We start from the raw sequence: 54,770 nt of genomic DNA, 5'->3' as shown, positions 1-54,770 counted from the left end.
CCCCTCACAGGTGTGGCGATAGTAGGGGGCATCCTCCGGCGCCAGCCGGTGCAGATGGGCCTCCATATCGCTGCGCACGCTCGGATCGCAATTCTCGTTGAGGGTGAGCGAGGCAGAGGTGTGTTGCAGCAGCAGGTGCGCCATGCCAATCCGGTAATCCGCCAGCATCGGCAACTTGGCCACCAGCTCGTCCGTCACCAGATGAAAGCCCCGCGAACGGGGCTTCAACGTCAGCAGGCACTGCTGCCACATCAGACGTACTCCATAAAGACGCGGGAGGTGAGTTTGGTGATGAGTTCGTAGGGGATGGTGCCAATCTCGTCGGCCACCCGCTCCACCGGCAACCCCTCGCCCCACAGCACCGCTTCGTCGCCGGGCTTGTCGGTCGCGCCCGGGCCCAGATCGACGGTGCTCATATCCATGGAGACACGCCCCACCAGCGGCACAATGCGGCCGTTGACCAGCACGGATGTGCCGTTGGGCGCCATGCGCGGATAGCCGTCACCATAGCCAATGGCGATCACCCCAAGGCGGGTATCGCGATCCGCCACCCAGTTGGCGCCATAACCCACCGGCTCGCCCGCCTTGTGATCCCGCACCGCAATCAGCTGGGTCTTCAAGGTCATCACCGGCTGCAGGTCGTAATCGGCCGCCACCGTGTTGGGGAAGGGCGACACACCATAGAGGATGACACCGGGGCGCACCCAGTCGCAGTGGGAGTCCGGCCAGGCCAGAATGCCCGCCGAGTTGGCCATGGCCCGTTCGCCCAGGAGCGGCGCGGTCAACTTGCTGAACAAGTCGATCTGCTCGCGGGTGGTGGGCTGCTCCAGCTCATCGGAACGGCTGAAGTGGGTCATGATGTTGAACGGCTGCACCACGTTCTTGCACTTGCCGAGGCGCTCGATAAAAGCGGGCATCTCGTCGGCCCGCACCCCGAGCCGGTGCATGCCGGTGTCGAGCTTGAGCCAGGCCACCACGGGGGCTGGCAGCTCGGCCTGCTCCAGCGCTTCGAGCTGCTCCCAGGTGTGAACCGCCGTCTGCAGATTGTTGGCCGCCAGCACCGGCAGATCGTCGGCGGAGAAGAAGCCCTCCAGCAGCACAATGGGTTTGACCACGGCACAGGAGCGCAGCATCAGCGCCTCTTCGATCCGGGCCACCGCATAGGCATCCGCATCCACCAGAGTGCGGGCGACCGGCAGCAGTCCGTGGCCATAGGCGTTGGCCTTGACCACAGCGATGATCTTGCAAGCGGGAGCGTGGCGCTTGACCACGGCGAGGTTGTGGCGCAAGGCCGCAGTGTTGATTTGGGCAGTAGCCGCTTTCATGGTTTTCCCTTACGAGGGCACAAATGGTCCCCCCCTCATCGGGCAGAAGACCGCCACTCACTTATCGTCGTCGAAGGCCGGACCGGCATAATTGTCGAACCGGGAAAACATGCTCTGACGGGCTGCCTCTCAATAAATGGCAAACGGGTCAGAGCGGTAGTGGCAATCCTGACCACAGGATTGCCCTGATTGTTACTTATCAATAATCGTCGTCAAACGCCGGGCCGGCGTAGTTGTCGAACCGGGAGAACTGACCCTGGAAGGTGAGACGCACCCGGCCGATGGGGCCGTTACGCTGCTTGCCGATAATGATCTCGGCAATCCCCTTGTCAGGGCTGTCATCGTGATAAACCTCATCACGATAGATAAACATGATCAAGTCCGCATCCTGCTCGATGGAGCCCGATTCACGAAGGTCCGAGTTGACCGGGCGCTTGTCGGCGCGCTGTTCCAAGCTTCGGTTGAGCTGGGAGAGCGCCACCACCGGGCACTGCAGCTCTTTCGCCAGCGCCTTGAGGGAGCGGGAGATTTCACCGATCTCCAGAGTCCGGTTGTCGGAGAGGCTGGGAACCCGCATCAGCTGCAGGTAGTCCACCATGATCATGCTGATGCCGCCATTGTCCCGCGCCACCCGCCGAGCGCGGGAGCGCACTTCGGTCGGGGTCAGGCCGGAGGAGTCATCGATATACATCTTGCCCTTCTCGAGCAGCAACCCCATGGTGGAGGAGAGACGGGCCCAATCCTCGTCGTCGAGCTGACCGGTACGCACCTTGGTCTGGTCGATACGCCCCACGGAGGCGAGCATACGCATGATGATCTGCTCGGAGGGCATCTCCAGCGAGAAGATAAGCACCGGCTTGTCAGCGGTGAGGGCCGCATGCTCACAGAGGTTCATGGCAAAGGTGGTCTTGCCCATGGAGGGACGGGCGGCGACGATGACCAGATCCGAGCGCTGCAAACCGGCGGTCATCTTGTCCAGATCGTTGTAGCCACTGGAAACGCCGGTCACACCGTTGTGCGGGGTCTTGAACAGCTCTTCAATCTTGTCGACGGTCTGCTCGAGGATCAGCTTTAGCGGCTGGGGGCCTTCGTTGGCGCTGGTGCGCTGCTCGGCGATCTGGAATACCTTGCTCTCGGCCAGATCGAGCAGATCGTTGGAGGTACGGCCCTGCGGCTCGTAGCCCGCTTCGACGATCTCGTTGGCGACCGAGATCATCTCCCGCACTACCGCCCGCTCGCGCACGATTTCGGCGTAGGCGTTGATGTTGGCGGCACTCGGGGTGTTCTTGGCGATCTCCACCAGATAGGCGAAGCCACCTGCCTCCTCCAGCTGTTCGGAGCGCTCCAGCTCCTCCTGCAGGGTGATGAGGTCGATGGGGTTGCCCGCGTTGGAGAGGCGGGTCATGGCCTGGAAGATCAACCGGTGCGGACGGCTGTAGAAATCCTTGTCGATCACCCGCTCGGCGACCCGATCCCAGGCGTCGTTATCCAGCATCAGGCCGCCCAGTACGGACTGTTCGGCCTCAAAAGAGTGGGGGGGAACTTTCAGCTGTTGTGTCTTGGCGTCTTTTTTCGCCGTCACTTGCTCTGCCATACACATAAAAACCGCAGCGGGAAGGGGACGGGAATTTTACAAAAGAAAGCCAACTACGGCGAGCCCTATCTGGCGGCTCATACCATCATAAAGGGCCAGACCAGGGTCTGTTCGCTCTTGCTGCTTCTGGTTTTGCTGCGCATCTTGCGCTCTTTGCGGCTCAATCGTCTGCTTTTCATGCTGCACACTCCTGACATCGAGACCCACCCGAGGTGGTAATTCGTTCATGAATAATTCATGCCTGTCATGGTACTTATCGGCACAAGCTGCGACACATTTAGGGACAGGCAGCCTGCCATGCGCCTTGCTGAGCTTGCCTAAGCAGAGCATGCCCCAACTACAGACGAGAGTGAAAGAGTCAAAATGAAAAAGATGCTGACCCTGTTTGCCATGATCCTGGCCATCGGCCTGGGGGCACCGCACGCCGAGGCCAAGAAGTTTGGTGGCGGCAAATCCTTTGGCAAAAGTTACAAGACAGCGCCGGCACAGCCTGCGGCCAAACCGGTCGACAACAAGAACCCGACCCTGGGTTCCCAGACCCCGCCGAAAAAGAGCGGCATGATGGGTGGTCTGCTGGGCGGTCTGCTGGCCGGTGGCCTGTTTGCCTACCTGCTGGGCAGCGGCGCCTTTGAAGGTCTGCAAGGGATGGACTTCCTGCTGATCGCCCTGCTGGCACTGGGTGCCGTATTCCTGTTCCGGGCCATGCGCCGGGGCAAGATGGGAGCGCCACAACCGCAACAGACGGCCTATGCCGGCTATCAGCCACCGCAATCCGCTGCCCCGCAGCAGTTCGAGCAGAGCCACAGCGCACCGCAAGCCACCGGTTTTGCCGACAGCGATGTGCCGTTCCGCCTGCCGCCGGGCTTTGACATGAACGGCTTCCTGGCCGGTGCCCGCGACCACTACCGCACCCTGCAAGAGGCGTGGAACAAGAACGATCTGGAAAAAGTGCGTGAATACGTCAGCCCCGAGCTGTTCGAGCAGCTCAAGGCCGAGCGCGCCGAACTGACTGGCGACCAGCATACCGAAGTGATGTATGTGGATACCCAGCTGGTGCGCGCCGACTACGGCAGCGACTGGGCCCAGGTGAGCGTGCGCTTCAGCGGCCGCTACATGGACCGTCAGGAGCAGGTCGAAGAGGACATCAAAGAGGTGTGGCACCTCGAGCGCGATCTGGCGAAGAACAATGCCCCCTGGCATATCGTTGGTATCGAGCAGCTGTAATCGCAGCGTTCATGAAAAACCGCAGAGGCAGCCATCCGGCTGCCTCTTTTTTTGCTCACGCTATCGCCACAAAAATCGGCGGAAGGCTTGTCAGGGCCAACAAACGGATCTGGCAGAGCCTCTCTCCTGCCACCGGTTTGGTATAAGCCAAAGCAATGCCATTTAAGAAAAACCTATAAATTAAATTTATAGTGGCAGGATGCGCATCTCCTTGTGCCTTTAGCGCTGCCAGCGGCCCCTCAAAGGGATATGGCCGATCTCGCCAAGAGGTAGCAGAGCGGAAAACGTCGAGTGTGGGCGGCAGGATAAAGGGAAACGCGCCTTGTAGCAGGGATACCAAGCACCGGGCAGCCGGTGCCTAACCGGCTCAGGTCATCGCCACAAGATAAAAAAATCCCCGGGCAAGGCCCGGGGATCTGTTTGAATGGAGCCGCCAAGTGCGGCTCCTGTTATGACCATATGGCGATGCTTAGTTGCACCCTTCAGTTGGAGTAGTGGTGTTCAGATAGCTCACCTCGTTGGCCGGCTGATAGTCGGCAACGTTGATGGTCTTCTTGACCTCGATGTACTCCTTCAGCACGGCTGCATCGACCAGGCCGGCGTTGATGGTATCGATCTTCGGATAGCCATCGCCACCAGAGGCACTGAAGCTCGGGATGGCGAAGCTGTAAGTGGCTGCCGGGTCAAACGCCTTGCCACCGATGCTGGTGATATTCACGCTCTTGGCCTGGCAATCTACCGCCATATTGATGCCGCCAAACTGGGCGTAACCACCGGTGTTACGGGTTTTGGTAGCAACCTGGCCCAGATAGGTCGCCAGCTCGCTCCCCTTCATCACCGCCTTGTTGACCGTATTGCCAAAGGGGTGCACCAGCAGCACGCTGCGATAGGTAATGTCGCCGTCCGGGATGCTGTCACGCACACCGCCGGAGTTGACGATACCGAAGTCAACGCCCAGCTTGCCGGTGGTCGCCGTCGTGATCAGGCGGCCAAGGTTGGTCTGCTTGTTGCGCACCGAGTTGCGATCCCCCACCAGCAAGCCATCTGCCGAGCCAATGACGACATTCAGCTCTTGCTGACCCTTCTCCTGATAGGTGAGCAGGGTGTTGTAGAGCTCAGGATCCTTCACTATCTCGTCCTGCACGAACTGCATCTTGGCCGGGTCTTTGGTCACGACACCGTTGGCATCGATCGGCTCGCCCTTGGCGTTGCGCTTGATGAGGTTGACCGGGATCAGCTCATAGCTGGTCAGGGTCAGCTTGCCATTCTGGTAGTCAAACTGGGCACGACCCACATATTTGCCCCACTCATGGGCCTGCATGATCCAAGTGCCATTCTGCTGATCCGGCAGGCAGGCATCACCCGGCTTGAAGTTGGCGTACTTGTTCGCACTGCCCGGCTCCATGCAGACCGGATTCTGGGAGTGGCCGCCAATAATGGCATCCAGGGTGCCGGCTGGCAGCTTGCGAGCCATCTCCACATCGCCCGGCGCGTTGCTGCCGTGCTGGCCATCGGCATAGTGGCCCATGTGGGTGATGGCGAAGACCAGATTGGCCTCTTTCTTGGCACGGATCTGCTTGCCCAGCTTGGCCGCCTCCGTGGTCGGATCACGAAACTCCAGGGTTTTCACGTTGTCGGGATCCACCAGCTGGGCGGTATCCTCGGTGGTCAGGCCCAGCACGGCGACCTTGAGACCGTTCTCCAGCTTGAACACCTTGTAGGGGTCGAAGTAGTGCTTGCCACTCGCCTTGTCATAGATGTTGGCGGAGAGCATGGGGAACCTGGCCCACTTGCGCTGCTTCTCGATCACGCTGAGGGGGTTGTCGAATTCGTGGTTGCCCACCGCCATGGCGTCGTAGCGGATGCTGTTCATCGCCATGAAATCGGGTTCGGCATCCTGCAGATCCGACTCGGGCACCCCGGTATTCACGTCACCGCCGGAGAGCACCAGCACATTGCTGCCAGCTGCCTTGGCCTCGCTACGCAGCCGTTCGACCAGCGTCTTCTGGGCTGCCATGCCATATTCGTTTTCCGCGTTGTTCCAGAAACGGCCGTGGGTATCGTTGGTATGCAGAATGGTCAGTTTGCAGACATTTTCGGTGCAGGGTGCCACGCTGTCGTTTTTGGAGATATTGCAACCCGTCAGTGCCGCCAGCACGGCCAGGGCCACGCTGCCTTTGATAACGTTATTATTCATTTCCATATCACCTTGATTGTTTTGTTATTTAGTGACCCTATCCAGCAGGTCGGGCCCAAATATAACAAACAACGAAGAAGAAATTTTCATCAGCGACTCACAAATGTTGTTAATTGTGATCGACGGCCAAACTTACCCTTTGCTGCTGATTTTTAAATGCTTTTATTGAGGTGTTTCTCATTTGCAGCCATACCTGACCTAGCCCCACGAAACGCGGTTTTATGGCATACTCCCTCCCCCATGCCCGAGGAGTGTGTTGATGGCCAAGTACGACAAGATTTCCCCCGAGACCCAGCAGGAGGCGATGAAAATTGCCCGCGCCAACCAGAAGCCGGGGCAGACCAAGGAGCAGACCCAACTTATCGCCCAGGGGATCCAGAAAGGGATCGACGAGTATAAAAAGCAGATGAAGGCGCGGGCTCGCGAAGCCAGTCGCCAGAAGAAGCTGCAGACCAAAGCGAAACAGAACCAGCAAGCGCAGCAAGACGACGAACAGGATGAAGCCCTTGAGGTCATCGAGGTCACTCGCCACCATCCGCTGCCATGGGCCCTGCTGGCCGCCAGCTGGCTCGGCTTTGTCGCCGTCTGGTTGTGGCTGCGCTAAAGGCTGGCAAACCTTTGTCCGGGATCCGCTTCACAGAGCAGGGCCATCAGGCTGGTCAGGCTAATTGAAGGCTGATTAAATCCCGCCTCTGTCTGTTCCCAGCTCAAGCTGTTGCCAATCCAGACTGTCTGGTCATCTGTTTTCAGGAAATTCGTTATGAACCCCGCTCCGCTCTACCTGCTGGCCCCCTTTGTGCTCTTTCTGGTGACCATGCTGCTCTATCGCATCTCGCCGCTGCGGGCCGTTGCCGCCGGCACAGTGCGCTGGTTTATTCTGCCCGCCTTTACCCTCTTTATTCTGCTGATCATCATCAATGGCGCCGCCGATCCCGCCCTGCGCAATCCCGCCTTCCACTGGCTGATGCCGGGCCTTGGCTTTGCCCTGAGCCTGTTGCCGGGCCTGCCCAAGGCACTGGTGCCACGTCTGGCCATCAAGGAGGGGGCCTTTGCCGCACTCGGTCTGATGCTGATGAGCCTGGCCATGGTCTACTGACCGGCTGGCCGCTGACGCTGACATGACTCAAGGGGCGCTCTGTGACGAGCGTCCCTTGTGCAATCAATAACCTGCAGGCATCTTGGTGCAAGGATCGCCAGCCAGGAGGCCAGATGGAGAATCCGCCCGATTTCATGGCGCTATGGGACTATCAGGATCCCGTCGCCACTGCCCAGCGCTTCGATGCCCTGTTGCCCGCAGCGCGCGCCGACCAAGATTTGCAGCTCGAGCTGGAGCTGCTGACCCAGATTGCCCGCACCCACGCCCTGCAACACCAGCCAGAGCAAGCCAGACAGACCCTTGATGACGTAGAGAAGCGCCTCACCGGGACAACCCCCAGAGCCCGGGTCAGATTGCATATCGAGCGGGGCCGCCTGTTCCATGCCGCTGGCGATCAGAGTCAGGCCAAAGCGCAGTTTGAGCAGGCCTGGCAACAGGGACTCAAGAGCAAGGAGCTCTATCTCGCCATCGATGCCGCCCAGATGGTGGCCATGACGGTGCCGCCGCCAGAGCAGAGCCGCTGGCATCAGTTGGGGATGGAGCTGGCCGAGCGCAGCCCGGATGAGCGGGTGCGCAGCTGGCTACCCGCCATTTACCATAATCTGGGCTGGACCCTGTTCGAGCTGGGGCGATTTGAGGAGGCAAAAGCGCTGCAACAGAAGTGTCTGAGCTGGCATGAAGCACATCAGGAGCAGGGCAAGGCTTTTATCGCCCGCTGGAGTCTGGCCCGCCTGAGCCGGGCCATGGGTCTGCATCAACAAGCGATGGCAGAACTGACCCAGCTTAAAGCCGATATGAGCGAAGCCGGCGCTGCGGAAGATGGCGATCTGTTCGAGGAGCTGGGGGAGAATGCGCTGGCGCTGGATGATCCGGCGGCGGCCGAATACTTTGCCCGCGCCTGGTTTCTGCTCTCGCGCGATAGCTGGAGCAAGAGCCATGAGGCTGAGCGGCTGGCCAGGCTCAAACGCCTCGCCAAACTCTGAACGACACAAAAGAGAAGGGCGGCTCTCTGGCCGCCCTTCTCTTTTGGCAAGCTGGTTCAGGCCAGATTGGCCTCTTCCCACCCCTGCTTCTTGCGATAGATGGTGGAGGGGCTTATCTCCAGCAGCGCCGCCGCCTTGGGAATATTGCCGTCACAGCTGGCGATGGCCTGCTCTATCACCTCTTTTTCCACCAGCCAGAGCGGCCTGATCGGCCCGCCAACTGCGGGAGTGGTAGCTGTCGCTGCGGGTTGCTGGGTAGCTGTCGTTGCAACAGCCAGAGCCCGCACACCATTGAGGGGCGGCGGCAGGATATCCGGGCTGACCAGCTCCTTGTCATTGAGCACGACGATATTGCGCACCACGTTCTGCAGCTCGCGCACGTTGCCGGGCCAGGGGTAGTCGAGCAGCACCCGCGCCGCGGCGGCATCGAAGTCGCGAAAGCGCTTGTTCTCCTCCTTCGCATAGTTCTGCAGCAGGCTGCGGGCCAGCAGCAGAATATCTTCGCCCCGCTCCCTGAGCGGCGGCAGATAGAGGGGGATGACGTGGAGCCGGTAGTAGAGATCCTCGCGAAAACGACCCGCCTTCACTTCCAGCAGCGGATCCCGGTTGGTGGCACAGATAAAGCGCACATCCACGGTCTCCAGTTTGCCGCTGCCGACCCGCTGCAGGGTGCCGGTCTGGATAAAGCGCAGCAGCTTGCTCTGCAGGTCGAGATCCATCTCGCAGATCTCGTCGAGAAACAGGGTGCCACCGTCCGCCAGACTGGCAGCCCCTTTGCGATCGCCCTGGGCACCGGTGAAGGAGCCCTTCACATGGCCGAAGATCTCGCTCTCCATCAGATCGTGGGGAATGGCGGCACAGTTGAGGGCGATAAAGGGCTGCTCGCGGCGCGGGCTGCACTGGTGGATCGCCTCGGCGCACACCTCCTTGCCGGTACCGCTCTCGCCGGTGATAAAGACGGTCGCCTTGCTCGGCGCCGCGCTCTCGATGATGCGATAAACCGCCTGCATTGCCATGGAGGCACCGATAAAACCGAAGAAGGATTGCCGCTCGAAGTTCTCGCGATAGTGAGCAACCAGCGAGCTCAACTGCTGGTGTTTCAAGGCATTGCGGGCTGTGGCGCAGAGCCGCTTGCTGTCAAACGGTTTGGTCAGAAAGTCGAAGGCACCGAGACGCATCGCCTCCACCGCCACATCTACCGAGCCGTGGGCGGTGATCACCACCACGGCGCAGGGGAGCTGCTGTTCGGTGATCTGTTGCAGGATCTCCATGCCTGACATGTCGGGCAACTCAAGGTCAAGCAGCACCACCGGAGGGGGGCTCGTCAGCAACACCTCCAGCGCCTGCTGTCCGCAATCGGCCAGCACCACCTCATAGCCATCCTGGCGCAGGTACTGCTCATAAACTACCGCCAGACTCCGGGTATCTTCCACCAACAGGACACGGGGTGCGTTCTCAGCCACAGGATTGATCCTTGTTAATTGATTTTGTTCTTTATTTTTAGCGCTACCGCTGATATCCCATGCGCAATGCTCTCAGTTTATCCCGTGAAACGAGAGGATGCACAAGTAAAAACGGCCCCTTAAGGAGCCGTTTTCATCGATACAAAGGAATTACTTCTTGGCGTCTTCTGCAGCCGGCTTCTCGATAGCCAGCAGTTCGACGTCAAACACCAGCACGGCGTTAGCCGGGATGGAGCCTGCACCGTGCTCGCCGTAGGCCAGCTTGGATGGCAGGAAGAACTTGAACTTAGAGCCAACCGGCATCAGCTGTACACCTTCGGTCCAGCCCGGGATTACCTGGTTGAGCGGGAAGGTTGCCGGCTCGCCACGGTCTACGGAGCTGTCGAACTTGGTGCCATCGGTCAGAGTACCGGTGTAGTGAACCTTGACGATGTCGGTCGCTTTCGGCTTGGCGCCAGTGCCCATCTTCTCGACCTGATACTGCAGGCCGGATGCGGTGCTCTTCACGCCCTCTTTCTTGGCGTTGGCAGCCAGGAACTCTTCACCTTTCTTCAGATTCTCAACGGCATCTTTCTCGGCTTTGGCCTTGGTCAGCTCGTTGATCTTGGCGTCGTATTGCTGCAGTACTTTCTGGATCTCTTCGTCGGTCATCTTGGCTTCTTTGCCCAGACCATCGGTGACCCCTTTCAGGATGACGGCGTTGTCCAGCTTGATACCCAGCTCCTGCTGGCGCTCCAGGGTGTTGGCAATGTAGCGACCCATGGAGAGGCCGATGGCGTAACCGGATTGCTCTTCAAAGCTCTGCGCCTTGGTAGACGCTGCCGGTTTGCTGGCCTCTGCCTTCACCTCGGCGCTATTGGCAGCCGGCTTCTCGTCTTTTTGGCAAGCAGTCAGACCTACGGCAACCGCCGCAGCCAACAGGGACACCTTCAGAAATTTGTTCATCAGTTTCTCCAAACTCCAAATACCGCTCTCGGTTCCATCGTGAAATGAGAGGTTTATCGTGATAAGCGCCTTATACTAACGCCGTGATTGCAGGTAACAAAAGCGTGAGACATCAAAAATGATAAAAAGTGCCATTTATCTGCTAGGCCTCTGCCTCATGCTCACCGGCTGCGAGCAGAGTGCCCGACCAGACCGGCAACTTTCCCTCGCCAACTCGGGTCTGCTGGCCGCCGATCTGGCCAGTGACGGCAAGCAGGCCATCATCTCCAGCCTCGGCCAGGGGGTCGTGGTCTGGGATCTGGAGCAGAACCGCCAGCGCTGGCGCTGGAAACAATCCGACTCCCCCGATGATCTGGTCTCCATCGTCCGTTTTGCGCAAAGGGATAGTCACGCCGTGACCGCCACAGCCACCACCTTTGCCATCTGGCAGCTGCATAATGGCCAAGCGCAAGGCTACTACTCGCTTCCTGAATCCAGGCTGAGGGATATTGCCCTCTCGGCAGACGGACGCAATGTGCTGATCGGACGTGAAGATGGCAAAGCGGAGTGGGTCGACACCCAAACCGGACGGCGCTTGCAGTTTCTCGGTCACACCGAGCAGATCAATACGGTGGATCTCTCCGCTAACGGCCGCTACGCTCTGACCGGCGGCAACGACTACAGCGCCTATCTGTGGGATACCCGCAGCGGTCAGGTGGTCTGGCGCTTCAACCATGGTGGCCGGGTGGTCATGGCACGGCTGGAGCCGAGCGGTCGCTACGCCTTCACCGCCGACAGCAGCAGGGGCAGCATCTGGGATCTGAAAACAGGCAAAGAGATGAGCCAGCTGCAATTCGGGCACAGGTTCGAGGTCTACACCGGCGCCCGCTTCGCCAACGATGGCAAATGGCTCATCACCGGCGCTCCCTCCCGTCAGCTCTCGCTGTGGCAGGTGAGCGATGGCGCCCTGTTGCAGAGCTGGCTGGTTTCGCCCCATCCCAAGGTAAAACCGCCCAGTGCAGTGGTCTATGGCGTGGCTTTGCGCGACAATAGCCACCTTGTCAGCGCCAGCTCCAGTGGCCTGGCCGAAATCTGGACCATCAAGTAAGGACCCGCAGGCCCATGAGTCAGCATTTAAACGAACGCATCGAAACCCTGGAAACCCGTCTCGCCTATGCGGAGTACACCATAGAGCTGCTCAACGATGAGGTCACTACCCAGGGGCGCGAGCTCGACCGGCTCAAGCACCAGATCCAACTGCTGATCGACAAGCTCAAGAGCGTGCAACCGAGCCAGATCGCCAGCATGGCCGAAGAGACCCCACCTCCTCACTACTGATGAGCGCTCTCTGCCCGGCAAATGTTGTCCAATAAAAAACCCGCGATAAATCGCGGGTTTTTTATCATCGGCGTGGCCGTGATCAGTGGTGATGGCCCTTGCCACCACAACCGCCACCACCGCAGCACCCGCCATGACCATGGTCGTCGCCGTGGTCATGCTCGTGGCTGTGACCGGCACCGCCACAGCAACCGCCGTGAGCGTGCTCTTCGTCGTGGTCGTGGTCGTGACCGTGACCACCGCAGCAACCGCCATGGCCGTGATCGTGGTCATGACCATGGTCGTGACCGCAACCGCCGGCACCGTGAACGTGGCCGTGAGCCAGCTCTTCGGCAGTGGCAGCGCGCACGTCCTTGATCTCGACCTTGAAGCCCAGAGTCACGCCAGCCAGCGGATGGTTGCCATCTACCTTGACGAACTCTTCGGACACTTCAACCACGGTCACCGGACGATGGCCGTCGTCGGTTTCAGCCACGAAAGTATCCCCTTCGGAGACTTCCATGCCGTCGAACAGCTCGCCCGGCACGTCCTGCACCAGAGACTCGTCGTATTCGCCGTAGGCCTGGCTCGGGGTCAGGGTCACTTCGAAGGCTTCACCTACCGCACGACCTTCCAGCTCGGCTTCGAGGCCGGAAACCAGATAACGGGTGCCGTGCAGATAGACCAGCGGCTCTTTGCCGACAGTGCTGTCGATGACTTCACCGTGCTCGTCGGTGACTGTGTATTCCAGCGTAACCACGCTCAGAGGAGCTACTTTCATGTCAGGATCCTGCGGATAGAAAAAAACGGGCCCAGAATAACCTAAAAAGCGGGCCGCGCATATGCCATGCCCCGTCAGCGGGCGATGAAAAAATCGGCGATGCCACCAGTTTGAGCAACAACGCCCTGCACTCTTCAGGGCTATCAGGGACGAAATACGCCGATCACCTCTTCGGCTTCACGGGTTACCCGCTCCACCTGTTCCGGTGTCTGCGCCTGGGTATCACCGCACGCGACGCAGGTCACCTTCTCGACTCCATGCTCCATATACAGCATCATGTTGTCCAATTTGCCGCACGCCGGGCAAACCGCACCGGCAATGAAGCGTTTTTTACGTCTGGTTTCCATATTTGTTACCTCCAGGCAGCATCATATCAGGGTTTTTACATGCATCACGCCATCGAGTATCACCATTTTTCCTGTCACGGCCTGCAGGCTGGCAACCGCAAACGCACGCCGGTCGGACAACTGCTGCGGATCACCCGGGGTGCGGCGCTGCTGAGACTTGGCCAGCATGAACTCCTGCTGCCGGCTGGCAGCTGCTTCTGGCTCTGTGCCGATGCGTTGGCCGCCTTCAGCCCGCTCAGCGGTTGTGATTACGATCAGCTGAACGTCTCTTTGCGCGTGACCCAGCCGCAGCAGGCTGGCTGGCTGCAAGCCACGCCCCTGCTCGATGCCCTGCTCGACGCCCTTGCCCTGTGGCAACGGCCGCAAGAGTGGCAAGGGGCCTATGGCCACCGCCTGCAGGTGATCCTCGATGAGCTGCTGCAGTGCACCATCCAGTCACAGGATAATGAAGCGCTGCAGCAATGCTGGCAGGCTTTGGCCCTCGGCGAAGCACAAGCCCTGGCAGAGTGGCAGCAACGTGGCGATGCACCGCTGGCAGGAGAAGAGCTGCAACAACAGTGGCAACTGCTGCAGGCACTCAGACTGCTCAAGGGGGGGAGCAAGGCCTCTCAGGTCGCCAACAAACTGGGTTATGGCGATGAGGCCACACTGCAAGCTGCCTGCCAGCACTGGGGAGTGGTACAAGATTAGGGGGAATAGGGCCACCCGGAGCCAATGAGCTAAAATCTTGGCTGATTGAGTCCAGCTTTTTGCCAGATGGCCGTTAACAAAGGGGCCATCGCCCCCGCAATCCTTTATGCTAGAGGCCAGAAATGACAGCCACAGTTTCGACCAACAGGACACCTGCCATGACGAGCAAAGCCAATCAATCACAGGGCATGTTGCTGTTTCATCTCTCTGCCAAGCAATCTTTTGCCATCGGCACTCTCAAGGTGAAGGAGATAGTGCCCTATACCCAGCTGACGGCCATGCCCCACTCTCACCCCACCGTGCTGGGGGCAGCCAACATGCGCGGTTCCACCATTCCGGTGATCGACATGGCGATGGCGGTGGGCTATCGCCCCATCAGCAAGGAGGAGATGCCGCACTGCTTTATCATCATCACCGATTGCCGCCGCACTCTGGTCGGTTTTCTGGTGCGCGGTATCGACAAGATCACCGAGTGCAACTGGCGCGATATCGAGCCCCCTCCCGCTTCGCTGGGTCACAACGTCTTTGTGACCGGGGTAACCCGGGTCAACGATCAGCTGATCCAGCTGCTGGACGTCGAACTTATCCTGTCGCGGGTCTACCCCGATGACCCGAGCCACCTCTATCCGGTGCTGACCGATGTGCAGCGCGAACGGATCAAGCCGATGCGGATCCTGCTGGTGGATGACTCCTCCGTCGCCCGGCGCCAGCTGATGGCGGCGCTCGACTACATCAATATCCCCTATGAGGTGAGCACCAACGGCAAGGACGCGCTGGCCCTGATGCAGGAGCGGGCAAGCCAGAAAACACCGATCGACATTCTGGTGAGCGATATCGAGATGCCGGGACTCGATGGCTACGAGCTCGCCTTCGAGGTGCAAAGCGACAGCAAGCTGGCCGGAGCCTACATCATTCTGCACACCTCCCTCTCGAGCGAAATCAGTGTCGAACGTGCCCATCAGGTGGGCGCCCACGAGGCGCTGACCAAGTTTGAGGCCAACGAGCTGATCCAGGCCATGCTGCGCGGTGCCGAGCACCACGACAAACTGCTGGTCTGATCCCCATCCGGCGGGCAGCCCTGCTCGCCGGTTTGTCATCTTATTATCGCCGTAGCGGATCATCGCCATGCTCACAGAAAGCCACTTCCACGCCCCATGGTGGGCTCGCAATCCCCACCTGCAAACCATTCTGCCCAAATGGCTGCGCCGGACTCCGGCCCGATTTGTGGCCGAGCGCTTCGAACTGACTGACGGGGATTTTGTCGATCTCGCATGGAGCGGAGAAATCACGGCTGATACGCAGCCGCTGGTGGTGGTATTTCATGGTCTGGAGGGAAGCATCCACTCCCACTACGCCAAGGGGCTATTTGGCTATCTGCAACAACAGGGGATGGCGGCGGTACTGATGCACTTTCGCGGCTGCAGTGGCGAGCCAAACCGCCATCTGCAGGCCTATCACTCCGGCGCCATCGACGATGCCCAAGAGGTCATCGCCGAGCTGAGCCGGCGTTTTCCGGACAAGCCATTGATCGCCATCGGCTTTTCTCTGGGGGGCAATATGCTGGTCAATCTGCTGGCACGCGCCTGCCCTGCGGCGGTGAAGGCGGCGGTGGTGGTCTCGGCCCCGCTGCAACTGGCCAGCTGTGCCGAGCGGGTCAATCAGGGATTTTCCAAGGTCTATCAGAACTATCTGCTGCGCACCATGCGCCGTAACCTGTTGAACAAGATCAGTCAGCAGCAAAAAGCCAGCGAGCGCTGGCAACCGAAGCAAGTGAAAGACATAGCCACTCTGCGTGACTTTGACGAGCTGGTAACCGCGCCGCTGCACGGTTTTCACAGCGCCAGCCACTACTACCAGAGCTGCTCGGGGTTGCCGCTGCTGGACCAGATCCCCATCCCTACCCTGATCCTGCACGCCGCCGACGATCCCTTTATGTCCGATGCCGTCATCCCGCGCCCCGAGCAGCTCTCGCCCCATGTGCACTATGAATTGAGCCGCCGTGGCGGTCATGTCGGCTTCCTGCACGGCACTCCGTGGCGTCCCCGCTTCTGGCTGGACGAGCGGATCAGCCGCTGGATCGCCGAACAGAGTCAGGCCGCGACACAGAACTGATTGCGCCCCGACTCCTTGGCCCGATAGAGCGCCTGATCAGCCCGCTCCAGCAACTGGCTTGCACTTTCACCGGGCAGCAGTGTGGCAATCCCCTGACTCACCGTCACCCAGGAGGCGACATCAGAAGCCTGATGCTCCAGCTGCAGGCTGGCCATCCCCTCCTGCAGCCGCCGCGCCACCTCACGAGCCCCCAGCTGATCCGCATCCGGCAGCAACAGGACAAACTCCTCACCGCCATAACGGGCAACCAAATCTGACGGGGTACGAACCGAATGGGTGAGCGCAGTTGCCACCTCCTTGAGACATATATCTCCGGCCTGATGGCCATAGCGGTCGTTGAAACGCTTGAAGTAGTCCACATCGATAAGAATCAGTGAGAGAGGCATGCCGCTCTCACCGCTATGAGTGAGCCCCCGCTCCAGCTCGACATTGAAGTGACGCCGGTTGGCAACGCCGGTCAGCGGATCCTGCTTGGCCAGCCGGTCAAGACGGCGCAGCAGAACCAGATTCTCGTGTTCGCGCACGATCGCCAACTCGAACCAGCGGTTGAGCATTCGTCGTCCCACCTCCAGTGCAATAATGCCGAACAGCACGCCAAGCAGATAGATCTGGGGAAAATCGACCTTTAAAAAAAGCTCGATTCCCACGCCAGCAGTCAGCGGCCCCAAGAGATAGCCGTAAAACACCTTGCGATCGGGATAAAACGCGATGAGTGCCGCCAGCAGGTTGAGCCGCATGATCCCATGGGCATAACTGAGGCCGCCACGCAGCTCGACCTGGCCAAGGGTGTAAATATGCAGGGTCCAGACCCCCCCCCAGAGCACCATCACCAGCGCCGCTATCCGCAACCAGATGCGATCCTGCAGATGGTCACAAAACAGGCTGATAACAGGCAGCAACAACAATGCCACCATCACCAGGGCCAACTCACTCTGAAAACTCCATGGCAGCATGTGATCACTGGCAAGGCCTGCCTGACTGTAAACCTCATAGCGAATCGCCAGAAACAGCACCACCAGCCAGTTCAGCAGCCAGAACCACACCATGCCGCGACCAATGGCCTGCCGGCGCGCCTGATCCAGATGATCCGCCAGGGTTAACGGCGCACTGCGCTGCTCTTCAGACAACATCTCGGACTCCGGCGAAAAAAGTAGAAATTGGTTGCACTCGCGCAATTCAACACAACAATAGCTCGGTGGTTATATCTTTTTGCATCGAGATCCCTTCATGATAATTCCCTGGCAAGAGTTGGATGCCGACACCCTGACCAACCTGATCGAACATTTCGTACTGCAGGAAGGAACCGAGTATGGCGAACAGGATGTATCACTGGGTACCAAGGTTGAGGAAGTGCGCAGCCAATTACAGCAAGGCAAGGCGGTGATCGTCTACAGCGAGCTGCACGAGTCGGTCAATATTGTGCCCAAAGATCGCTTTGACGAGTCGGCTTGACCGAACCCGAAGCCTGCCTTTATAACGGAATTTCCAAGGAAGAGAGAATTCTATGTCGGCCAAGCACCCCATTATTGCCGTCACCGGTTCATCCGGTGCCGGCACCTCCACCTCCACCATCGCCTTTCGCTCCATGTTTCATCAGCTTGGTTACCAGGCGGCAGTGGTCGAGGGTGACAGTTTTCACCGCTACACCCGCCCCGAGATGGACGTAGCGATCCGCAAGGCCCGTGAACAGGGGCGCCACATCAGCTATTTCGGCCCCGAGGCCAATGATTTCGGACTGTTGGAGAGTTTCTTTCAGGGCTATGGCCAGGATGGCACCGGCCAGTACCGCCGCTATCTGCACAGCTTTGATGAAGCAGTGCCCTTCAACCAGATGCCCGGCACCTTCACCCCCTGGCAGCATCTGCCGAACGATACCGACCTGCTCTTCTATGAGGGGCTTCACGGCGGTGTAGTCACCGAAGATCACAATGTGGCTCGCCACGTGGACTTTCTGATAGGCGTAGTGCCCATCGTCAACCTGGAGTGGATCCAGAAGCTCATTCGCGACACCTCGGAGCGGGGCCACTCCCGTGAGGCGGTAACCGACTCCATCGTCCGCTCCATGGATGACTACATCAACTTCATCACCCCGCAGTTTTCCCGCACCCACATCAACTTCCAGCGGGTTCCGACGGTGGATACCTCCAACCCTTTCAGCGCCAAGGTGATCCCGAGCCTGGACGAGAGTATGCTGGTGATCCGGTTTCGCGGCATCAAACAGGTGGATTTCCCCTACCTGCTTTCGATGATCGATGGCTCGTTCATGTCGCGGATGAACACAATCGTTGTTCCGGGTGGCAAAATGGGCTTTGCGATGGAGCTGATCCTCAAGCCGCTGATCCAGCAACTGCTCGAAACGGGCAAAATCACCTGATACAAAGGAGCTTATGATGCGCTTTGCCTCTCTCTCTGTGGTGCTGTTCGGCCTGCTGGGTGGCTGCAGCAGCGGGCCGTCAGCACCAACGTTTGAACCTGGAACCATGGTGGCTCGCTCGCTCGGTGACTGGACCTTCGGCGCCACTCCGCGCTACGCCCTGGCCGAACAGTATCAGTTTGCCGGCGATCAGGCCGAAGGGTGGCTCGAACCCATCCAGAATGCGGTCAGTAAAGAACTCAATGGCAAGGGGTGGCAGAGCGTTCCTCTTGATGAAGCGGATCTCTGGGTCGCTATCGGTGTGGCGGGTGACAAGGATATCAGCGATGGCCAGATTTTTGCCCGCCTTGGCATGACACCCGGGGTGCAGGCCGCACCGGATCAGCGCAAGGGCACCCTGGCCATTGTGTTGCTCGACCGCAAAACCCAGAAAGCAGTCTGGAGCAGCGTCATCTCGCTGGCCAGCGATGCAGCCATTGCCGATAACCAGCGCCAGGCTCTCAGCCAGCAGCTCGCGGCCAAACTGCTGGCGCCAGTCCCCACCCACTGACGTCCTCATCAGTTTCTTGCTGATGATTTGAATAAAAAAGAGCGGCTTGTCAGATGACAAGCCGCTCTTTTTGTTGGCTCGCGCCGGGATTACTTCAGCTTGCAGGTGAGCAGAGTCACCCCTTTCTGGGTCAGCAGTGCCTGTTTGTCCTGATTCCAGAAGGTGGTCACGCCGTCGGAATATTTGGCACCGTTATCCGATTCGACACGAGCCAGCTTGTGATAGACCCCGGCATAGGGGAACTGCACCATGTCAGCCTGAGCATCATAAGTAATGGCCAACAGCTCTTCCCCGCACTGGTACTGACTGTACTGATACTTGGTGGGTTGCGGGCTGGTGCACGCAGCCAGACCCAACAGGGGAAGCAGAGCGATCATCTTTTTCATTGCACTTTCCTTATGTCATGGCGTTATCGATGGAACAACGCTTCGGTTATCAAGCCTCAAGAATTTGATAACTATGGGTAATTTGTACCGCTTTTTCCAACATCAGGGAAACAGAACAATATTTCTCCATCGACAACTCGACCGCTCTGGCAACCTGCTTTTCTGCCAGCCCCTTGCCGGTCACCACAAAATGGAGATTAATCTTTTCAAAGACCCGGGGCACACTGTCAACCCGCTCACCGTCGAGTTCAACATGGCAAGCCGTCACGACCTGACGCGCCTTCTCCAGAATGGATACCACGTCGATGGAGCTGCAACCGCCCACGGCCAGCAACACCATCTCCAGCGGGCTGGCCCCCTCGCCCGGGTTGGCGCCATCCAGGATCACCTTGTGTCCAGATTCGCTCTCCCCGACAAACTTCATCCCTTCAACCCAGCTGACCTTGGCTTTCATCTCGCATCCTCTTTGGTTAAGCCTGTGCTCATGATGCCCCTAGCATACCCCAGCCATCACGGCTTCGGCATCTCTTCACCCGACCGGGCAACCACAGGGGCAAGATGATTGGGAGGTTAATAGATCAAAATCAACATCTCCCCTCCCTATCTTCCCTAGAATGGCTGAAGCGGCGCAGCAGGCATTACTCAAAGGGCTCTATTCAAAAGGGCGCAAAGCCTTGTCAGCACAGACAAAGGCTCTTATCCTACTGCGACTAATACAAGGAATGGCAAGAGTTGGCTGCTTGCCTGGACGCTCGAGTCCATAAAAAGACACTACAGAGGAATTCTCATGGTTATTGGCAAACCGCAAAGCGATCCCACCCTGGAATGGTTCTTGTCGCACTGCCACATTCATAAGTACCCCGCCAAGAGCACCCTGATCCACGCGGGTGAAAAAGCGGAAACCCTCTACTACATCGTCAAGGGCACGGTTGCTGTGCTGATCAAGGACGACGAGGGCAAAGAGATGATCCTCTCCTATCTCAACCAGGGGGATTTCCTCGGCGAGATGGGTATGTTCGAAGAGAACGAAAATCCCGAGCGCTCTGCCTGGGTGCGCGCCAAGGGCTCCTGCGAAGTTGCCGAGATCTCCTACAAGAAGTTCCGTCAGCTGATCCAGGTCAACCCAGATATCCTGATGCGCCTCTCCGGCCAGATGGCCAAGCGCCTGCAGCACACCAGCCAGAAGGTGGGTAACCTCGCCTTCCTGGATGTAACCGGCCGGATTGCCCAGACCCTGCTGAACTTGGCCAAACAGCCGGATGCCATGACCCACCCGGATGGCATGCAGATCAAGATCACCCGTCAGGAGATCGGCCAGATCGTCGGCTGCTCCCGTGAAACCGTTGGCCGCATCCTCAAGATGCTGGAAGAGCAGGAGCTCATCTCTGCCCACGGTAAAACCATTGTGGTATTCGGTACCCGCTGATCCACTGGTCCCGGACCACTGGCTCCAAAAGGCTGCTACGGCAGCCTTTTTTGATCACCTCCCCTATAATCCCGAACGCCCGTTCCAGCTTTCGCCAAGAGAATCGCTATGCACCTTCAATGTCCCCGTTGCCGCAGCCAGCTTCATCTGCATGAAGCCTCAAAGGGTCGCTACTGCGACAACAAGCACCACTTTGATCCAGCCCCGGAAGGCTATCTGGATCTCATCCCCGGCAAGAAAAACCCCAAGGACAGCGACAGCCGGGCGTTGATGCGCGCCAAGCGTCACTTTCTCGAACAGGGCCACCAGCTGCCGCTGGTCGAAACAATGGCCAGCCTGCTCGCCCCTCTCGAGCCGCGCGAACTGATCCATCTGGGCTGTGGCGAGGGCTACTACTGCCGCGCGCTGGCCGAACGCCTGCCGGGCTGGCAGTTTGCCGGCGTCGATATCGCCAAGAATGCCATCTTTGCCGCCACCAAGGCGCAGCCTGACGGCAGTTTCGTCATTGCCGATCCAGCCAAAGCCCCGCTTATGCCAAACTCCGCTGACTTGCTGCTGGTCAACGACCTCAAGATCAAAACCGAACAGCTGGTCAACTGGCTGGCACCGGGCGGCTATCTGCTCTATCTGCAGCCAGGCCCCCGCCATCAGTGGCAACTAAGAGTCAGCCTCAACCCGATCAGCATGGAACACCCGCTCAGCTGGCCGGCCCTCGCAGGCCTGACCAAGATTGCGCAGCAACGCGCTCAATTCTCCCAGACTCTCGATCAGGGACTGCGCAGCTTTATTCTGGAAACCAGCCGCCTCGGCTGGCGGGCCACGGGTGAGCAGCGCCACGCGTTCACCCATCAGGGCCCAGACGAACTGGAACAGGATCTGCTGCTGACCCTGTGGCAAAAACCGCTCTGATCACAGTGCGAGAGCAGGCTCCCTGCTCTCGCCGACCCCCTTTGAACATCAAAACGTGATTTGGTTCACACGCTCAATCATTGCTCTCCCCTTTGCCCTCCCCCCGGCCAAACTCAGATTAAAAAACTAACAATCTGAATTAACTAGACTTTTAAACTGTACAAACCTGACACACTCAACATATTCATCTCCTTATGGCGCCAATTAAACACAGATAGATTCAGCGCCAGTCAAGGTTAGGGCGCCTACCGTGTGGCTATCGGACCATTTCCGATTTAACAGAACCGAATACAGGTTCGGAAGTGTTTACATCAGAGGAATAAGCATATGAAGAAGTCTGCACTGACTATGGCCATCTCCAGCCTGCTGCTGGCGAGCGGTGCCCATGCTGCTACTGTGTACAACCAGAACGACACCAAGCTGGACATCGGCGGCCGCGCTCAAGGTGCTTACTATGGCACTGACAACAACAGCGCCGAAGGTGACCAGAGCTATTTCCGTCTGCACGTTGCAGGCGAAACCAAAATTGCTCCGGAAATGAAAGCGTTCGGTTTTGCCGAATACAACCTGCCGACTTCCGGTTCTGACAACGATGAACTGCGTTATGCCTACGCCGGTATCAAGCACGACCGCTTCGGTGCCTTCAGCTACGGTCGTCAGGATGGCCTGTTCACCAAAGCCGTTAACAACTACACCGACGTACTGCCCGAGTGGGGCGGTGACGGCCTGGGTAAAAATACCGAAGTATTCGGTACCGGTCGTACCAATGGCCTGGCCCAGTACATCTACACCTATCAGGGTCTGACCCTGGGCGCCCAGTTCACCGGTAACAACGATCCGCAGAACTCCGGCCGCAGCGAAATCAACCAATCCTTCAACGGTAACAACCCGTATGTTGCTGGCACCAACTGGAACAGCACCGGTTCCAAAGAGGGCTTTGCCTTCTCCGCCAACTATGACTTCAACATGGGTCTGAGCCTGGGTGCCGTATACAACCAGGCAGGCAAGACCGACGAGCAGGCTAAATACGCTGCCTTCGGTGGCGAGAAAGATGCCAAGCTGATGGGCTTTGGTGCCAAGTACGCTGCTGATAACCTCTACTTGGCCGCTACCTACTCCCACGGTGAAGATCACCTGTTCGTCAAGAACGGCTACGCCGAGAAGATGGATGGTTACGAAGCCGTTGCCCAGTACACCATCGGCAAGTTCAAGCCTTCTCTGGCCTACCTGCGCACTGACGTGAAAGATGGCGCTCACGGTATCGATGATACCTACACCGAGTACGTATCTATCGGTGCCTGGTACAACTTCACCGACAACTTCAACGCTTACATTGACTACAAACTGAACCTGCTGGATTCCGTAGATGGCAAGTCCGTCAACTCCCTGGGTCAGAACACCGATGACGTTGTTGCTGTAGCCCTGCAGTACAACTTCTAAGTTTTTAGAAGTCAGTTATACCTGTGAAATCAATGTCTACTGTTTGAATTTCTTCCGGCCGCTTGCGGCCGGTTTTTTATTGCGCCTTTTCAGCACCTTGCATATAACTATCGAGCGGAGAGTTGCCAAGTGCCGCTATCTGCATACAAAAAAGGTGCACAGAAGGACATTCACGGATGAAACGACTGTTCTGGAACAAGATCTGGTGGCAGATGTGGTTGATACTGTCGCTGCTGTTGGGAAGTCTCGGTTTTACCGCCCCCGCGCAGGCAAGCTGGGACAAGAGCCTCTACCGTCAGCTCGGCCTCGCCGGCAAACTTGATCAACAAACCTTTCGCAAAGCGCTCAATAGCTACCAGAGCGTGCGCCATAAAAACAAATCCATTCTGACCATCATCGATTACAGCAAACCATCCACTCTGCGCCGGTTGCTGGTCATCGATATGAAACGCTACAAACTGCTCTACTACACTTGGGTCAGCCACGGTCGCAACTCTGGCGAACTGGCCGCCCATCAATTCTCCAACCAGCCCAACTCGATGAAAAGCTCGCTCGGTGTCTATCGCACCGCCGAAACCTATCTTGGCAAGCATGGCTACTCACTGCGGCTGGATGGTCTGACTCCGGGTCTGAACAGCAATGCCCGCAAGCGGGCCATCGTGGTGCATGGAGCGGACTATGCCAGCCCGCGCCATCTGCTCAAATATGACAAGCTGGGCAGAAGCTGGGGTTGCCCTGCCCTTCCGCAGGAGCAGGCCAGAGCCATCATAGATACCATCAAGGGAGGGAGCGTGATCTACGCTCACGGATAAAGAAGAGGGTCAGCAATCGCTGGCCCTTTTCTTGAACACTTGTTTTTAAATAACCGTACAGCTCGTTTTATTGGCGAACGACCAGCACCGGACAAGGGGCATGACGTACCACTGATTCGGCAACGCTGCCCACGAGCAGGTGGCTGATGCCGGAGCGACCATGGCTCCCCATCACGATGAGATCCGCCTCATCATCATTGGCCTGAATGACAATCTCATCGGCCGCGCGGCCAAAACGGATGTCAAACGTTGCAGGAATCGGCAAGGTAGCCACCAGCTCCTTGAGCTGGGTTCTGGCCTGACGCTCCATCTCATGAGTAATCTCGACAGCAGTCATGTGCAGGATCTTGTAGCTGTCAAAACCATGCAGTTGATCGACGACGTGAACCAGCTTTAACCGGGCGTCATGGCTTTGCGCCATGAATACGGCATAGTCGAGAACCGCTTTGGACATTTGAGAAAAGTCGACGGGACAAAGCAGTGTCTTGATCGATGGCATAAGCAGTCTCCTCTACTGATTGGGGTGCTATTGAATCTCAACGAGATCATATCAACCCGACTGCAAATAACTCTCGACCCTGTCGCAAAACGAGCATTCAAAGGCATGGTTACCGCGCCTCCCAAAGAGCACATGGTGTAAAATAAGGTATCAACACCCCCTTTTTCGCTGCCCTCGAGAGGCCGATTGTGACCATACTGCGTATCGGTTGTCTGTTGGTCTGTTATCTCTGCGCATCTCTCTTCTGCCGCGCAGAATCACTCCACGTCTATTGCGACAACTGGCCCGGTTTCTGTCAAACCGATGGACAAGGGTTCTACCTTGATTTGGTCAACAGCATCTATCAACCCCATGGTTACACCATCGTCCCCCATATTGTTCCCTACAAACGGGCCCTCGCCATGGTGACCCGCAACAAGGGGGACATGGCACTGGGGGTCTATCAACATGAACTGGGCAATGTGCGTATGCCGGAATACCCAGATTCAGCGGACGATCTCTCTGTCATCATGCTCAAGCAGTGGCAGCCAAAATGGCAGGGGGAGCAGAGTCTGGCTGGCCAGCAGGTGTTATGGCTGCGGGGATGGGCACTGGACAAATACATATCAGTACCCATGAACTGGCATGAAGTGGACAGCTACGAGATGGCCCTCCAGCTGCTCGAGAAGGAGCGCTATCGCTATTACATGACCGTCGGTGTGCTGCACGCCGCCAATCCGCCCCCCACCAGCATGAGCCGCATCTTTTTACGCTGGATCCCCACCTATCCTGTTTTTAGCGACAGCGAGCGAGGGGAAGCACTGCAGCAGCTTTGGGATAGGGAGATGGTCAATCTGATCCGCAGCGGCGAGCTGGCCAATATCTATCGGCGCCATCAGCTCTACAACTATTACCAGGGCTTTATCAAGGAGATGGAGCTGCAGGCAAAAGTAGCCCCCATCCGTTAAATCTTCCTACTCTTCCTGCCCGTTATGGCAATACCCCTTGGCCAGTCGGTCATAGAGGATCACGTTGACAGATGCAGCCAGATTCATGCAGCCCCGGGTCGGCACATAAACCACATCTTTCACCGCGCCATAGAGCTTGGGATCCAGGGTGCCATCCTCCGGCCCGAAGATATAAAAAGCGCGTTCCGGATGGATATAGTCGGGGAGCGGCGTAGCGCCGTCGATCAGATCGACCACCACGGGAACACACCCTTCCGGCATGAATTGCAGCAGGTCATCCACCCCGAGCAACGGGATCTTCTCCACCATCTGCTTGGTATCGGTGGCAAAGCGGCGCGCCAGTTCGAAGCGGTTGCCGGTGTAGTAGACCTCATCCACCCCGTAGCAACCCGCAGCTCGCATCACGGCACCGACATTTTCCGGGGATTTGGGATTGACCAGCCCTACGCAGCAGAATGCTCTCTTTTCCATCATCTCTCCTCATCTTGCGGCGGCCATTATAAGCCGCTGCGGGGCCACCGACCCGTTAAAAGTACCTCACCAGGCTCAACAACTCGTCGCCCCATCACGGATGTCGATTTTTTGTGCGCAAGCCGACAAATTTTGTACAAACCGATAGCCGACAAACGTTTCCCAGCAATAATGGACAAACGTTTGTAAATGGATGCTTGTCTATGACTGAGCGTGAACAAGAGATCCTCGCCCTGCTGCGTCAGGATCCCATGATTGCCCAGCAGGAGCTGGCCGATCGCCTCGGCATCAGCCGCTCTGCGCTGGCCAGCCACATCTCAAGCCTGATCCGGCAGGGGTATGTGCAAGGCAGAGGTTATGTACTGCGAGAAGGCCCCTACGTGGTGGTGATCGGCGGTGCCAATATGGATATTTGCGGCACCAGCCACGACAACCTGCTGCTCGGCGACTCCAATCCGGGCAAGGTGCGCACCTCGGCCGGTGGTGTTGGCCGCAATATCGCAGAGAATCTGGCACGGCTCGGCAGCGATACCCGACTGCTGACCGCAGTCGGTAACGACCAGTATGGTCACCATCTGCTGGAGGTAAGTCAGCGGGCCGGCGTCGATGTGCGCCAGACTCTGGTGCTCGATGGCCACACCACCTCCTGTTATCTCAGCCTGCATGATGGCAGCGGCGAAATGAGCTGTGCCATCAATGACATGGCCATTATCGAGCAGCTCACTCCTGCCCGCCTGACCCCGCTCGGTGGCTTTCTCGGCGGTGCCCGGCTCTGGGTGCTCGACACCAATCTGGCCATTCACACCCTTGATTGGCTGTTCGAGCGGCAAGGTGAGCACGCCATCTTTGTCGATACTGTTTCGGTGGCCAAGGTGGAGAAGATCCGCCCCTGGCTCGGCAAGATCCACACCCTCAAACCCAATCGCAGCGAAGCCGAGCAGCTGTGCGGCATGACCATCGCCGGGCCCGAAACCTGGCCCATGGTGGCTGCCTGGTTCCACCGCGCCGGGGTCAAGCGACTGTTCCTCAGTCTGGGTGAACAGGGGATCTTCTACAGCGATGGCGAGCAGCAGGGCCACCTGCCGGTGCTGGGCAGTCCGGTACTCAACGTCACCGGCGGCGGGGATGCCTTTATGGCTGGCCTCGCCCACGCCTGGCTGCAAGAGCTCGACATTGCCCAGACCACCCGCTTTGCCCTGGGCTGCGCCGCCCTCACCGTCAATTGTTCCGATACCGTTTTTTCCGGTCTGAGCAAGACCGCCGTTGACCGCATACTGGAGGAGTACTCATGCTGAACGCTTACCTCGATATCCAACCGGAAGTTGCTGCCGCGCTGGCCGCCGGCAAACCGGTCGTTGCCCTCGAATCCACCATCATCTCCCACGGCATGCCCTATCCGCAGAACGTGGAGACGGCCCGTCAGGTTGAACAGGTGGTGCGCGATAACGGCGCCATTCCGGCCACCATCGCCATCCTCGACGGCCGCCTCAAGGTGGGTCTGGATGCCGGTGCGCTGGAAGCGCTGGGCCGAGCTGGCCACAGCGTGACCAAGTGCAGCCGCCGCGACATTCCGTTCGTACTGGCGCGCAAGGGAATGGGGGCCACCACGGTCGCCTCGACCATGATCATCGCTGCAATGGCGGGGATCCGGGTCTTTGCCACCGGTGGCATTGGCGGGGTACATCGCGGCGCACAGGAGACCTTCGATATCTCGGCCGATCTGCAGGAGCTGGCGCAAACGCCAGTGGCAGTGGTCTGTGCCGGTGCCAAATCAATTCTCGATATCGGGCTGACTCTGGAGTATCTGGAGACGCAAGGGGTGCCGGTGATCGGCTATCAGACCGAAGAGTTGCCCGCTTTCTACACCCGCGAGAGCGGCTTCAAGGTTGATTATCGACTGGAGAGTCCGGCAGCCATCGCCGAGGCGCTGCGCCTCAAGTGGGAGCTGGGACTGGCGGGCGGCGCCGTGGTGGCCAATCCCATCCCGACCGCACACGCCATGCCGAAAGCCGATATCGACGCAGCCATTGCCCGGGCGCTCCATGAAGCGGACGAGCAGGGGATCAAGGGCAAGGCGTCTACCCCCTTCTTGCTGGCACGTGTCTGCGAGCTGACTGGCGGCAACTCGCTGGCGGCCAACATCCAGCTGGTACTGAACAACGCGGCGCTCGGTGCCCGCATCGCCGCCGCACTGTAATCAAGCGCAAATGAAAGGAGGGCCTGTTGGCCCTCCTGCTATCACATGTTTTTAATCTCGTTGCCGATGCCCTTGACGGTATCGCGCGTGCCGTGACCTATTTCCTTGGTCACATCACGGGTCGTATGACCGATCTCCCGGGTGACATCACGAGAGGTGTGGCCAATCGTTCGACCAACCCCCTTCATCTCGGCACACCCCGTCAGCAGCACGCCCGCAATCAGCAGAACGCATTTCATCTGTACTGTGCTCATGTCGCGTCTCCCGGCGTTATCAGAGTGGCTTGGCAACCAGCAGGGTATGGCCCGGCCCCGGAATGTCGTGATCCTCCTCGACATGGAACTCGGCCTCGCGCAGACACTGGTACAACTCCTTGGAGTGGTAGAAGCGACTGTTGCCATTGGCCAGACAGGTAAAGTAGAGAGAGGTGGCGTTGAGGCTGAAACTCGCCGCCTCAAACGGCTGCCGATCCCAGAACAGCTCCAGAATGCACAACCTGGCCCCCTCCTTCATGCTGCTTCTGATCCGCCGCAGCATGGCCACAATCTCGTCATGGCTGAAGCAGTCGAGAAACTGGCTCATCCACCAGATGTCCGCCTCACCGGGCAGCGTTTGCTCCGAGAGCAGATTGACCGGATACCCCTGCACCCGCTCGGCAAGCCCCGCGACCCGGATCTGCTCGCTGGCCATGGCAATCTGCTCGGGCAGATCGAGAATGGTCACCTGCAGTTCGGGACTGCGCCGGGCACACGAGATGGCCCACTTGCCGGTATTACCCCCCAGATCGTAGAGGTGGCGCGGCTCGTAGCCGAGTACCAGATCCTGCGCCTGCTTGAACGCCCAGTCCGAATAAAAGTGATCGAAACGAAACCAGCTGCTGCGCGCAGGCTCAGGCAGATCCTTCAGATGGGCATAGAGATTTGACCAGTCGCCAAACTCCTTGAGCCCGGCAGGCGTACCGCTTTCGATGGCCTGCTGCAGGTGGGCAAGGGGCTTGTAACAGACGTGCTGGACAAAATCCATGTTGACCCGGGTCATGGGATCGCTCAACAGATAGTGACCCACCTTGTCCAGCAGGTAGCACTCCCCGTTGAGGTGGCAGATGCCGCCCCCCAGCCCCATGTCGAGCAGTACGCTGACCGCATACTCGGTCAAGCCGGTCGCCTCGGCGATCTGCGCCGCGGTCGCCCCTTGCCGCTCTTTGGCAAGAAACGCCAGAATGCCGAACTCACGCAAGCTCCAGGCTGCCTGAAACAGCATGGGAGCAAAAGCGATCCGCTGGGCCTGACTGATGGCATCCAGTGCGTTATGACGATCCGCCTGATAGTGATTCAAGAGACACCGACCTTACTTGTTGCTGCTGGCGCGATTCAATTCGATTTGAATTGCTTCGTTCAGCCCAATAATCCAGCGGTTGTAATTGCGGTGGATTTTTCCTTTACCCTTGTCATCCAAATTGACGCTGCTCACATAATTAATGGAGTAATTAACGGTGTTATAAGGAATGCTGATATTGGCCTGATGTTGGCGAACCTGAATATGGCCAGTAATTAACCCGGGCTGATCTTCACGCATTACCCACTTTTTACTAACACCGGCATTAATAATGGCGCGAGAAACATCCTTTTCACTCAGATTGGCCGGAACCAGACTATTGGTCATATTCATGACCGGCTGGGAAGTGGAGCAACCGGCAACCAACAGCAGTGTTAATGCGCTGATAATAATTTTGAGCATTTTCATTTTTGTAACCCTTTGTAATTGGAACCTGTCAAAGCCGACCCAATGAGACAATAAAATGTGTGTCCTTTCAATAAATAAAGGTGAGGGTGAATACTTTCTTCATACTTGTAACTTGCGTCACTGCTTGCCTCTGTTCTTGATTTGAAATGGTGGTAATATGCACGTCCTATTCAAATCCTTAACTGGAGCTGAACCACTGGGGGAGCCCGTGGTCGAGTCTCCCCGTTAGCATCACCCTGTCAAGGTCGTTTCGTGTACAAGAATTCCTCTTTTTCCATCGTTGAAAGCTGCGCGCTGGCGCCGGGTCTCACCACCCGGGAGCTGTGGCAAGGCTGGGCGAAAGAGGGGATCTGGCCAACGCAATCGCCTCTGGCAACGCCCCACATCCCCATGATGGTGGCACGCCGGATGAGCCTGGGTAGCCGCCTTGCGGTAGAAGTGGCCCTCGATATGATGTCGCGCCATACGGTAGAGGGAGCCGTGTTTGCCAGCCGCCACGGGGAGCTGGATCGCTCCATTGGCCTGCTGACGGCACTGGCACAGGCGCGCAGTCTCTCCCCCACCGATTTCTCCCAGTCAGTACACAACACCGCAGCCGGGTTGACCTCCATTCAGGGCAAGCAGCCCATCCCCATGAGCTCGCTGGCAGCGGGGAGCGGTACCTTTGCCGCGGCCCTGCAGGAAGCCATCGGCATGCTCGCCGACGGTATGGAACGGGTACTGGTGGTGGCCTTTGAGGGTACGCTGCCGACATTTAGCCAACCCTGGCTCGGCGATGAACCACCGCCCCATGCGGTGGCGCTGTTGCTAAGCCGGGGCGATGAGTGGCAGGGGAGTGCGCTGGCGACGGACACTGGCGCAACCGGCAAGGGCGATGCACTCGCGTGCTGGCGCGCCTTGCTGGACGGCATGCCACAATTTAGCATCACCGACGGGCGCAGGGAGTGGCTATGGCAGCGCAATTAAACCGGCTCTGGCGCCTGATTGGTACCATGCTGGGATTTACCCTGTTCGGCATTGGCTGCCTGCTGCTGACGCTGGTCTGGTTTCCACTGCTCTGGTTATTGGTACGCGGGGAAACGCGTCGCCACCTTGCCCAAAGCACCATCAGAATAAGTTTTCGTTTTTTCCTCAATGTGCTCAGGCAATTAAGGGTGCTCGATTATCGCTTTGACAATATGCCCCAACAACTGAGTGGCGTATTGGTATTGGCCAACCACCCCAGCCTGCTCGATTATGTATTGCTGGCGGCTTACATGCCGGAGTGCGACTGTATTGTCAAAGAGGCGCTCTGGCATAATCCGTTTGTCGCCGGCATCGTGCGGGCCGCCGGTTATATTCCCAATGCCGCGGCCGAAACATTATTACCGGTATGTTGTGAACGCCTGCAACAAGGTGCGGTACTGTTGGTCTTTCCGGAAGGCACCCGCACGACCCCCGGCGAGCCGCTGCAACTGCAACGCGGCGCAGCCCATCTGGCCGTCCGTTGTCAGGCCTGGCTGCAACCGGTTCGCATTCACTGCTCGGCCCCGTTTCTGACCAAACAGCACAAATGGTTCCATGTGCCCGCGCACAAGCCACTCTTTACGATAGAGTTTCTGCCCCAGTGTCAGGCTCGGGATCTGATGCCGCACGAAGAGGCCCCTTCGCTGGCCGCACGGCATCTCACTCACTATTTCAAACGGGTATTGAGCCCGGCCCAATCCGCCTCTGTATGGACTCAAGATGCAACAAACACTAACTGAAGAAATCAAACAACTGATCATCGACAGCCTCAACCTCGAAGGCATGACGACTGCCGATATCGACACCGACGCCCCGCTCTTCAATGACGGTCTCGGTCTCGACTCCATCGATGCGCTGGAGCTGGGACTGGCGATCAAGGGACGCTACGGCATCGTGCTCTCGGCTGATGACGAGAATACCCGTCGTCACTTTGCCTCTGTTGCAGCCCTGGCTGCCCTCGTCAACCAGCAGCGGGGATAATCGCCATGACCAGAGATGAGATCTTCAACGAAATTCGCCGCGCCCTGGTCGAGCTGTTCGAAATCGACCCCGAAGACGTCACCATGGATGCCAAGCTCTATCAACAACTCGAGCTCGACAGCATCGACGCCATCGATCTGGTGGTTCACCTGCAAAAACTGACCGGCAAGAAGATCAAGCCGGAAGAGTTCAAGTCGGTGCGCACCGTCGCCGACGTGGTTGACGCCGTCGAACGCCTGCTCGCCGAGTAATGCGTCGCATCAACCTGCTGGCGGGCGCCTTGCTGCTGCTCTATCCCCTGCTGGTCTATCTTGGCCTGTCGCACGGGGAGAGAGGCATGCTGGCTCTGCTGCTGTTGCCGCTGTTTGCCATTCGCCTGTTTGCCGGCGCAGCTCTGCCGGGCGCTTGGCGCTGGGCGACCCGCTGGCTCGGGGCCGTCGGCCTGCTGCTGATCGGCCTCAACCTCTGGTTTCGCGAGCACGACTGGCTGCTTTACTACCCCATTGCCGTCAATGTAACCCTGCTGGGGGTGTTTGGCTGGAGCCTCACTCAACCTATGACTCTGGTTGAGCGGCTGGCCCGCCTCACCACGCCGGATCTGCCGGAGCGGGGAGTCCGCTACACCCGCAAGGTGACCCGGGTCTGGTGCCTCTTTTTTATCGGCAACGGTCTCTTTTCTGGCTGGACTGTCTGGCACGGCGATCTGGCGCTCTGGAGCCTCTACAACGGCCTTGTCAGCTATCTGCTGATGGGCGTGCTGATGGGCGGTGAATGGCTGGTGCGCCAGCGCGTGATGAAACGGGATAGCGCATGACTCTGCTCGATGAACTGCTGCAGGCAGATGGCAACCGCGTCGTCACCTTCGATGGCCAGCGAGCGTGGACGCTGGCACAACTGCGCCAGAGCGCCGGGCTGCTCGCCCGCCAGCTCACCGCACTGCCGGCGCAGCGCTGGGCTATTTGCACCGGTGACAGCTACCACTTTTGTCAGGCGCTGCTCGCCTGCGCCATGGCTGGGCGAGCCGTGGTGCTGCCCGGCCACCAGCGCCTCGCCGGCTTGCAGGAGCTGCTGGGTCAAGATGCCTTCGATGGGCTGCTTTGCGATGAACCACTGCTGCTCCCCTGCACCGTGCTGCCCATCGATGCCGTTACAGCCTGCGAGCCATTGCCAGCCACGGAAGCGATAGCGACGCTGGCCCCCGAGATCACCCTCTACACCTCGGGTTCAACCGGCCAGCCCAAGGGGATCACCAAACCCTGGGCGCTGCTTGAGGTAGAGGTACGTACCCAGCTCACCCTGTGGCATCAGCACCTTGGGGGAGCGAGGCTCTTCTCCAGCGTCAGCCATCAGCACATCTACGGCCTGCTCTTTCGCATCCTGCTGCCGCTGGCGCTCGGCATTCCGTTTGCCCGCAGCCAGACCGACTATCCGGAGCAACTGGCCAACCAGAAAGAGCCATGGGTACTGGTCAGCTCGCCCGCCTTCCTGTCGCGGCTCGATCCCGCCCTTGCGGGAAGCGGCTGCCGACAGATCTTCTCCTCCGGCGGCCCTCTCGCCTATGAAGATGCGTGCCAGTGCGCGGCGCTGCTCGGCACCTTGCCGGTGGAGATCTATGGCAGCAGCGAGACCGGCGGCATCGGCTGGCGCCAGAGCGCTGCGCCCGATATCCCCTGGACCCCTTTTGCCGGTGTCTCCGTCAGCTGTGACGAAGAGCAGACGCTGCTGTTGCGCTCACCCTTTATGGATGAGCCTGAGCCCTGGGTCGGCAGCGATCGCATCGCCCTGTGTGATGATGGCGACAAAGGCGCAGCAGGCCGCTTTCACCTGCTTGGCAGGCGCGATCGCATCGTCAAGCTCGAGGAGAAACGCATCTCTCTGGATGATGTCGAGCGGCGCATCAAGGGGCTGGAGGGGATTCTCGATGCCGCCGTCTTGCCCCTTGAGCAGGGCGGACGTCAGGTGCTTGGCGTCGCACTGGTACTCAGCCAGCAGGGAATGCAGAGCTTCACCCACCTTGGCCACGGTGCCTTCTTGCAACAGCTGCGCCGGCAGCTGCGCCCCTGGCTCGAACCGGTGGCGCTGCCGCGCAGCATCAGACTTTTTCCGGCGCTGCCCCTGACCGGCGCGGGCAAACGCGACGGTGTGGCGCTGCGTCAGGCGTTTGATCAGACGCCACTGCAACAACCCGGAGTACCCACCTGATGGATAGTTCACTGCTGCCCGCCCTGCTAGCACGTCAGGCCACCTCCGATAGCGTGCAGCTGCTGCTGCACCTGAGTGCCGACCTGCCCTGGTTTGCAGGCCATTTTCCCGGCGCGCCCCTGCTGCCCGGGGTCACCCAGCTGCAACTGGCCATTCACTTCGCCCGCGCAGAGAACCTGCTCGCCGGCGAGTTTCAGGGGATGGACCAGCTCAAGTTCCAACGCCCGCTGCGTCCGGATGATCACTGCTGGCTGATCTTGCGCGCTCATGGCGACGGCCAGCTGCGCTTTGAATATCGTCTCGGCAGCGCAGAGGATGTCGATACGCTGCCGATCGCCAGCAGCGGACGGGTCAAGCTATCGTGACGCCCTGCATCATCATCCCCTGCTACAACCACGCAGCCCCTCTCGCGGCGGTGCTGCGTGAACTCGCGCAGCTCAACCTCCCCTGCCTGCTGGTCGATGATGGCAGCGAGCCGGCGGCCGCCGCCCTGCTCGATCAGCTGGCAACCGAACACGCCGGTTGGGTCACGTTACTTCGCCATCCGCACAACCGGGGCAAGGGGGGCGCGGTCAAAACGGCGCTGCTGGCTGCCAGAGCGCGCGGCTTCAGCCATGCCCTGCAGGTCGATGCTGATGGCCAGCACGATCTCTCCCGCCTGCCAGAGCTGCTGGTCGAATCGGAGCGCTTCCCGCAGGCCCTCATCTCCGGCGCCCCCGAATACGATGAATCTGTGCCAAAGGGGCGCCTCTACGGCCGCTACCTGACTCACGTCTGGGTCTGGATCGAGACGCTCTCCTTCGAGATCAAGGACAGCATGTGCGGCCTTCGCGTCTATCCGGTCGAGGCGAGCTGCGCGCTGCTTGAGCAGTGCACTCTCGGCGAACGGATGGATTTCGACATTGAAATCATGGTGCGACTGCACTGGCGCGGTGTGGCGGTGCGCTTTGTTCCGGTCAAGGTGCACTACCCCGAGAACGGCCTCTCCCATTTCAACCCGCTGCACGACAACCTGCGCATCTCCTGGATGCACACCCGTCTGGTGCTGACCCTGCTGCGCGATGGTGCAGCCAGCCTGTTGCGCGCCCCCGGCCAACTGTTGAAGCGCGGACGGGAACACTGGTCACGCACCCCGGAGCGCGGCACTCTGCTCGGCATTCGCACCATGCTCTGGAGCTACCGGCTGCTTGGCCGTCCGGGCTTCAAGGCCCTGCTGCTGCCAGTCATCAGCTACTTCTGGCTGACCGGTCGCAGCCAGCGCGAAGCCTCCCGCGACTATCTGGCCCGCCTCACCGCTCGCGCCGCCGAGCTCAACCAGCCGCTGCCCGCACCGGTGGGGAGCCTGCGCCACTTCCTGCGCTTTGGCGAGGCGGCGCTCGACAAACTGGCCGCCTGGCGCGGCGACATCGGCCTCGACGACATCGAGCTGGTGAACCCGCACCATTACGAGGCGGCTCGCGGCAAGGGAGCCCTCATCATCGGCTCCCATTTGGGCAATCTGGAGCTGTGTCGCGCCCTTGGCAGCAAGGCGCAGGGGGTACGCATCACGGCGCTGGTCTTTACCCGCCACGCAGCCCGCTTCAACGCCCTGTTGCAGGAGGTGAACCCCGACTCAGGCCTCAATCTGGTGCAGGTACAGGAGCTGGGGGCCGATACCGCCATCATGCTCAAATCGCGCATCGAGGCGGGGGAGTGGGTGGTGATCGTCGGCGATCGCACCTCGGTGACCAAAGAGAAACGGGTGGTCTGGGCCAATTTTCTCGGCGCCAAGGCCCCCTTCCCGCTCGGCCCGTTTGCACTGTCGGCCATCCTCGGCTGCCCCACCTACCTGATGTTCGGGCTGCGGGAGCAGGGGCACTTTCGAGTGCACTTCGAGCCGTTCGCCGACGGCTCGCCCCTGCCGCGGGCCGGGCGCCAGCAGCAGCTCGAGGCCCGGGTACAGCACTACGCCAACCGGCTGGAGCACCACTGCCTGCGTGCGCCGCTGGAGTGGTTCAACTTTTTCGACTTTTGGCATCTGACCGATGAGCAGGACTGATCAAGGCATGCACGAGATCCATTTCGGGGCCCGCCCCCTCACCATCGAAGAGGTTGTCGCGCTGGCCGAACAGCGCGCCACACCGCGCCTCAACCCGGCCCCCGAGTTCCGGGCCCGCATCCAGCGCGGCGCCGACTATCTTGACCGGCTGCTCGCCGAGGAGGGGGTGATCTACGGGGTCACCACGGGCTATGGCGACTCGGTCACCCGGGCAGTGCCGCTCGATCTGGTCGATACCCTGCCTCTGCACCTGACCCGCTTTCACGGCTGTGGCATGGGCGAAAATCTCAGTCTGGCCGCGACCCGCGCCGTGCTGGCTACCCGCCTCAACTCGCTGGTGCAGGGGGTCTCCGGCGTCAGCCTGCCCCTGCTTGAGAGGCTCACCTGGCTGCTGGAGCAAGACCTGTTGCCGCGCATTCCCGAAGAGGGTTCGGTCGGCGCCAGCGGCGATCTCACCCCGCTCTCCTACGTGGCGGCGGCGCTGATCGGCGAGCGAGAACTCTACCGCAACGGGGAGCTGACCAGCGCGGCCGAGCTCTATCGCGAGCTCGGCATCACACCGCTCCGGCTGCGCCCGAAAGAGGGGCTAGCACTGATGAACGGCACCTCGGTGATGACGGCCCTCGCCTGCCTCGCCTATGCCCGCTGCGACTACCTGATGCGGCTCTGCACCCGTATCACGGCGCTGGTGAGCGTGGCGATGGAGGGCAACGCCTTCCACTTTGACGAGCGCCTGTTTGCCGCCAAGCCCCACCCGGGCCAGCAGCAGATCGCCGCCTGGCTGCGCGCCGATCTGCAGAGCGGCGAGCTGCCGCACCACAGCAACCGGCTGCAGGATCGCTACTCCCTGCGCTGCGCCCCGCACGTCATCGGCGTGGTGGCCGACAGCCTACCCTGGTGGCGCACGCTTATCGAAAACGAGCTCAACAGTGCCAACGACAACCCCCTCATCGACGGTGACGGGGAGCATGTGATGCACGGCGGTCACTTCTACGGCGGCCATATCGCCATGGCGATGGACAGCATGAAGGTGGCGGTGGCCAATCTGGCCGATCTGCTCGACCGTCAACTGGCCCAGCTGGTCGACAGCAAGTTCAATCAGGGGCTGCCGAGCAACCTCTCCGGCGCAAGCGACGAGCGCCGCTTTGTCAACCACGGCTTCAAGGCGGTGCAGATTGGCGCCTCGGCCTGGACGGCGGAAGCGCTCAAGCACACCATGCCCGCCAGCGTCTTTTCGCGCTCGACCGAGTGCCACAATCAGGACAAGGTGAGCATGGGCACCATCGCCGCCCGCGATGCGCTGCGGGTGCTGACCCTGACCGAACAGGTGGCCAGCGCCAGCCTGCTGGCGGCGGTGCAGGGAGTCGAGCTGCGCCTTGCCCTGCAGGGCAATGACCAGACCACCCTCAGTCCGGCGCTCGCTGCCACTGTCGAGGCGGTACGCCGCGATCACCCCTTCCTCTGCGAAGACCGCCCGCTGGAGGCCGAGCTGCGCGCCATGATGGCCCGCCTGCAGGCACGTCACTACCCGATTTATGACGAGGTGTCCCATGTCTGAGCCCTGGCAGCTGAGTGCCGAGGTCGATGTCACCGTCCCCTTCCACGACGTCGACATGATGGCCGTTGCCTGGCACGGCCACTACCTGCGCTACATCGAGCTGGCCCGCTGCGCCCTGCTCGATCGCATCGACTACAACTACCCGCAGATGGAGGCCTCCGGCTATCTGTGGCCGGTCATCGATGTGCGGATGAAGTACATAGCCCCGCTGCGCTTTGGCCAGACGGTGCGGGTGTGCGCCACCCTGGTCGAGTACCAGCACCGCCTCAAGATCGATTACCTCCTCTATGACCCGCAGAGTGGCAAGCGCACCAGCAAGGGTTACACGGTGCAGGTGGCGGTCAGCAAGCAGAGCGGCGAGATGTGCCTCGCCTCACCACAGGTGCTGCTCGACAAGCTGGGGGTGAGCGAATGATGGCTCGCCTCACCCTTCTGCTGCTGGCTCTGCTCTCATGGCCAACGCTGGCGATCACCCTGGCTGATGTGCAGCAACAGCTCACGGCGGCCGATGCCCGCAGCGCCCGCTTCGAGCAGGAGCGCCAGATAAGCGGCCTCACTCAAGCGCTGCGCTCCAGCGGCGAGCTGCTGCTGGTGAAGGGCCAAGGGCTCTGGTGGCAGCAGCAAAAGCCCTTTCCCCTGACGCTGACTCTCACCCCGACGCGCATGGTGCAGCAGCTGCCCGATCAACCGGCCCAGACCCTCGACAGCCCGCAACTGCTGGAGTTCAGCAACCTGATGCTGGCCCTGTTCGACCCGAGCGAAGCGGCGCTGGATAACTACTTTCGCCACAAACTCGCCAGCGAGGGAGAGGAGTGGACCCTGACGCTCGAGCCCATCCGCTCCCCTCTCGACAAGGTCTTCGCCAGTCTGGTGCTCAAGGGGCGTCACGAGCTCGCCTCGCTCGCCATCCATGACAAACAGGGGGATGTCACCCTGATCCGCTTTGTTGACTGGCAGCTTAAAACCCTGCCCCTGAGTGCCGAGGAGCAATCCCGTTTTGATGCTCACTGAGAAACAGTGGCGCCTGCTGGGGCGACTGTGGCTGCTGCTCTGCGTGGCGGTCTGCCTTGCCCTGGCGCTGGCCCTGCCCCGCGCCCGCTTCAATACCAGCGTGATGGATCTGCTGCCCAAAGAGGAGCACCAGCAGTGGCATCCGGAAATCCGGGCCGGACTGCTCGCCAACCTCGACCGGCAGCTGGTGTGGCTGGTGAGCCTACCCGCCGGCGAAAATGGTGAAGCCGCCGCAACCGCGTGGAGCAAGCAGCTGGCCGCCATCAACTCACTGGAACATCTTAAAGCGGCCCAGCCAACCCTCGCCGGTGCCTGGCAGAGCTACATGCGGCAGATGGCGTGGCAACACCTCACGCCGAGCGCGCGGGCGCGGCTGGCCAGTGGCCCCGAGGGGTGGAGCCAGTGGGTGCTGGGGCAGATCTACTCCCCCTTTGGCGGCGTCTCGCGCGCCGAGTGGCAGGCCGATCCCCTGCTGCTGACCCGCGCTGCGGTGCTGGAGCAGAAGAGTCCGATGCAGCTGGACGAAAAGGGTTGGCTCAGCAGCACCGGGCCGGATGGCCGCCGCTGGTATATGGTGCGGGCCGAACTCAACCTCTCCGCTTTCGACATGGCGCGCAACCGCCAACTGCTCACCGAGCTGGCAACCGCCGAGCAGCAGTTGCGCCAGCACTATCCGGGTGTCGAACTGCTGCGCCGCGGTACCCTCTTCTACAGCCAGCATGCCAGTTCGCTCGCCGAGCAGGATATCTCGACCATCGGGCTAGGCTCTCTTATCGGGGTCATCGTGCTCATCTGGCTGGCGTTTCGCTCGGTGCGCGCCCTGCTGCTCTCTCTGCTGCCGCTGACGATGGGGATGCTGTGGGGGCTAGGCGCCGTACTGCTGGTGTTTGGCGAGATCCACGTCTTCACCCTGGTGATCAGCTCAAGCCTTATCGGCATCTCCATCGACTACGCCATCCACTTCCTGAGCGAGCGGCGCCTGCATGGTCACGAGACACCGGCGCAGACCCGCGCCCACCTGCTACCGGGGCTGAGTCTGGCACTGCTCACCACCCTGATCGGCTATGCCCTGCTCTGGCTCGCCCCCTTCCCGGGGCTGCAACAGCTCGCCATCTGCGCGCTGGCCGGCTTACTGGCCGCCTTCCTGACCGTGCTGCTGCTCTTCCCCTACTGGCTGGGCGACCTGCCGCAGGGGGCTTTGCCCATCCGCCACTGGCAGGTGCGCTGGATTGAGGCGTGGCAGCGCCCGAGCGGCCTGCGCCGCTGGCTGCCGCTACTGGTGCTGGTGATCAGCACCATCGGCATCAGCCGCCTCGTGGTGGATGACGATATCCAGAAGCTGCAACCTCTGCCCCACGAGCTGCAGGCGCAGGAGCGCCAGATCCAGCAACTCACCGGCCAGCAGGGGGGCATGACCGGCTATCTGGTGGTGGGCAGCGATGGCGAGCAGGCCCTCACCCGCCTCGAGACGCTGGCTGACCAACTTGAGCTGGCCCGCCAGCACAAGGTGCTCGACCAGTTTGTTGCCATCAGCCAGTGGATCCCCTCGAAGGCTCGTCAGCAGGCGGATCATCAGGCCATCATGGCGCTGCAACCGAGTGTCATTTCCGCCCTCAAAACGGCCGGTGTGCCGGTGGCGGCCAGCGCTCGTCCCCTGGATCTGCTGACCCCCGAGGCGTGGCTAACCAGCCCAGTCAGCGAAGGGAGCCGCCTGCTCTGGTACGCCCTGCCCGATGGCCGGGTCGGGATCTGGGTGCCGCTGGCCGGCATTCACGATGCCACCGCACTGGCCCGTCTGGCCGACGAGCATGACGGGGTGATCTGGCAGGATCAGCGCAGCCAGTGGAGCCAGCTCTTTGCCGATTACCGCCTCAAGCTCGCCGAGCTGCTGCTGGTCGCGGTGGTGCTGGTGATGGGGCTGCTCTGGCATCGCATCGGCTGGCGCCTGACCCTGCGCATCCTGCTGGTCAACGGGTTGGCCATCGCCATGGGGCTGGCGCTGCTTGGCTTCAGTGCCCAGCCGCTCACCCTCTTTGGCGTGCTGGCGCTGAGCCTTATCTTCGGCATCGGCATCGATTACGGGCTCTTCTTCGCCCACTGCGGCAGCGAGCCTGCCCGCCAGCAATCGACCCTGCTCGCCATCCTGCTGGCCCACCTCACCACCCTGCTGGCCTTCGGCCTGCTGGCGCTCAGCAATACTCCGGCCATCGCCGGTTTCGGGATCGTGCTGAGCGGCGGGATCTTCACCGCGTTTCTGTTATCCCCCATGGTGCTGGCCCCACGGCCAGCTGCGGAGTCATGATGAGATACTGGTACTTGCTGCTGGTGCTGCTGACCGGTTGCAGCAGCCAGCAGGGGATAGAGGCGTTTATTGCCCCGGGCGTTCCCCTCTCGCTGCCGGCGCCCCAGCGCGCCGAACCGCTAAACCGTCAGCAACTGCTGATCGCCAGCGTCAAGGGCAAGCAGTATCAGCTGCTCACCGCACTGGAGGCCAGCCAGCAGGGCATCACCCTGGTCGGGCTGATGCCAACCGGTGCGCGCCTGTTCAAGGTGCAGTACGACCGAAACGGCATTCACAGCGAGCGGTTGCTCCCCCTGCCCGGCAACGCCCTGCCCCCGCCGGCTCAGGTACTGGCAGACGTGATGCTCTGCTACTGGCCGCTGGCCGAGTGGCAATCCCGTCTGCCGGCGGGCTGGCAGCTGGTCGATGAGGGGGATGTTCGCCGCCTCACCGACCCTGAAGGCGTGCTGGTCACCGAGATCCGCTATCAGCACTGGCAAGGCCAGCGCGAGCCGGTCAGCCTGACCCAGCACCGCTTTGGCTACCGCCTGCAACTGGAGAATCTGGCGCAATGACCCTCTACATTCACGCCTACAGCCTCATCAACGCCCTCGGCCGTGGCAAGGATGAGGTGAGTGCCGCCCTCGAGGCTTGGCGCACCCGTGGCGCCAGCCCGCTCGATGGCGAACACTGGACGCTGGTCGATGGCCGCACCTCGCCGGTTGGTCGGGTGCGCCATCCGCTGCCAGCAGTGACGATCGCCCCCTACGACTCGCGCAACAACCGGTTGCTGCTGGCGGCACTGGCCGATATCGAAGACGAAGTGAACGCCGCTATCGCCCGCGTCGGATCGCAGCGGGTGGCGCTGGTGCTCGGCACCAGCACCTCCGGCATCGGCGAGGCTGAAGTGGCCGTTGCAGCGAGCGAGCGTGGTGAAGCGCTGCCGCCGCAATTTGACTACGTGCAGCAGGAGCTCGGCTCACCCTCGCTGTTTCTCGCCGCTCACCTTGGCCTTGAGGGGCCGGCGATGACCATTTCGACCGCCTGTTCGTCGAGCGCGCGCGCCTTCATTACCGCCCGCCGCCTGCTGGCCAGCGGTCAGGCCGATGTGGCGCTGGTCGGTGGTGCCGACTCTCTGTGCGGCCTCACCCTCAACGGCTTTGACAGTCTCGAATCCTTGAGCGAACAGCGCGGCCAGCCGTTTGCCGCCGGGCGCGACGGCATCAACATCGGCGAAGGGGCGGCCCTGTTTCTGGTGAGCCTGGAGCCCGCTCCGCTTGCCCTGCTGGGGGATGGAGAGTCATCGGATGCCTGGCATATCTCGGCGCCACACCCGCAGGGGGAAGGAGCAGAGCGGGCGATGCGGATGGCGCTGACCCGCGCCGGCCTTGAGGCTGAACGGATCGGTTACGTCAATGCCCACGGCACCGCCACCCGCCTCAACGACGAGATGGAGAGCCGCGCGCTGGCGCGCCTCTTCCCGAACAAGGTACCGGTCAGCTCGACCAAGGTGCTGACCGGCCACACCCTCGGGGCTGCCGGTGCGACCGAAGCGGCGCTCTGCTGCCTGCTGATCGAGCGGGGCCTGCCGCTGCCACCGCAGGGTGAAACGGCCGATCCGGCGCTGGCCCCCATCGCCCTTGTGCAGGAGCAGGGACCGGTCGATATCATCATGTCCAACTCGTTTGCCTTTGGTGGCAACAACGTCAGCCTGATTTTTGGCAAAGAGGCATCATGACTTTTCCTCCCATAGAACAACTGCTTCCCCATCGTGCCCCCATGCTGCTGCTCGAACGCGTCACAGCGCACGACGAGCAGAGTGTCTGCTGCGAAACGGTGGTGGGAGCACGGCAGGCGCTGCTGCTCGATGACAACGGCGATCTGCCCGGCTGGTGCGGCATCGAACTGATGGCGCAAACCATCGCCGCCTGGGCCGGTATGCAGGCGCATCAGCACCAAGAGCCGGTGCGGATCGGCATGCTGCTCGGCACCCGCAAGTACCAGAGCGAGCTGCCCGTCTTTGCCGCTGGCAGCCGGCTGCGCATCGAGGCCCACTGCCTGCTGCAGGATGGCGGGATGGCCAGCTTTGAATGCAGCATCTGGCTTGGGGATCGCGAGTGCGCCAGAGCCCGCCTGAGCACCTATCAGCCCACCGAGGCACAACTGACAGATTTACTGGAGCAGAAACAATGAACTCGACCGTACTGGTTAGCGGCGCCAGCAAGGGGATTGGCCGCGCCATCGCCCTCAAGCTGGCGGCCGACGGTTTCACCGTAGTCGTCCACTACCACAGCGACCAGCAGGGGGCGCAGGCGACCCTCGACGAGATCACCGCCCTGGGCGGCAGCGGGCGCCTCATCCAGTTTGATATCGGTGATCGCGAGCTGTGCCGCGCACGCCTTGAAGCCGACATCGAGCAGCACGGCGCTTACTACGGCGTGGTCTGCAATGCCGGCATCGTGCGTGACGGGGCCTTCCCGGCACTCACCGACGACGAGTGGGATGATGTCATCCACACCAACCTCGACGGTTTCTACAACCTGCTCAAGCCCTGCATCATGCCGATGATCGGACTGCGCCGCGGCGGACGCATCGTCACCCTCTCCTCGGTCTCCGGCATCATGGGCAACCGCGGTCAGGTCAACTACAGTGCCTCCAAGGCCGGCCTTATCGGCGCCACCAAAGCGCTGGCACTGGAACTCGCCAAACGGCGGATCACGGTCAACTGCGTGGCCCCCGGCCTTATCGACACCGGCATGGTCAGCCCGGAAGTGGAGGGCGAAGCGCTCAAGATGATCCCCCTCAAACGCATGGGACAGGCAGAGGAGGTAGCCGGTCTGGTCTCCTACCTGATGTCCGACATCGCCGGCTATATCACCCGGCAAGTTATTTCCATCAACGGAGGCCTGATATGAATCGACGGGTCGTAGTCACCGGCATGGCCGGTGTGACCGCCTTTGGCAACGACTGGGCCAGCGTCAAACCACGCCTGCAGGCAGGACGCAACGCCGTGGTCACCATGCACGAGTGGGGTGTCTATGACGGGCTCAACACCAGGCTGGCTGCGCCAATCAGCGACTTTGCCCTGCCGGCCCACTATCCGCGCAAGAAGATCCGCGCCATGGGGCGAGTCTCCGAGATGTCGACCGTGGCCTCCGAGCTCGCGCTGGAACGGGCGAAGTTGCTGAACGAAGCTGTGCTCAGCGATGGCCGCACCGGTATCGCCTATGGCTCCTCCACCGGCAGCACGGCGCCCATCAGCGCCTTTGGCGCCATGCTCAACGACAAGACCACCGCCAACATCACCGCCACCACCTATGTGCAGATGATGCCGCACACGACGGCGGTCAACACCGGCCTCTTCTTCGGTCTGCGTGGCCGGGTCATCCCGACATCCAGTGCCTGCACCTCGGGCAGCCAGGGGATCGGCTACGCCTACGAGGCGATCCGCCACGGCTACCAGACCGTGATGGTGGCAGGTGGCGCGGAGGAGCTCTGCCCCTCCGAGGCGGTGGTGTTCGATACCCTGTTTGCCACCAGTCAGCTCAACGACACCCCCGAACTTACCCCGCGCCCGTTTGACCGGGATCGCGACGGACTGGTGATCGGCGAAGGGGCTGCCACTCTGGTGCTCGAAGAGCTGGAGCATGCCCTCGCCCGTGGCGCCCACATCATCGCCGAGCTGGTCGGTTTTGCCACCAACTGCGATGCGGCCCATGTCACCCAACCCCAGAGCCAGACCATGCAGCTCTGCATGCAGATGGCGCTGGATCAGGCCGGGCTGCGTCCCGAGCAGATTGGCTACATCAGTGCCCACGGCACCGCCACCGAACGGGGCGATATCGCCGAGAGCCAGGCGACTGCCGCCATTTTCGGTGACCAGACCCCCATCTCCTCGCTCAAGAGCTACTTCGGCCATACCCTCGGTGCCTGTGGCGCCATCGAAGCCTGGCTGTCGCTTGAGATGCTGCACGATGGCTGGTTTGCCCCGACCCTCAATCTGGCCAACCCGGATCCTGCCTGCGAGCCCCTCGACCACATCACGGGTCAGGGACGACAGCTGGAGATCGAGTATCTGATGTCCAACAACTTCGCCTTCGGCGGCATCAACACCTCGCTCATCTTTCGCCGCTGGCACGATGAAACAAAATAGGTGACATCACAGCAAGCAACGAAAAAGGGGCCGATATGGCCCCTTGTTTTATCCGCAATCTGGCGTATCTATCCGCCTCAGCGATCCCGGTTCAGGGCGATGAGTTTGTCGAGCACCACCTCACCATCGGCCCGCAAGCCGTTGTGCTCATACTCGTTGGTGATCCAGGCACGGCTGCTACCCAGACCCCGCAGGGTCTCGCGGCTGTAGTCAAACTCCACGTACATATCCTCGGCATAGACGGCGCAGGCCACCGGCACCTTATTGCGGGCCAGCTGGGCCGGGTCATAGAGCGGCCCCCAATCCGCCTTGTTGGCCAACAGATGGGCAGCCTCTTTCAGGGGCAGCAACTCGCGGAACTGCTCGAACATCCAGGGGAAGATCATCTCGCCAGTGAAGGCAAAATCCTTGCCGGGTGCCCAGTTCAGTTCGGGAAGTTCCTCTCTGACCCGGGCGGCGGCCCAGCGAGTCGCCTCTCCTTCGGCATAGATGGCCTCGTGCAGGATGGCGAACAGCGGATTGGTATTGAATGGCTGCATGCTCTGCACCTGATAGAGAAATGCCGGGCTCAGCTTGTCGCCGATAAAGGCCTCTTCCAGCAGATAGTAGAGCTCCTCGAAAGCGCCCGTGGCCCCCAGATCCAGCCCCTGCTGCTGGAACTGCTCCACCGTCAGGCGCTGACCATTGGGCAGCCGCACATCGTGCTGGTGCAGGTGGTTGGCCAGCCGGTTGGCTATGGGCTGGGCATGGGGGAAGCGGGCAAAGAAGGCGCGATTCTTGTCGGCCACCCGCTGGTAGGTGGCGCGGTAGACCTCCTCTGCGCTGCGGCCAATCGGCGCGATGCCGCCGGTGATATAGACCTCCTGCAGACTGTCGGGGAAGAGCGAGAGGTAGGTCAGGCAGCAAAAGCCGCCAAAGCTCTGACCCAGCAGGCTCCAGCGGTGGTTGGGGCTCAGCTCCAGCCGGATAAACTCGGCGTCCCGCACTATGTTGTCGGCGCGAAAGTGACTGAGATAGTGCGCCTGCTCGGCCGGGGTCATTTTGGCCAGGAGATGCCCGTGGATAGGGCTCGACATGCCAGTGCCCCGCTGATCGAGCAGTACCACCCGAAACTCCTCAAGCGCCCGCTTGAGCCAACCACTGTTGGCGCTTGGGCGCGGCGCCCCGAAACCGGGGCCGCCCTGCAAAAAGAGCAGCCAGGGGAGCTTGTCATCGAGCCGATCCTTGCGGCACAAAGTGCGGGCAAAGAGAGTCAGGCTCTCGCCATCGGGATCGTCGTGATCGAGTGGAACGGTAAAAAAGTGCGGCTCGCAGTGGATGCCGTCCAGTACGTAGTGCAGTGGGCTGCTCATCTTGACTCTCTCCATGTCGAGGTCGGAATAGGCTCTGCCCCATCTTAGCCCTGCTCGCCAGCCGGGTCATGCCGCTTTTTGCGAATGTGGAGGCTGGTTCAAAGGGTGCAAAAAAGAGGATTGCATCCCGTTGTCAGGGAGGAGATTGCTTGCTGAATTATTCTCCTGGCCGGGAGATTGACGCCATGCCCCCATTCAACAAAGATGGCGAGCCTGCAGAGGAGTGCAGGGATTCAGGCCGTCAAAATGGATAAGGGAACGTGATGAGACCGAAGTGGATCAGGGTCGGAAAAAGAGAGAAAAAGCCATGCCCTGGCAGCATGTTGCAGACCGGCATGTTGCTGTTCAGTGCCACCTGTGGCGCGACACTCTTTTTAGCCGCGTGCAACGGCAACTAGAAATGAAAAAAGCCCGCTCGATTGAGCGGGCTTTTCGAATTTGGCTCCTCCTACTGGACTTGAACCAGTGACATACGGATTAACAGTCCGCCGTTCTACCGACTGAACTAAGGAGGAATTGTGGTGCCCAGAGACGGAATCGAACCGCCGACACGGGGATTTTCAATCCCCTGCTCTACCGACTGAGCTATCTGGGCAACGGCGCGCATTAAACCCTTTCCGGCGCACGGTGTCAACCACGCTGGCACGATAAAAAGTTCGTTCGCTCAACAACTGAACGCAACGGGTGGTTATTGGCCGTTTCGGGGCAAAAAACGGGCTCGCCCCCCCACTCTCCTGTGCCATTCATCACCAAACAGCGGGAAATCAGCGCTTCTGCAGGTTTGCCGCATTGAGCCGGATGCGCTGTGCGAGTATGCTTTGCCGCAACGATACCGCCTGGAGGCAACATGAGTCTGAATATGCAAGAGTGGCGTGAAGAGACCACAGAGATCGTCAACGAGCTGCTGGCCGACGGCAGCAACCCTGACGCGGATTACGACATTGAGCACCACTTCGCCTGCCAGGATTTCGACCGTCTGGAAAAAGCAGCGGTTGACCTGTTCAAGGCTGGTTTTGAAGTGACCGATGCTGAAGAGATGGAGCTGGATGACGGCGCCACCATCTTCTGCTTCGATGCCACCATCGAGTGCAAACTGAATGTCGAAGCTATCGTGGCCGATATCGCCAAGATGCTGCCCATCCTCGAAAAATACGGGGTGGACTACGATGGCTGGGGCACCTACTTCCAGGATTGATCCTGCCCCCATCGCCAAACAACAAGGCCACCGCGAGGTGGCCTTGTTGTTTCTGGCACAAAGTCAGCTCAGATAGCTGGCGGCGAACTCCTGCGGCGGCAGCGGCCGGCTGAACAGGTAGCCCTGCAGACGATCGCAACCAGCATCGGTCAGCCACTGCTGCTGCTCCGGCGTCTCCACCCCCTCGGCCGTGATGCGGATCCCCAGTTCATGGCCCAGCCCGATGACGGAACGCACGATGGCGGTCGTCGCCGTGTTGCTGGCAAGCCCCTGGGTAAAACTGCGATCCAGCTTGAGGGTCGCGACCTTGAGCCGCGGCAGATAGGCCAGCGAGCAGTAGCCGGTGCCAAAGTCATCGATGGCCAGCTGGAAGCCGGCTGCTATCAGATTGTCGAGGTTGGTCTCTATCTGGTCGGCATTCTCCATCAGGACCCCTTCGGTGATCTCCAGCTCCAGCTGACTGGCCTTGAGTCCGTGGCGGACGATACAACCCTGTACCAGCTCACAGAGGGCCGGATCACGAAATTGCAGCGGCGAGAGGTTGATGGAGAGCATCATCTCCGGGCAAGCCGCCTGCCACTGCGCCAGCTGGGCACAACCCTGCTCCAGCATCAGCTGACCAAGCTGGCCGATCACCCCCATCTCTTCTGCCAGCGGGATGAACTCATCGGGGGAGATCATCCCAAGCTCTGGGTGGGGCCAGCGGCAGAGCAGCTCGGCGCCATGCAACCGGAGCGTACTGCTGCAGACGATGGGTTGATAGACCGCAACCAGCTGGGCCGACTTGATGGCCAGTGGCAGCTGGGCCGCGATGAGCTGACGCCGTTTGAGCTTGGCATGGAGCTCAGGATCGAACAGGGTGGTGTAGTGCTGTTGCCGCTTGCCCTGCGCCAGTGCCGCCTCCGCATGGCTGAGCAGCCGTTCGGCATCATTGGCCTTGCCCTGAGCCAGCCCGAGGAAAACCGGGATCTGGATGCGGTGCTCTTCCACCTGATAGTGCTCCATCAGCTGCTGCTGCAACTGCTGGCTCCACCCTTGCAACGGCTCGTTGAGCTCGGGCAGCAGCAGGCTGAAGTCATCAGCCGCCACCCGGCACAGCAGCGAGCGCGGCGGCGCCAACTGCTGCAGCCGCTTGGCTACCTGACTGAGCAGGCGATCGGCAATCCGAATCCCGAAGCGATCGTTGATCTCGCGAAAATGGTGCAGGTCGACCAGCACCAGCGTGGCATTGCGGCCACCGAGATGGCGGCTGGTCTGCAGAAAGCGGGAGAGCTTGAGCAAGCCGGTCAGGCTGTCGTAGTGCTGCTCCTGCTGCAGCTGGGCCTGGGTGGTACGCAACCCCGTGATATCGCGACCCAGCGTCAGCACACCGAGGGAGTGGCCATCACCATCGGACACATCCACCCGGGTGATCTCCATATGCCGCCCCTTGCCACTGGCATCGAGCAGGCAGCACTCCCCCTGATCCATCCCTTGCGGCGCAGAGAGGCGATAGGGGATCTGGTGGCCCAGCACCTCCTCGGCTCGCTGCCCGATAAAGTCGAGAAACGCCTGATTGCACTCCAGCAGCACGCCGTTATGGTCATCGAAGCGGATAATGTCGGGGATCGCATCCAGCAAAAACCGCTGCAATACCTGCTGGTTCTTGACCGTCTGTTCGAGGTTTTTTCGTTGCGCAATCTCGTTGACCACACCAAACACGGCATAAGGCTCGCCCTGCTGGTCATAGAGCGGCACCTTGTGGATCTCCATCCAGCTGGTGTTGCCGCCGCTGTTGCAGTGGAGCTGCTGGTAAAGCAGCGGCTCCCCCTTCGCCAGCAGTTGCCTGTCCTCCTCGCCAAAGATGTCTCCCCACGGCATCTGCGCATTCGTCTTGCCGACCACTTCGGCAGGCGAGGGATAGCCTGCCTCACTGGCAAACATGCGGTTGGCAAAGAGGTAGCGCCCATGCTTATCCCGACAAAAGATACTCATTGGCAGATGGTCGATGATCTGCTGCAGCAGATCCGGGGTGAGCATGTTGTTCACAGGGGCGCTTATGGAGGAATTTCGAGCAAATCTATGATAGCAAACCGGTTTTGTAAAGCGACCTGACTGGCACAATAACGCACTCGATGCAGGATGCTTGCTGACAGAGATTGTCGCTCCGGAGATAATAGGCGCCGGTTGGCCAATGGCCGGATGAAATGGACGAGAGAAAGAAGATGAAAAAGATTATGGGAGGCGCTCTGGCGCTGCTGCTGGTCGGTTGTGCCGGTGACAACAATGGTGGTGAAGAGTACCGCTACAACCCGCCGATTGCCAAGGCGACCAACAATACCCAGGAGATGGCGATCCCGGTTGACCTGGTATGGGCCCGTGCCGAGAAGTGGTTCACCGATCACGGCCTCAACATCGAAAACAGTCAGCGCGGTTCCGGCCTGATGACCGCCAACGTCGAGCACTCTGCCGACGGTCTGGAGTGGCTGGATTGCGGCACCATGGGCTCCAAAGTCGCGCTGGGTAACCCCAACCTGCAGATCAACCTGATCATCACCCAGAGCGGCAACAGCAGCGTGGCGACCGTCAACGTCAAGGGCAACACCGAGCTGTTCTTCGTTGAGTCCTCAGGCGAGCGCGTACCGGCCCCCTCCATCAAGCCGGTCTGCGTCTCCCGCGGCACCCTGGAGCAAAGCCTGTTCGCCACCCTCGGCAACTGATTTTTCTTCACTTCAAAATAAAAAAGCGGCAGATTTCTCTGCCGCTTTTTATTGCGTAGCCGTTAGTGCTTACGGCTTGTCAATATCGAGCATGTGATTATTCAACATGTAATCGATCACCTGATTGGACGTGGTCGCCGAACCGCCCGTCAGACTGTCGAAGGTGTGGTTCATCAACACGATCTCCTGGGTAACAGAGGCCGTGCTGCTCTCCTTGACCTGCAAGTGCACCCCTTCGTTATCCTGGAACACCGAGAGCAGGCTCTTCAGATCGTTCTGGTTGTGAGAACCATCGTGATCCAGCAGATCGCGCAGATCCAGCTTGTCGCCTTCCGAAAGATTGACACTACCTGACCCCTTGTTGAAGTCCATGATGTAATCCTTGGTCAGAGAGCCGGATACAGTATCCCCCTGATTCCAGACGAAAGTATCTGAGCCGCCGTCACCACGCATCACATCGCTGCCGAGCCCGCCGATCAGGATATCGTTCCCCAGACCGCCACGCAGTGCATCGTTGTGACTGCCGCCATCGATATAGTCGTCACCGGTACCACCAAACAGGATATCCGAACCTGACTGCCCGTAGATCTTGTCATTACCGCTACCGCCATTGACCACATCCGCTTTGCTACTGCTGACATCAACACTCAGCAACAGACCGTCGCCATCGAGCATGGCATCACTGCCAGACAAGCTGCCTGTCATGATGTGATGAGCCTTGAGCTGAGCTACCGTCAGTTGCAGTGAATCATCGGTACCGAATCCATCTGCTCCGGTTTTGCCTGCATAGATCACATCGTTGCCGCTGCCAGTTTCGATATGGTCATTGCCTGCCCCACCACTGACTACCTGATCGGCACTCCCTTTGTTGTAACTGATACCGGTATGCACATGGTCTGTACCACCGTTACTGGTGGTGACCTCGCCCAGCAAATTCCCACCAAACGCAACATCCAGGCGGTCAGGGTTAGCCGCATTCTCGCCATTGCGTACCACGATAGAGTCATTGAGGTCGGTACCATCTACCGTCAGCGGCAGATGAACCGGAACCCCGTTGCTGTCCACCGGATTGACGCGGATGGTCAGGGTGCTGTTGGTAGTATCGCCATCGCCATCGCGCACACTGTAGCTGAACACCTCGCGCGCATCAGCCGGGATCTGGCTGCCATTCTTGGTGACCTGATAGGTATAGGCACCGTTGGCCAGAATGGTCAGTACCCCGTACAGACCAACTACCTGGGTACCCGCACCATTGCTATAAGTGGTCGAGCTGCTGCCAACTCCGTAGCCAATGACACTCAGACCACCATCAGCACCGGCAAGATCGTTGGTCAGCACATTACCGGTGGTCTGTGGCAACTGATAACCAGACCCTTCCACCAACTTGACGATCAGATCGAAGCTGTTGCTGGCATTCTCTTTGGTGTAAATAGTCTTCACCACGTTGCCACCCGCATCGCGGAAACCCAGTACCTCCAGCGTGTATGCCTTACCTTCGAAGTTGAAGGTAGCTGTCGTATTACCGATCGAGATGATGTCATCACCATTCCCCCATTTGTCATTGGGGGTTTCGTTATGATTGAAATTCACAACAAGTTTTATTGGTGTGACCCGTCCCAATGCATCAGTTACGGAGAAAGTAACCTCCATCGTTGCAGCACTGATAGCATCGTTATAAATCGGGTTGTTGTAATGAGTGAATGTGCCCAGTTTGATCTCTTCATTGATCGGAATTGCGCCATTCAATGCCGCATCATTGTCCAGGAAGCCGTAGCCAGACGGATTACTACCCCCACCCCAACGAATCTGATCTTTACCTGGGTTAACATCATCAGAGTCACTGACTTTGACATACGAACCACCACTCCAATTTACCCAGTTAGCATCAACCCCCGAAACTTGGAATGAATCAACAACCACGTTAACTTTGGCATCATCGACCACAGCAACCGGCACATCATCACGCACGGCAACATCGAAAGAGCCGGTAGCAGTGTCGGAACCAGCTTTGCTCACCTCGTAGTTCACAGTGATACGCAACTCATCCTGACTGCTCAATACGCTGCTTTGACCATCCACAAGGTGGCTGAGCGGCTTGATCAGGGTGAAGGTATAGCTCGGCGGATTAGCACTATTGTCTACCGTTACGGTAAAGGCCACATTGGCCGGGTTGGTCCCGAAGTAACCTTTGAGACCCGCACCATCCTGCACCACATTCACGGGCTGCCCATCAATCCCGGTAATGCCGCTCAAGCCGGTAATGCTGACCAACTTGAGCTGAACGCCGGATACATTGCTACCATTGCCATCAGTAACCTGCAGCGATTGGGTTACCGAGAGCGGGCCGCTGGTCGGCGCCCCGACAGGCTCGGGCAAACCGGCGTTGCCACCAGACAAACCATCCTCATCAACCAGACCACCACCGAGCCGCACCGAAAGGTCATTGTCAACTATGGTGCCAGTGCCGGAAACGCCACCCACCGATATCGCCAGCGTTTCGGTAAACTCGGGCAGCATGTCGTTTACCGTATTCAGCGAAACCGTGAAACTCGATACTCCGGCAGGCACTGTTATCTTGCCGGTGGTGCTGCTGTAGGTCACCCCGTTGGTAAACTGCAAAGCTCCCCAATCAGCACTGCTGGCAGCATGAGCACCGCTGCCTGCAATGGAGAGGCTGTACTCGGTCGCCACATTGGTCGCTCCGCTCAGGGTGACAACATGTTGCAAAGCCCCCCCTTCAGTCACACTGGCATTCGATACCCCCATTACATCGGGGCGAACCAGCGGATTGACCGCAAAGCTGCCTTGCGAGCCATCACCGTCGCGATCGTAGGCTTTAAATGTAAAGTCAATGTCACCGTCAACAGGGCGCTGCATCTCGGCATACTGGAAGAACTCCCATTTACCTGTTGCAGGCGTGAACTCCATCTTGAAGATCAGACTGCCATTGCTGTCCTTGCCAAGCAGGGTATTAGCCCCATCGGCGGTGATCGCGATAGCCAGACCGGCGACTGTCTTGAGGCCGGATTCGACCGTACCGGTGACCAGTTCGAAACGTCCTTTACCATCAGCCCCCCACTGCGGATCGAGCGTGCCCGAACCATAGGCAATCGCCTGCGGGGTAGAGGAACCAAGGAACTCGATAGACTTGACAGTAAAGTCACTGTTGTCACCCCAGCTGGCTGACTTGCCGTTATCGGTCGCCTTGATCACCATGGTGTCAAAACCACCCTGCTGAACCTGGAAGTTGGCAGCATAATCGCCATTGGCAGCATTCGAGCTGAATGTCTGGGTTGCAACCAGTTTACCGTCGCGCCAGAACTCGACCACACCGCTCTCGAGTTCTCCACCATAGATCTTGCTGAACTCGATCTTGGCACCATATGCCACAGTGCCCGCATCCAGCTTGATCACCAACTCCTCGGATACACTCGAACCATCAGCAAATTTGCGGAAATCGATCTCATTATCAATGTTGTGATAAGGCGCGCTCGTGCTCTTGACGCCTAGCCCGTCAACGGAGGCATTGACCTTGGCATCAACGAGCCTGGAGGAAGTCGAAGACTCGAATCCCCGTGCCGTGATAGTGAATTTGCCCGCATCAATGCTGCCGCTATCCCCGACATACCCGGTCAGGCTGAACTTGCCAGTCAACACATCCGGGATGCTGGTTTTCACCAGAGATACTGCCGCCATGTCACCAGCTACGGGGGAGTCGTCCTCGACCATGATGGGCAGACTGCCGGTAGTGGTGGTCTTGCCATCCGATACAGTTACACCGATCTGGAAGTTGAGTAAGTCTTCACTCCCCTTCACCGGATGATCAAGCGGAGCCTTGAGTGTCACGTCATAACTCCAGTCGCCCTTGCCGTTGCCGGTGGGAGCAGTCAGTTTCACATCCATGACCGCCTTGTAGTCGGCGCCGCCCGGTGTACCGGTATAACCGGTCAATATCTTGGTGGCGGCATTCCAGTTCCACTGCACCGCGGCACCGCCAGCCGTCAGGCCAGCAGGCCCGTTCAGGCTGATGGTAAGCGTATCCTGGCTGTCGACATCGCCGACCGTGATCTTGCCGCTGGCGGCCACGCTGTCGGAGGTATCGCTGCTGCCTGCCGTATCGGCAATGCCGCCGGCAAGCCCCTCTTCGGAGACGGCCACCCCGCTATCGATGCTCAGGGTTGGCGCATCATTGGTGCCGGTGATGGTGATGGTCAGGGTGCTGGTCCGCTCCACCGTGCCGTCGGTCGCGGTGTAGGTGAACACCACCCCCGCGGTCTGGCCGGCTGCCAGTTTCTGCGCATCCGCGCCATTGGCATTGAAGCTGTAGCTGCCGTCCGCCCGGATGGTCAGGGTGCCGTAGCTGTTGGTCAGCACGGTGTCGCCACTGGCGTTCACGGCCGTGGCCGTCCCGCTGGTGCCGCTCAGGATACCGGTCACCTTGAGGGCGTTGCCGTCGACATCGCTGTCGTTGGCCAGCACGCCATTGGC

General features: G+C 60.0%; 57 protein-coding genes and 2 tRNA genes (1 of these 59 running past the window's edge). 38 read left to right on the top strand and 21 right to left on the bottom strand.

The window, feature by feature from the left end; all coding sequences use genetic code 11:
• From AAHA41_RS09330 to dnaB, 3 genes are all read right to left on the bottom strand, one after another.
• A protein-coding gene (locus AAHA41_RS09330; RefSeq protein WP_104016703.1) for a secondary thiamine-phosphate synthase enzyme YjbQ crosses the window boundary here: on the bottom strand, positions 1 to 252 show its 5' portion. Its footprint begins 168 nt before the window's first position; the window shows 252 of its 420 coding nt (coding positions 1-252); it begins with the start codon at positions 250 to 252; its stop codon lies off the left edge, out of view.
• Positions 252 to 1,325, bottom strand: a complete 1,074-nt coding sequence (gene alr / locus AAHA41_RS09325) for an alanine racemase (RefSeq protein WP_185228398.1) — start codon at positions 1,323 to 1,325, stop codon at positions 252 to 254. Before alr ends, AAHA41_RS09330 begins: the two co-directional genes overlap by 1 nt.
• 199 nt (positions 1,326 to 1,524) lie before the next feature.
• Complete coding sequence (gene dnaB, locus AAHA41_RS09320) at positions 1,525 to 2,919, bottom strand: replicative DNA helicase (RefSeq protein ID WP_041210543.1); 1,395 nt, start codon at positions 2,917 to 2,919, stop codon at positions 1,525 to 1,527.
• 363 nt (positions 2,920 to 3,282) lie between these two features.
• Here dnaB and AAHA41_RS09315 point away from each other — a divergent pair, with 363 nt between their 5' ends.
• The gene (locus AAHA41_RS09315) at positions 3,283 to 4,143 is read left to right on the top strand and encodes a Tim44-like domain-containing protein (protein ID WP_323069009.1); all 861 of its coding nucleotides are present in this window, start codon (positions 3,283 to 3,285) and stop codon (positions 4,141 to 4,143) included.
• Positions 4,144 to 4,612: 469 nt separating this feature from the next.
• Here AAHA41_RS09315 and ushA read toward each other — a convergent pair whose 3' ends face one another.
• Positions 4,613 to 6,340 (bottom strand): bifunctional UDP-sugar hydrolase/5'-nucleotidase UshA, encoded by a 1,728-nt coding sequence (gene ushA / locus AAHA41_RS09310; protein ID WP_323069011.1) that lies wholly within the window; start codon positions 6,338 to 6,340, stop codon positions 4,613 to 4,615.
• Positions 6,341 to 6,599: 259 nt separating this feature from the next.
• On the opposite strand from ushA, the gene AAHA41_RS09305 reads away from it, so the two are divergent.
• From AAHA41_RS09305 to AAHA41_RS09295, 3 genes are all read left to right on the top strand, one after another.
• Complete coding sequence (locus tag AAHA41_RS09305) at positions 6,600 to 6,944, top strand: DUF2956 domain-containing protein (protein ID WP_203975107.1); 345 nt, start codon at positions 6,600 to 6,602, stop codon at positions 6,942 to 6,944.
• A 156-nt stretch (positions 6,945 to 7,100) separates the two neighbouring features.
• The gene (locus tag AAHA41_RS09300) at positions 7,101 to 7,436 is read left to right on the top strand and encodes a hypothetical protein (protein ID WP_323069012.1); all 336 of its coding nucleotides are present in this window, start codon (positions 7,101 to 7,103) and stop codon (positions 7,434 to 7,436) included.
• 113 nt (positions 7,437 to 7,549) lie between these two features.
• Positions 7,550 to 8,419 carry a tetratricopeptide repeat protein gene (locus tag AAHA41_RS09295; protein ID WP_323069013.1) on the top strand — a complete coding sequence of 290 codons (870 nt, stop codon included), beginning with the start codon at positions 7,550 to 7,552 and terminating at the stop codon, positions 8,417 to 8,419.
• Positions 8,420 to 8,475: 56 nt separating this feature from the next.
• On the opposite strand, the gene AAHA41_RS09290 is transcribed toward AAHA41_RS09295, so the two are convergent.
• Positions 8,476 to 9,882: a sigma-54 dependent transcriptional regulator gene (locus AAHA41_RS09290; RefSeq protein ID WP_201963431.1), complete on the bottom strand. Its 1,407-nt coding sequence runs from the start codon at positions 9,880 to 9,882 to the stop codon at positions 8,476 to 8,478.
• 150 nt (positions 9,883 to 10,032) lie between these two features.
• Positions 10,033 to 10,827, bottom strand: coding sequence for an FKBP-type peptidyl-prolyl cis-trans isomerase (gene fkpA, locus AAHA41_RS09285; protein WP_323069014.1), 795 nt, complete (start codon positions 10,825 to 10,827; stop codon positions 10,033 to 10,035).
• Positions 10,828 to 10,945: 118 nt separating this feature from the next.
• Here fkpA and AAHA41_RS09280 point away from each other — a divergent pair, with 118 nt between their 5' ends.
• Positions 10,946 to 11,914: a hypothetical protein gene (locus AAHA41_RS09280; RefSeq protein ID WP_323069015.1), complete on the top strand. Its 969-nt coding sequence runs from the start codon at positions 10,946 to 10,948 to the stop codon at positions 11,912 to 11,914.
• 14 nt (positions 11,915 to 11,928) lie between these two features.
• Positions 11,929 to 12,144: a SlyX family protein gene (locus AAHA41_RS09275; RefSeq protein ID WP_033114612.1), complete on the top strand. Its 216-nt coding sequence runs from the start codon at positions 11,929 to 11,931 to the stop codon at positions 12,142 to 12,144.
• Positions 12,145 to 12,226: 82 nt separating this feature from the next.
• Here the strand turns inward: AAHA41_RS09275 and slyD are convergent, their stop codons facing one another.
• Entirely contained in the window at positions 12,227 to 12,904 is a 678-nt protein-coding gene (slyD, locus tag AAHA41_RS09270) for a peptidylprolyl isomerase (protein WP_323069016.1), read from the bottom strand.
• A 143-nt stretch (positions 12,905 to 13,047) separates the two neighbouring features.
• Entirely contained in the window at positions 13,048 to 13,251 is a 204-nt protein-coding gene (locus AAHA41_RS09265; protein WP_323069017.1) for a YheV family putative zinc ribbon protein, read from the bottom strand.
• Positions 13,252 to 13,290: 39 nt separating this feature from the next.
• On the opposite strand from AAHA41_RS09265, the gene AAHA41_RS09260 reads away from it, so the two are divergent.
• The 3 genes from AAHA41_RS09260 (at position 13,291) to AAHA41_RS09250 (ending at position 16,053) form a co-directional block, all read left to right on the top strand.
• A complete protein-coding gene (locus AAHA41_RS09260) occupies positions 13,291 to 13,941 on the top strand; it encodes a hypothetical protein (RefSeq protein ID WP_323069018.1) in 651 nt (216 codons plus the stop codon).
• A gap of 158 nt (positions 13,942 to 14,099) precedes the next feature.
• On the top strand, positions 14,100 to 14,999 hold the full coding sequence (locus tag AAHA41_RS09255) for a chemotaxis protein (protein WP_041210532.1): 900 nt from the start codon (positions 14,100 to 14,102) through the stop codon (positions 14,997 to 14,999).
• A 67-nt stretch (positions 15,000 to 15,066) separates the two neighbouring features.
• Positions 15,067 to 16,053 carry a hydrolase gene (locus AAHA41_RS09250; RefSeq protein WP_323069020.1) on the top strand — a complete coding sequence of 329 codons (987 nt, stop codon included), beginning with the start codon at positions 15,067 to 15,069 and terminating at the stop codon, positions 16,051 to 16,053.
• Here the strand turns inward: AAHA41_RS09250 and AAHA41_RS09245 are convergent.
• The gene (locus tag AAHA41_RS09245; RefSeq protein ID WP_323069022.1) at positions 16,032 to 17,183 is read right to left on the bottom strand and encodes a membrane-associated sensor domain-containing protein; all 1,152 of its coding nucleotides are present in this window, start codon (positions 17,181 to 17,183) and stop codon (positions 16,032 to 16,034) included. The genes AAHA41_RS09250 and AAHA41_RS09245 overlap by 22 nt on opposite strands.
• Before the next feature lie 97 nt (positions 17,184 to 17,280).
• Here AAHA41_RS09245 and AAHA41_RS09240 point away from each other — a divergent pair, with 97 nt between their 5' ends.
• The 3 genes from AAHA41_RS09240 to AAHA41_RS09230 are packed head-to-tail and all read left to right on the top strand — an operon-like array spanning position 17,281 to position 18,977.
• Positions 17,281 to 17,505, top strand: a complete 225-nt coding sequence (locus AAHA41_RS09240; RefSeq protein WP_041210529.1) for a YheU family protein — start codon at positions 17,281 to 17,283, stop codon at positions 17,503 to 17,505.
• 52 nt (positions 17,506 to 17,557) lie between these two features.
• Positions 17,558 to 18,427 carry a phosphoribulokinase gene (locus AAHA41_RS09235; protein ID WP_041210528.1) on the top strand — a complete coding sequence of 290 codons (870 nt, stop codon included), beginning with the start codon at positions 17,558 to 17,560 and terminating at the stop codon, positions 18,425 to 18,427.
• A gap of 16 nt (positions 18,428 to 18,443) precedes the next feature.
• On the top strand, positions 18,444 to 18,977 hold the full coding sequence (locus AAHA41_RS09230; protein ID WP_323069044.1) for a DUF4136 domain-containing protein: 534 nt from the start codon (positions 18,444 to 18,446) through the stop codon (positions 18,975 to 18,977).
• A gap of 89 nt (positions 18,978 to 19,066) precedes the next feature.
• Here the strand turns inward: AAHA41_RS09230 and AAHA41_RS09225 are convergent, their stop codons facing one another.
• On the bottom strand, positions 19,067 to 19,363 hold the full coding sequence (locus AAHA41_RS09225; protein ID WP_182926105.1) for an MliC family protein: 297 nt from the start codon (positions 19,361 to 19,363) through the stop codon (positions 19,067 to 19,069).
• A gap of 49 nt (positions 19,364 to 19,412) precedes the next feature.
• Entirely contained in the window at positions 19,413 to 19,817 is a 405-nt protein-coding gene (locus AAHA41_RS09220; RefSeq protein WP_033114601.1) for an OsmC family protein, read from the bottom strand.
• 333 nt (positions 19,818 to 20,150) lie between these two features.
• Between AAHA41_RS09220 and crp the strand changes: the two genes are divergently transcribed.
• From crp to AAHA41_RS09200, 4 genes are all read left to right on the top strand, one after another.
• Positions 20,151 to 20,789, top strand: coding sequence for a cAMP-activated global transcriptional regulator CRP (crp, locus tag AAHA41_RS09215; RefSeq protein WP_005335304.1), 639 nt, complete (start codon positions 20,151 to 20,153; stop codon positions 20,787 to 20,789).
• A gap of 108 nt (positions 20,790 to 20,897) precedes the next feature.
• A complete protein-coding gene (locus tag AAHA41_RS09210; protein WP_201910557.1) occupies positions 20,898 to 21,698 on the top strand; it encodes a putative RNA methyltransferase in 801 nt (266 codons plus the stop codon).
• 327 nt (positions 21,699 to 22,025) lie between these two features.
• Entirely contained in the window at positions 22,026 to 23,138 is a 1,113-nt protein-coding gene (locus AAHA41_RS09205; protein ID WP_041210524.1) for a porin, read from the top strand.
• Between the two features lie 176 nt (positions 23,139 to 23,314).
• Entirely contained in the window at positions 23,315 to 23,950 is a 636-nt protein-coding gene (locus AAHA41_RS09200; protein ID WP_033114598.1) for a murein L,D-transpeptidase catalytic domain family protein, read from the top strand.
• Between the two features lie 67 nt (positions 23,951 to 24,017).
• On the opposite strand, the gene AAHA41_RS09195 is transcribed toward AAHA41_RS09200, so the two are convergent.
• Positions 24,018 to 24,449, bottom strand: coding sequence for a universal stress protein (locus AAHA41_RS09195; RefSeq protein ID WP_033114597.1), 432 nt, complete (start codon positions 24,447 to 24,449; stop codon positions 24,018 to 24,020).
• A 194-nt stretch (positions 24,450 to 24,643) separates the two neighbouring features.
• On the opposite strand from AAHA41_RS09195, the gene AAHA41_RS09190 reads away from it, so the two are divergent.
• Positions 24,644 to 25,396, top strand: coding sequence for a hypothetical protein (locus tag AAHA41_RS09190; protein ID WP_323069045.1), 753 nt, complete (start codon positions 24,644 to 24,646; stop codon positions 25,394 to 25,396).
• Between the two features lie 6 nt (positions 25,397 to 25,402).
• Here AAHA41_RS09190 and AAHA41_RS09185 read toward each other — a convergent pair whose 3' ends face one another.
• Positions 25,403 to 25,867 carry an RNA methyltransferase gene (locus tag AAHA41_RS09185; RefSeq protein WP_201968367.1) on the bottom strand — a complete coding sequence of 155 codons (465 nt, stop codon included), beginning with the start codon at positions 25,865 to 25,867 and terminating at the stop codon, positions 25,403 to 25,405.
• Between the two features lie 203 nt (positions 25,868 to 26,070).
• Between AAHA41_RS09185 and AAHA41_RS09180 the strand changes: the two genes are divergently transcribed.
• Both AAHA41_RS09180 and AAHA41_RS09175 read left to right on the top strand, forming a co-directional pair.
• Positions 26,071 to 27,162: a PfkB family carbohydrate kinase gene (locus AAHA41_RS09180; RefSeq protein ID WP_043850319.1), complete on the top strand. Its 1,092-nt coding sequence runs from the start codon at positions 26,071 to 26,073 to the stop codon at positions 27,160 to 27,162.
• Positions 27,156 to 28,064: a pseudouridine-5'-phosphate glycosidase gene (locus AAHA41_RS09175; protein ID WP_005335313.1), complete on the top strand. Its 909-nt coding sequence runs from the start codon at positions 27,156 to 27,158 to the stop codon at positions 28,062 to 28,064. The genes AAHA41_RS09180 and AAHA41_RS09175 overlap by 7 nt, the downstream gene beginning before the upstream one ends.
• A gap of 41 nt (positions 28,065 to 28,105) precedes the next feature.
• Here the strand turns inward: AAHA41_RS09175 and AAHA41_RS09170 are convergent, their stop codons facing one another.
• From AAHA41_RS09170 to AAHA41_RS09160, 3 genes are read right to left on the bottom strand one after another with little or no spacing between them, the layout of a single operon-like run.
• The gene (locus tag AAHA41_RS09170; RefSeq protein WP_050513450.1) at positions 28,106 to 28,318 is read right to left on the bottom strand and encodes a hypothetical protein; all 213 of its coding nucleotides are present in this window, start codon (positions 28,316 to 28,318) and stop codon (positions 28,106 to 28,108) included.
• 19 nt (positions 28,319 to 28,337) lie between these two features.
• A complete protein-coding gene (locus AAHA41_RS09165; RefSeq protein WP_323069024.1) occupies positions 28,338 to 29,399 on the bottom strand; it encodes a methyltransferase in 1,062 nt (353 codons plus the stop codon).
• A 12-nt stretch (positions 29,400 to 29,411) separates the two neighbouring features.
• Positions 29,412 to 29,807 carry a hypothetical protein gene (locus tag AAHA41_RS09160; protein WP_201931388.1) on the bottom strand — a complete coding sequence of 132 codons (396 nt, stop codon included), beginning with the start codon at positions 29,805 to 29,807 and terminating at the stop codon, positions 29,412 to 29,414.
• 252 nt (positions 29,808 to 30,059) lie between these two features.
• Between AAHA41_RS09160 and AAHA41_RS09155 the strand changes: the two genes are divergently transcribed.
• From AAHA41_RS09155 to AAHA41_RS09075, 17 genes are read left to right on the top strand one after another with little or no spacing between them, the layout of a single operon-like run.
• Positions 30,060 to 30,773 carry a beta-ketoacyl synthase chain length factor gene (locus AAHA41_RS09155; protein ID WP_215801834.1) on the top strand — a complete coding sequence of 238 codons (714 nt, stop codon included), beginning with the start codon at positions 30,060 to 30,062 and terminating at the stop codon, positions 30,771 to 30,773.
• Positions 30,758 to 31,552, top strand: coding sequence for a lysophospholipid acyltransferase family protein (locus AAHA41_RS09150; protein WP_323069025.1), 795 nt, complete (start codon positions 30,758 to 30,760; stop codon positions 31,550 to 31,552). Before AAHA41_RS09155 ends, AAHA41_RS09150 begins: the two co-directional genes overlap by 16 nt.
• Positions 31,533 to 31,793 carry a phosphopantetheine-binding protein gene (locus AAHA41_RS09145; protein ID WP_033114590.1) on the top strand — a complete coding sequence of 87 codons (261 nt, stop codon included), beginning with the start codon at positions 31,533 to 31,535 and terminating at the stop codon, positions 31,791 to 31,793. Before AAHA41_RS09150 ends, AAHA41_RS09145 begins: the two co-directional genes overlap by 20 nt.
• A 5-nt stretch (positions 31,794 to 31,798) precedes the next feature.
• A complete protein-coding gene (locus AAHA41_RS09140; RefSeq protein ID WP_033114589.1) occupies positions 31,799 to 32,044 on the top strand; it encodes an acyl carrier protein in 246 nt (81 codons plus the stop codon).
• On the top strand, positions 32,044 to 32,607 hold the full coding sequence (locus AAHA41_RS09135) for a hypothetical protein (protein WP_323069027.1): 564 nt from the start codon (positions 32,044 to 32,046) through the stop codon (positions 32,605 to 32,607). The genes AAHA41_RS09140 and AAHA41_RS09135 overlap by 1 nt, the downstream gene beginning before the upstream one ends.
• On the top strand, positions 32,604 to 33,995 hold the full coding sequence (locus AAHA41_RS09130) for an AMP-binding protein (protein ID WP_323069028.1): 1,392 nt from the start codon (positions 32,604 to 32,606) through the stop codon (positions 33,993 to 33,995). Before AAHA41_RS09135 ends, AAHA41_RS09130 begins: the two co-directional genes overlap by 4 nt.
• Positions 33,995 to 34,360 (top strand): hydroxymyristoyl-ACP dehydratase, encoded by a 366-nt coding sequence (locus AAHA41_RS09125; protein ID WP_156854655.1) that lies wholly within the window; start codon positions 33,995 to 33,997, stop codon positions 34,358 to 34,360. The genes AAHA41_RS09130 and AAHA41_RS09125 overlap by 1 nt, the downstream gene beginning before the upstream one ends.
• Entirely contained in the window at positions 34,357 to 36,033 is a 1,677-nt protein-coding gene (locus tag AAHA41_RS09120; protein ID WP_323069030.1) for a glycosyltransferase, read from the top strand. The genes AAHA41_RS09125 and AAHA41_RS09120 overlap by 4 nt, the downstream gene beginning before the upstream one ends.
• Positions 36,020 to 37,591 carry an aromatic amino acid ammonia-lyase gene (locus tag AAHA41_RS09115; protein ID WP_323069032.1) on the top strand — a complete coding sequence of 524 codons (1,572 nt, stop codon included), beginning with the start codon at positions 36,020 to 36,022 and terminating at the stop codon, positions 37,589 to 37,591. The genes AAHA41_RS09120 and AAHA41_RS09115 overlap by 14 nt, the downstream gene beginning before the upstream one ends.
• Positions 37,569 to 38,006, top strand: coding sequence for an acyl-CoA thioesterase (locus AAHA41_RS09110; protein ID WP_139394969.1), 438 nt, complete (start codon positions 37,569 to 37,571; stop codon positions 38,004 to 38,006). The genes AAHA41_RS09115 and AAHA41_RS09110 overlap by 23 nt, the downstream gene beginning before the upstream one ends.
• On the top strand, positions 38,006 to 38,602 hold the full coding sequence (locus tag AAHA41_RS09105; RefSeq protein WP_323069046.1) for an outer membrane lipoprotein carrier protein LolA: 597 nt from the start codon (positions 38,006 to 38,008) through the stop codon (positions 38,600 to 38,602). Before AAHA41_RS09110 ends, AAHA41_RS09105 begins: the two co-directional genes overlap by 1 nt.
• Complete coding sequence (locus tag AAHA41_RS09100; protein WP_323069034.1) at positions 38,592 to 40,904, top strand: MMPL family transporter; 2,313 nt, start codon at positions 38,592 to 38,594, stop codon at positions 40,902 to 40,904. Before AAHA41_RS09105 ends, AAHA41_RS09100 begins: the two co-directional genes overlap by 11 nt.
• Positions 40,901 to 41,458, top strand: coding sequence for a DUF3261 domain-containing protein (locus AAHA41_RS09095; protein WP_323069036.1), 558 nt, complete (start codon positions 40,901 to 40,903; stop codon positions 41,456 to 41,458). Before AAHA41_RS09100 ends, AAHA41_RS09095 begins: the two co-directional genes overlap by 4 nt.
• A complete protein-coding gene (locus AAHA41_RS09090; RefSeq protein WP_323069037.1) occupies positions 41,455 to 42,621 on the top strand; it encodes a beta-ketoacyl-[acyl-carrier-protein] synthase family protein in 1,167 nt (388 codons plus the stop codon). The genes AAHA41_RS09095 and AAHA41_RS09090 overlap by 4 nt, the downstream gene beginning before the upstream one ends.
• Entirely contained in the window at positions 42,618 to 43,076 is a 459-nt protein-coding gene (locus AAHA41_RS09085; protein WP_323069038.1) for a hotdog family protein, read from the top strand. The genes AAHA41_RS09090 and AAHA41_RS09085 overlap by 4 nt, the downstream gene beginning before the upstream one ends.
• Positions 43,073 to 43,798 (top strand): 3-ketoacyl-ACP reductase FabG2, encoded by a 726-nt coding sequence (locus AAHA41_RS09080; RefSeq protein WP_323069039.1) that lies wholly within the window; start codon positions 43,073 to 43,075, stop codon positions 43,796 to 43,798. Before AAHA41_RS09085 ends, AAHA41_RS09080 begins: the two co-directional genes overlap by 4 nt.
• On the top strand, positions 43,795 to 45,036 hold the full coding sequence (locus AAHA41_RS09075; protein ID WP_139394965.1) for a beta-ketoacyl-ACP synthase: 1,242 nt from the start codon (positions 43,795 to 43,797) through the stop codon (positions 45,034 to 45,036). Before AAHA41_RS09080 ends, AAHA41_RS09075 begins: the two co-directional genes overlap by 4 nt.
• Positions 45,037 to 45,113: 77 nt before the next feature.
• Here AAHA41_RS09075 and AAHA41_RS09070 read toward each other — a convergent pair whose 3' ends face one another.
• From AAHA41_RS09070 to AAHA41_RS09060, 3 genes are all read right to left on the bottom strand, one after another.
• Complete coding sequence (locus AAHA41_RS09070; RefSeq protein ID WP_323069040.1) at positions 45,114 to 46,388, bottom strand: alpha/beta fold hydrolase; 1,275 nt, start codon at positions 46,386 to 46,388, stop codon at positions 45,114 to 45,116.
• Between the two features lie 439 nt (positions 46,389 to 46,827).
• Positions 46,828 to 46,903 (bottom strand) — tRNA-Asn (locus AAHA41_RS09065).
• A 4-nt stretch (positions 46,904 to 46,907) separates the two neighbouring features.
• Positions 46,908 to 46,983: transfer RNA gene (locus AAHA41_RS09060), tRNA-Phe, on the bottom strand.
• Positions 46,984 to 47,247: 264 nt separating this feature from the next.
• Here AAHA41_RS09060 and rraB point away from each other — a divergent pair.
• Positions 47,248 to 47,583: a ribonuclease E inhibitor RraB gene (gene rraB, locus AAHA41_RS09055; RefSeq protein ID WP_033114697.1), complete on the top strand. Its 336-nt coding sequence runs from the start codon at positions 47,248 to 47,250 to the stop codon at positions 47,581 to 47,583.
• A 63-nt stretch (positions 47,584 to 47,646) separates the two neighbouring features.
• Here the strand turns inward: rraB and AAHA41_RS09050 are convergent, their stop codons facing one another.
• On the bottom strand, positions 47,647 to 49,611 hold the full coding sequence (locus AAHA41_RS09050; RefSeq protein WP_323069041.1) for an EAL domain-containing protein: 1,965 nt from the start codon (positions 49,609 to 49,611) through the stop codon (positions 47,647 to 47,649).
• 176 nt (positions 49,612 to 49,787) lie between these two features.
• Here AAHA41_RS09050 and AAHA41_RS09045 point away from each other — a divergent pair, with 176 nt between their 5' ends.
• Positions 49,788 to 50,282, top strand: a complete 495-nt coding sequence (locus AAHA41_RS09045) for a hypothetical protein (protein WP_033114575.1) — start codon at positions 49,788 to 49,790, stop codon at positions 50,280 to 50,282.
• Between the two features lie 69 nt (positions 50,283 to 50,351).
• On the opposite strand, the gene AAHA41_RS09040 is transcribed toward AAHA41_RS09045, so the two are convergent.
• Entirely contained in the window at positions 50,352 to 54,761 is a 4,410-nt protein-coding gene (locus tag AAHA41_RS09040) for a choice-of-anchor K domain-containing protein (RefSeq protein WP_342697323.1), read from the bottom strand.
• Positions 54,762 to 54,770 lie beyond the last annotated feature (9 nt).

Source organism: Aeromonas sp. SER, assembly GCF_038739615.1.
In the GTDB taxonomy this organism is placed as follows: Bacteria; Pseudomonadota; Gammaproteobacteria; order Enterobacterales; family Aeromonadaceae; genus Aeromonas; species Aeromonas jandaei.
This window is presented reverse-complemented; position numbering and strand designations above follow the sequence as displayed.

Bases quoted from the DNA above. Each gene is read 5' to 3' on its own strand.
- alr (WP_185228398.1), bottom strand. From the start codon at position 1,325: ATGAAAGCGGCTACTGCCCAAATCAACACTGCGGCCTTGCGCCACAAC.
- dnaB (WP_041210543.1), bottom strand. From the start codon at position 2,919: ATGGCAGAGCAAGTGACGGCGAAAAAAGACGCCAAGACACAACAGCTG.
- AAHA41_RS09315 (WP_323069009.1), top strand. From the start codon at position 3,283: ATGAAAAAGATGCTGACCCTGTTTGCCATGATCCTGGCCATCGGCCTG.
- ushA (WP_323069011.1), bottom strand. From the start codon at position 6,340: ATGAATAATAACGTTATCAAAGGCAGCGTGGCCCTGGCCGTGCTGGCG.
- AAHA41_RS09305 (WP_203975107.1), top strand. From the start codon at position 6,600: ATGGCCAAGTACGACAAGATTTCCCCCGAGACCCAGCAGGAGGCGATG.
- AAHA41_RS09300 (WP_323069012.1), top strand. From the start codon at position 7,101: ATGAACCCCGCTCCGCTCTACCTGCTGGCCCCCTTTGTGCTCTTTCTG.
- AAHA41_RS09295 (WP_323069013.1), top strand. From the start codon at position 7,550: ATGGAGAATCCGCCCGATTTCATGGCGCTATGGGACTATCAGGATCCC.
- fkpA (WP_323069014.1), bottom strand. From the start codon at position 10,827: ATGAACAAATTTCTGAAGGTGTCCCTGTTGGCTGCGGCGGTTGCCGTA.
- AAHA41_RS09280 (WP_323069015.1), top strand. From the start codon at position 10,946: ATGATAAAAAGTGCCATTTATCTGCTAGGCCTCTGCCTCATGCTCACC.
- AAHA41_RS09275 (WP_033114612.1), top strand. From the start codon at position 11,929: ATGAGTCAGCATTTAAACGAACGCATCGAAACCCTGGAAACCCGTCTC.
- slyD (WP_323069016.1), bottom strand. From the start codon at position 12,904: ATGAAAGTAGCTCCTCTGAGCGTGGTTACGCTGGAATACACAGTCACC.
- AAHA41_RS09265 (WP_323069017.1), bottom strand. From the start codon at position 13,251: ATGGAAACCAGACGTAAAAAACGCTTCATTGCCGGTGCGGTTTGCCCG.
- AAHA41_RS09260 (WP_323069018.1), top strand. From the start codon at position 13,291: ATGCATCACGCCATCGAGTATCACCATTTTTCCTGTCACGGCCTGCAG.
- AAHA41_RS09255 (WP_041210532.1), top strand. From the start codon at position 14,100: ATGACGAGCAAAGCCAATCAATCACAGGGCATGTTGCTGTTTCATCTC.
- AAHA41_RS09250 (WP_323069020.1), top strand. From the start codon at position 15,067: ATGCTCACAGAAAGCCACTTCCACGCCCCATGGTGGGCTCGCAATCCC.
- AAHA41_RS09245 (WP_323069022.1), bottom strand. From the start codon at position 17,183: ATGTTGTCTGAAGAGCAGCGCAGTGCGCCGTTAACCCTGGCGGATCAT.
- AAHA41_RS09240 (WP_041210529.1), top strand. From the start codon at position 17,281: ATGATAATTCCCTGGCAAGAGTTGGATGCCGACACCCTGACCAACCTG.
- AAHA41_RS09235 (WP_041210528.1), top strand. From the start codon at position 17,558: ATGTCGGCCAAGCACCCCATTATTGCCGTCACCGGTTCATCCGGTGCC.
- AAHA41_RS09230 (WP_323069044.1), top strand. From the start codon at position 18,444: ATGCGCTTTGCCTCTCTCTCTGTGGTGCTGTTCGGCCTGCTGGGTGGC.
- AAHA41_RS09225 (WP_182926105.1), bottom strand. From the start codon at position 19,363: ATGAAAAAGATGATCGCTCTGCTTCCCCTGTTGGGTCTGGCTGCGTGC.
- AAHA41_RS09220 (WP_033114601.1), bottom strand. From the start codon at position 19,817: ATGAAAGCCAAGGTCAGCTGGGTTGAAGGGATGAAGTTTGTCGGGGAG.
- crp (WP_005335304.1), top strand. From the start codon at position 20,151: ATGGTTATTGGCAAACCGCAAAGCGATCCCACCCTGGAATGGTTCTTG.
- AAHA41_RS09210 (WP_201910557.1), top strand. From the start codon at position 20,898: ATGCACCTTCAATGTCCCCGTTGCCGCAGCCAGCTTCATCTGCATGAA.
- AAHA41_RS09205 (WP_041210524.1), top strand. From the start codon at position 22,026: ATGAAGAAGTCTGCACTGACTATGGCCATCTCCAGCCTGCTGCTGGCG.
- AAHA41_RS09200 (WP_033114598.1), top strand. From the start codon at position 23,315: ATGAAACGACTGTTCTGGAACAAGATCTGGTGGCAGATGTGGTTGATA.
- AAHA41_RS09195 (WP_033114597.1), bottom strand. From the start codon at position 24,449: ATGCCATCGATCAAGACACTGCTTTGTCCCGTCGACTTTTCTCAAATG.
- AAHA41_RS09185 (WP_201968367.1), bottom strand. From the start codon at position 25,867: ATGGAAAAGAGAGCATTCTGCTGCGTAGGGCTGGTCAATCCCAAATCC.
- AAHA41_RS09180 (WP_043850319.1), top strand. From the start codon at position 26,071: ATGACTGAGCGTGAACAAGAGATCCTCGCCCTGCTGCGTCAGGATCCC.
- AAHA41_RS09175 (WP_005335313.1), top strand. From the start codon at position 27,156: ATGCTGAACGCTTACCTCGATATCCAACCGGAAGTTGCTGCCGCGCTG.
- AAHA41_RS09170 (WP_050513450.1), bottom strand. From the start codon at position 28,318: ATGAGCACAGTACAGATGAAATGCGTTCTGCTGATTGCGGGCGTGCTG.
- AAHA41_RS09160 (WP_201931388.1), bottom strand. From the start codon at position 29,807: ATGAAAATGCTCAAAATTATTATCAGCGCATTAACACTGCTGTTGGTT.
- AAHA41_RS09150 (WP_323069025.1), top strand. From the start codon at position 30,758: ATGGCAGCGCAATTAAACCGGCTCTGGCGCCTGATTGGTACCATGCTG.
- AAHA41_RS09145 (WP_033114590.1), top strand. From the start codon at position 31,533: ATGCAACAAACACTAACTGAAGAAATCAAACAACTGATCATCGACAGC.
- AAHA41_RS09140 (WP_033114589.1), top strand. From the start codon at position 31,799: ATGACCAGAGATGAGATCTTCAACGAAATTCGCCGCGCCCTGGTCGAG.
- AAHA41_RS09135 (WP_323069027.1), top strand. From the start codon at position 32,044: ATGCGTCGCATCAACCTGCTGGCGGGCGCCTTGCTGCTGCTCTATCCC.
- AAHA41_RS09130 (WP_323069028.1), top strand. From the start codon at position 32,604: ATGACTCTGCTCGATGAACTGCTGCAGGCAGATGGCAACCGCGTCGTC.
- AAHA41_RS09125 (WP_156854655.1), top strand. From the start codon at position 33,995: ATGGATAGTTCACTGCTGCCCGCCCTGCTAGCACGTCAGGCCACCTCC.
- AAHA41_RS09115 (WP_323069032.1), top strand. From the start codon at position 36,020: ATGAGCAGGACTGATCAAGGCATGCACGAGATCCATTTCGGGGCCCGC.
- AAHA41_RS09110 (WP_139394969.1), top strand. From the start codon at position 37,569: ATGACGAGGTGTCCCATGTCTGAGCCCTGGCAGCTGAGTGCCGAGGTC.
- AAHA41_RS09105 (WP_323069046.1), top strand. From the start codon at position 38,006: ATGGCTCGCCTCACCCTTCTGCTGCTGGCTCTGCTCTCATGGCCAACG.
- AAHA41_RS09100 (WP_323069034.1), top strand. From the start codon at position 38,592: ATGCTCACTGAGAAACAGTGGCGCCTGCTGGGGCGACTGTGGCTGCTG.
- AAHA41_RS09095 (WP_323069036.1), top strand. From the start codon at position 40,901: ATGATGAGATACTGGTACTTGCTGCTGGTGCTGCTGACCGGTTGCAGC.
- AAHA41_RS09090 (WP_323069037.1), top strand. From the start codon at position 41,455: ATGACCCTCTACATTCACGCCTACAGCCTCATCAACGCCCTCGGCCGT.
- AAHA41_RS09085 (WP_323069038.1), top strand. From the start codon at position 42,618: ATGACTTTTCCTCCCATAGAACAACTGCTTCCCCATCGTGCCCCCATG.
- AAHA41_RS09080 (WP_323069039.1), top strand. From the start codon at position 43,073: ATGAACTCGACCGTACTGGTTAGCGGCGCCAGCAAGGGGATTGGCCGC.
- AAHA41_RS09075 (WP_139394965.1), top strand. From the start codon at position 43,795: ATGAATCGACGGGTCGTAGTCACCGGCATGGCCGGTGTGACCGCCTTT.
- AAHA41_RS09070 (WP_323069040.1), bottom strand. From the start codon at position 46,388: ATGAGCAGCCCACTGCACTACGTACTGGACGGCATCCACTGCGAGCCG.
- rraB (WP_033114697.1), top strand. From the start codon at position 47,248: ATGCAAGAGTGGCGTGAAGAGACCACAGAGATCGTCAACGAGCTGCTG.
- AAHA41_RS09045 (WP_033114575.1), top strand. From the start codon at position 49,788: ATGAAAAAGATTATGGGAGGCGCTCTGGCGCTGCTGCTGGTCGGTTGT.